This window comes from Candidatus Planktophila versatilis (assembly GCF_002288345.1).
GTDB lineage: Bacteria > Actinomycetota > Actinomycetes > Nanopelagicales > Nanopelagicaceae > Planktophila > Planktophila versatilis_A.
In genome coordinates, this window is the sequence record NZ_CP016781.1 from 1195590 (window position 1) to 1253260 (window position 57671).

The following is a 57671-nucleotide window of genomic DNA, read 5'->3' on the forward strand; positions in this document are numbered from 1 at the left end:
CCGCCATGTGAAAATGGTTGAAAGAACTATCGGAAAGAAACCAGGAACCGGTGGTTCCAGCGGAGTCGAATATCTTGCAAGCACTCTCTTTAATCCGATATTTAAAGATCTCTGGGAAATTCGCTCTCGCTTCTAGCTAGGACCAGGAGTGCTGTAGGCGGACTGTGCAATCTCCTTGCGTCGCCTCATGTAATTCTCGGATGCACCAGTTATTAGATGTTCAAAACGCATCGATCCCTTAATAAGTGGGTCAAGATCTTCAGCAGTATTTTGAGATCCCCAGATTGGTGCCTCGCGGTGTACTAAGTCATCAACGTTATGGGGATTTATCGTGCGATAAATGAGAGCCGCCCTTCTGAGAACTGACCACAATAAAAGTCGCTTCAGGCGATTAATGGGACTTTGACGATACATCTTTGTCATACTTGCCAAGTCGTAAAGAATCTTCGCAATTTCTTGCCCGCCCACTGGATCTGGAAGATGCTCACATTGCTGATGTAGCCGCGCGCGAATTTGCGAATCTTGTAATTTTCTTACTGTTGCAGTGATGTTGCTTAAATCTGACTGGTCGGCACGTAAGGCGAAGCCCATGTCATGACACCATTGTGCACGGGCTTCTTGATCATCAGTTCCTCGAATATTAGAGACAAATACTGTTGGTACTTGCGCCGGTAAAAGTTCATGAACCCCGTTATATCCGGTGGCACAGACGCTTGCATCAAATGCGCGCAACACCTGAGCTAGTGGGAAATGGCGCACTACCCGAATATCTAAGCCATCGGGTGCCAACGAGGCGCCATTCTTATCAACTGGATCTTTGGTGAGTACAACCTGCAAATCTTTCCATCCAATAAGCCCTGAGAGTGCGGCATTCATTTTCTGATTCACATCACTATCACCGGTGCCAAGTTGCACCAGTACAGCTGGGCGATTTATATCAAGACCTAAAACTTTTCGGGCGTCATCGCGTGACAGAGCCTTATCTTTTTCAAAGAGTGAAACTGGAGCGGTAAGGATGGCTTCATTGCGCCCAGCCGTTGGTCCGAAATCATAGCCTCGAGCAAAATCCCCAGGTTCAACAACCTGATCTACTAATTGCGATTGAAAGGGAAGAACAAAGCGCAAGAGATTTTTTTGCCACATGCCTCGTCGTATCCACACAAGTTTTAACTGGGGATCCATCAATTTAGTTGCAATAAACCCTGGATAAGGAACAACGCCATCGAAGGCTATGACGCTGGCGCCAGTTTCCTGAGCTATCGCAACTAAGCGATCGCGAAAATAGGTATCCCATTTACCGCGCGGCATCCATCCGCGAGTCTTTCCTGGAATGTATTCACATCGAATACCAGTAGCCGATGGGATCTCAGCAATTCCTCCGGCAACAGAGACAATCACAGGGGTGGCAAATTCCTGCATTGCTTTTGCTATCGCAGTTGCTCTGGCAAGGTGCCCCATTCCGATTCCGTTGCTTGTCGCAAGGATTATTGTCGGTTTAGCCATTGCGCAATACTTTTCGAAGAATCAACTTCCCAAGCTTTTGGATAAAGATGAAAAGCTGCGCAGGAGAATTAATTTTCTTCCCCTCGCGCTTGAGAAACCGATTGAAGCGCTTGATGCGAGATTTTCTACCAGCATTGAGCTGAAGAAACTTCTCATCTGTCATCCAATTGAGTCCCCATTGTGTAGAGATATTTTCATTCACATCACCGCCTGATGTGAGCGCGCGAGAAAGCGCTGGTGCAAAAATCACAAAAGCTCGATTATCTTCCTTGTCCACAACTCCCACCAGGCCATGACCTTGAGTTATCTGTAAGTCAACCAAATGCTTTAAATCAACCTTAGATGAGCCTTCAATAAATATGTAGTGCGGTGTTGCACTTGGTTGAATTAATTCAATAACGCTATCGATTGTCACGTTTATTTCTGAATCAATTTCGACAAATGTATAACTCTCATCTGCCTTTAACCAGCTATGGATTTCCCGAAGGTCGGCAAACTTATCTGCAGTTGGCGAGTATCGACTTCTCAGAAGCTTCCATGGGCCCATCAAGGTGAAATGAGCAGACGTACCATTGACTGCTAGCAGCTCCTGCCTGCGCAGGAGCAAATCTCTTAAGGTTAAATTGCGGGCATCAACAAAGACTTGGTATGTAGGAACTTTCCAATCAAATTCATAGCGCGCCCGAACTGAATGCATTTCTGGAATAAACTGTGCTAACGCTGGATCATTATGGCGGTGAATCAACTCTCTATTCTTCTCGACTGTACTAAATCCTAAATGCCAAGAGTGCGCCTCTCGCTCCGGAACTGTTCTTAGCCCATTTGTAAAGATACGCCAACCTAATTCAGTATCTTCACCAGTGATGAGTTCGCGGTTATAGCCGCCTAGTTTTTTCCACTGAGAATTCATAATTGAAAATGTTGCACCTACAAAAGTTCGATATCCTTCAAGTGCCGGATTTACTAAATCCTGCGTGCGATTGACTCGCTCTTCCCACAATTCTTTACTCCAGCTCTGAGAATGCAGCTGATGGAATCCACCTTTACGTAGCGATTCCAAGAGCATGGCTGGTGTGTAATCCCAGTGATCGACAAATCGCTTCCAGCCTAAGACCGCAAAATCATCTGCTTCGTGATGCCACTTCATATGGTGGGCAAGGTGGTCAGGTTCGAAAACCATATCTGCATCGATGAACCACAGAACATCTTCTTTAAGTCCTGCTGCAAAATGGTTAGTAGCCGCAGTCTTTCCCCAGTGAGATGGCGAGTTTTTATACTTTAATAGGCGTGTTTTTTTCGGTGAGATTGAAGGAATAGTTATTGGTGTGCTACTTCCATCGTCAATGACATAAACGCTGACCAGGCGTGATGGGTAACTCTGCGAGGTAAGGGAGGCTAAAACAAGATTCAGTTTCTCTTGTCCATCTTTGCATGCAATGACCACGGCCACTGACAGCGAAGGCCTACTCACTAGCGCAAGATTTTGAGGGCGGTTAAACCTAAAATTGGTACTCATAGGAGATTACCTCCAAATACCGGGTGTTTCCATCTTCCGACTACATGTTCATTTGCCCCGTTGAGATACTTGGAATAGTTCGTTGCATAAGTATGGAATGTAAAGGTGCGGCGATAAATGTATCCGGCCCCAAAAGTTCTCCAGATTTTTCCACCGTTATTAGTTACTCCGCTGAGTAAGAACCTGTCGACTGCAGTATTACCATCTCCGAACCAATGTGCAGCTTCAGCTACTGCACGCTTAGCAAGAATTGTTCCTCCGCAAACCCAATCACTCCATAACTCAACTGCTTGGATTCCATGAGGGGAGAACCTGCGTACGGTCAGTTGCAGAGGTTCGAGATATACATAATTCATCGCTTTGCCCACTACATCCGCACCGGTATCAAGGGCTGCATCCAATAAATCTCTTAGGTGCTCAGGTCCGTAATAATCATCATCATCCATCTTTGCGATGAATTCTCCTGACGATGATTGGGCTAATGAAGAGAGAATTGTGCCAAGGCTACTCTCTCGGTCGAATGTGTATATGTTTACTGAGATTTTTCGTTTTTCGAGAACTTGAATCAGTTTCTTGTGTGAGGCATTTAATTTAATTGCATGCAGACCGAGTTGTAATTCAAATAAAGGAAGGCTTTGGCTGACTAACTGTTGCAGTAGATTGGTCAGATCATCTGGACGAACCGTAGAAACTAGAACCGAGACTGAAGGGTATTTCTTAACTTTCGACCTTCGCTGCTTACGCAATAGTTCTAGAGCATCAATTTCTTGAGAAAAGCTGGTGAGTTTATCTAGACTCTTAATTGCGGGCTCTGACACAGGGTAAGACTATCAATGTTCAAAACTTGGACTGATAAGATTCTAAAGTGTCTACCGAAGGTAAAATGCCCTCAATAAAGAAGTTTCTCCTTAATGTCAGGGCGCTACTTCCCTATTTCGTAGTCAATTACCTTCGCAAAGCCATTCAAGTGCAATCAAAAATTGTCTTCGTGCTCTCATTCCCCCGCTCTGGCACCCATGCAATTGGCAGTTTGCTCTCAAATGATCAGGTGGGATTTCATTACTACGGTGAGTTCTTCATCTTCAATGCATGGAATAAGAATATTGAAAAGATTAATCGCCACTATCCATTCTTTTCATTCAGATATTCACAAAATCTAAAACAGCAACGTAAGAAATGGTCCTATAACAAGTTCGAAACAACATCTCTTGATTCTCGAAAAACCCTGAGTGCAATCAAGAAGATTCCTGGAATTCACGTCATCAAGATATTTCCTCAACACCTTCCTGATAAGGAATTGGAATCACTGATCTCCGAGTTCAAGCCGCACATTATTTTCTTGCGTAGAAATCATCTGGACCGTTTTGTATCGCATAAGAAAGCAAATGCCAGCGGCAAATGGCATACAGCTTCTACTTCTGACTTAGTGATTAATCTTGATGCAAATGAGCTCAAGAGATTTACTAATGACTTTACAGACTTTTATACTCGCTACGTGAAATTCGCTAAAGCGCAAGGTTGCCAGATTCTTGATGTTGATTTCGATGATTTACATAACCCGGAAAAGGTACGAGAGATACAGAGTTTTGCGGCATTCCCTGGCTTCTCAGATTGGGATAAGTTGACTCTTGCACCAACAACGGTAAAACAAGATCGCTCGAGCAAGGTTCAAGATGATTTTCTTGCATCACTAGGCAAGAGTCATGCAGACTTCATATTTCCACGGGTGGGCTCATGAGTATAAAGTCACGCATTCTTAAAGAACTCGAGAACGAATCGATTGAGATTTTCCGTGAAACGGCGGTGGGTTTCCGTAAACCGGTCATGATGTATTCAATCGGTAAGGATTCAACGGTACTTCTGCACCTTGCTCGTAAAGCTTTCTATCCGGCAGCTATTCCATTCCCGTTGCTACATATAGATACCACGTGGAAGTTTAAAGAGATGATTGCTTTTAGGGATCGAGTAGTTGCGCAAACCAATTCGAAACTTATTGTGCATACAAATCAAGCTGGTGTGGATGCAAATATCAACCCATTTACCACTGGAATTTCCGAATACACACGTGTGATGAAGACTGTTGCCCTGCGTGAAGCACTTGATTTCCATGGTTTTGATGCTGCTATTGGTGGTTCGCGTAGAGATGAAGAGAAGAGCCGGGCGAAAGAAAGAATCTTTAGCGTTCGAGATCCTGGCCATCGTTGGAATCCGCGTGAACAACGCCCTGAACTGTGGAACACATATAACACTCGGCTGGGCCCTGGGCAGACTATGCGCGTCTTTCCAATCTCCGATTGGACCGAGAATGACATTTGGCATTACATCCTGCAGGAGGGCATTGAAGTAAATCCACTCTACTTCGCCAAAGAACGACCAGTAGTCAAACGTGGTGAACAATTAATTATGGTCGATGATGATCGTTACCCCTTGCATGCTGGTGAAACTCCATTTATGAAGCAGGTTCGCTTTCGTACGCTGGGCTGTTATCCACTCACCGCAGCTGTTGAATCCAACGCTCTCACTATTGAGGGTGTCGTTGAAGAAGTATTGCAAGTAAAGCTCAGTGAACGCGCCACCCGATTAATTGATGGCGATAATGAAGATTCTATGGAGAAGAAGAAGTCCGAGGGGTACTTCTAATGTCCGGTGCAATTGTTCGCCTCTTAACCTGTGGCAGTGTCGATGATGGTAAATCAACTCTCATTGGCCGCCTATTAGTTGAGACAGATAGCATCCCGCACGACACAGTTGGCGCGGCAAGAAAAGTACGTCGCACAGGTTCGACTATCCCTGCTGGAGAAATTGACTTCAGCCTTCTCACCGATGGGCTTGAAGCTGAGCGCGAACAAGGAATTACTATCGATGTCGCTTATCGATCTATGAATCTTTTGGATGGTAAACGATTAATTATTAGCGATGCTCCAGGCCATGAGCAGTACACGCGTAATATGGTGGTTGCAGCCTCACGTGCAGATATAGCACTGGTTTTAGTTGATGGAATCAAGGGCGTGCGCACACAGACGTTGCGCCACTTAACAATCTGTTCTTTGATGGGCGTTTCCCGAGTAATTGTTGCCATCAATAAATTAGATGCTGTCGGTTTTGATAAGAAAGTCTTTGATGACATCTCAGCCGAGATTAAGAAAACTATCGATCGGCTTGAGCTCACAGATGTTCACATCATCCCGCTGAGTGCACTATCGGGAGATAATGTTGTTTATCCCAGCGAAAATATGAACTGGTATCCAGGAAAAACACTGATTGAGGCCATTCAAAGCTGGAGCGAACCAGTTGACCATGAAGCACGAGGGTTGATGCGAATTCAAATGATTGCTCGAGCTGAAAATTTTCGCGGGGTTTCAGGAACTGTCCGTCGTGGAAGTTTCCGTAAAGGTGATGAAGTTACGATTTTTCCGAGCATGCAGAAGGCAAAGATTTCCTCGATAGTTACCTTTAACGAAGAGAGTGAGCACGCCACCACTGATTCAGCGGTCACTTTGGTACTAACACCTGAAGTTGATGCGACCCGCGGTGACATCATCGCCCAGTCAACTGAAGATTTAATTCCTTCTGATCGCTTAGCCGCCCACATTGTCTGGCTCAATGAAGAGCCCCTCATTCATAGTCGTTCTTACCTGCTTGTTAGTGGCGCAACCACGACCCCGGCAATTGTCACAAAAATCCGCCACAAGATTGATGTAAATACGGGTGAACATATCTCTTCAGATGTTCTACAGATGAACGAAATTGGCGATGTTGAAGTAGCCACAGATATCCCAGTAGTCATGCGCCCTTATACAGATTCGAGAGAATTTGGTAATTTCATTCTTGTCGACCGACTTACCTTAAAAACAGTTGGTGCTGGAATGGTCCGTCACTCTCTTCGACGTGCCTCGAACGTTACGCACCAGGATTATGAAATAACAAAAGCCCAACGTGGAGTCCAAAAGTCTCAGAAGGCGCGCGTAATTTGGCTCACCGGTCTTTCAGGTTCAGGTAAATCAACAATTGCCAATGCGCTAGAGCAACGGCTATTTGCTTCAGGTGCCCACGCGTATGTTTTAGATGGTGACAACTTACGCTTAGGCCTAAATATGGATCTCGGATTTACACCAGAAGATCGCGCTGAAAATGTCCGACGAGTATCTGAAGTTGCAAAGCTGATGGTTGATGCTGGCCTTATTGTCATTACCGCTCTGGTGAGTCCATTTGAGGTCGACCGACAGCGCGCAAAGAGTATCTTTGACGATGGTGAGTTCCTGGAAGTTTTTGTTGATACGCCAGTGGAAACATGTCGTTCCCGAGATCCAAAAGGTTTATATAAGAAATCTGCTGCTGGACAGATTCCAAACTTCACTGGTGTGGGACAAGACTATGAAAGACCTCTCGCTCCAGATTTGCACCTTGATGGAACCGCGTCAGTTGCAGACAATGTGGAGAAGATAATTAAGATTCTGTTATGAATTGGCTTCTCTTTGCCCTCGTAGGGTCAGCAGCTCAGTTAATTGATGGCTCTCTGGGAATGGGTTTTGGACTCACAAGTTCGACTCTCTTGGTCACGCTAGGGGCATCTGCAGTGGTTGCCTCTACCGCTGTTCATATCGCTGAAATTGGTACGACTCTCGCATCCGGTGCTTCTCACTGGCATGCCGAGAATATAGATAAGAAAATTCTTCTGAGGTTGGCTATTCCCGGAGGAATTGGCGCGTTCTTAGGGGCCACATTCCTTACATTTATTGATCTTTCTAGTTCAAAGATATTTATTTCTACCCTCTTACTTTTCTTAGGTTTCTTACTTCTCTATCGCAATGTATTTAAGACCGAACCACAAACTAATTTGTTGGAGATAAAAAATCCGCGTTTTCTCACCTACCTTGGTTTCACTGGTGGATTTGTTGATGCATCAGGTGGAGGAGGTTGGGGCCCAATTGTTACGCCAACTCTGATGACAACCACAACAACTGAACCTCGTAAAGTTATCGGAACAGTGAGTGCAGCAGAATTTGTCGTTGCACTTTCTGCTTCTGCTGGATTCTTGGCACAGATTGGGCGCATTGACATTAATTGGTCGACAGTTGGCGGATTGGCACTTGGTGGAGTCATTGCCGCCCCAGTTGCAGCGCGCCTAGTTGGCCGTTTACCCGCAAAGTATCTTGGAATTATCGTGGCGGTAGGAATTATCGTATTGAATGCAATTCAGATTATTCGTGCGTAAAACTCGCTGAAACACGCATTAGTTGCAAGTTTTTACCACTTCATAGATAATGGGTTTTGCGTTCATTCGCAAAACCAAAGGAGAGTACTTCTCAAACGGTTTCTAAATCAGAAACATTTGCCGTACAGCTTTACAATGACTACACAAGCAGCGATCCAATCGCAACATGCAGCAACACACCGATACGTACCGTCCACATCAACTCCAGTTTCGCCAGAAAAAGTAGCTTCTGTACTTAAGGCTGAATGGGGATTATTCACACAAGGCACCAAAGCATCTGAGACTGAGAGCAAGCGGGCATTTAACTCACTGCCTCTTGGCGTCACCTCTAGCTTCCAGCACTGGGATCCTTACCCGATCTCCATCTCTTCGGCCAAGGGCGCATATATGACCGATGTCGACGGTCGCCAATTACTCGACCTCTCTATGGGCTTTGGCGCAATGCTCGCCGGCCACCTGAACCCAATTGTGATTGAAGAGATTGAAGCCTCCCTGAAGCAAGGCATGCTCTTCGTGACTCCCTCCCCGACCTCAACTGATGCCGCAGAGCGAATCTGTAAGCGCTTTGGAATAGACCAAGTTCGATTTACCAATTCAGGCACCGAATCAACGATGTATGCCGTCCGAGTTGCCCGCTCTGCGACCCAGAAGATGGGCATTCTAAAAATTGAGGGTGGCTACCACGGTAGCTATGACCCATTTGTAGTTTCTTCCAAGCCACCGGTTGCAGAAGCTGGAGACGCTGAAGAGCCAACTCCTTATATTGACTCAAATCTGGTGCCCGGAGATATCTATGTCGTTCCATTTAATAACATTGAAGCACTCGAGCGTATGTTTGCAAGCAACGCAAATAAAATCGCCTGCTTCATCGTCGAGCCTGTTCTTGAGAACATTGCAATTGTTCTTCCAGACGCGGGCTATCTCGAGCGAGTCCGTGAGCTCTGCGATCAATACAGCGTCATCCTGATCTTTGATGAAGTTAAAACTGGACTCACAGCGGGTGCACACGGTGCATCTGCTCGACTCGGCGTAAAGCCAGATCTCATCACTCTTGCAAAATCTATCGGTGGCGGACTTCCACTTGCCGCCTTCGGTGGCAAGAAGAAATACATGGACTTTGTCAGCAACGGAAAAATGGCACACTTTGGAACCTTTAACGGTAACCCGCTTGCAATGGCAGGTGTTCGCGCCATAGATCGTATTTGCACCGATGAGGCACTCGCAGCAGCTGAAGAGTTGAACCTGCAAGCACTAACTCGCATCGGTCAGATTATCGATGAATACCAACTTCCAGCACACACTGTCGGTTTTGGTGTGAAGGGCTGCGTTACCTGGTCAACAACACCAGTTCGCAACTATCGTGACTACAAAGCAACTGACTTTGGTATCGCAGAAGCACATTGGTTATTCGCCCTCAACCGCGGAATCATTACTCCGCCAGGACTTGATGAGCAATGGTTAATTTCCTTGGCACATGGCCAGGCTGAAATTGATTTACTAGTTGAAGATTTCCGCGAGTTTGCGAAGGCAATAAGAGCGTAAAGAAGAAAAGCCCCGAGTGTGAAAGGCACTCGAGGCTTAACTTGTGCGCGCGAAGGGATTCGAACCCCTAACCTTCTGATCCGTAGTCAGATGCTCTATCCGTTGAGCTACGCACGCCTATTAAATTGTGTATTGCGAAACCGAATACTACAGGCTTTTCTCGCTACTGAAAAACGCTTAAAACGAGCAGAAATTAATGCTTAACTGCGCCAACTTTGATTCAGTGGGCGTCCCTCTGCATAACCAGAGGCAGATTGAATTCCCACAACCGCGCGATCTGCAAACTCTTCTAGGTTCTTAGCACCCGCGTACGTGCAAGAAGAACGAAGTCCAGAAATGATTTCATCGATGAGGTCTTCAACTCCTGGGCGAATTGGATCAAGGAACATTCGGGAAGATGAGATGCCTTCTTCAAAAAGTGATTTCCGTGCTCTATCGAATGCGTCCTCTTGTGAAGTGCGTGCACTCACTGCGCGCTTTGATGCCATTCCAAATGATTCTTTATATGCGCGCCCTGAACTATCACGCATCAGATCTCCAGGTGATTCATATGTGCCAGCAAACCAAGAACCAATCATTACTTGCGATGCACCTGCCGCGAGCGCCAGTGCAACATCGCGAGGATGGCGTACTCCGCCATCGGCCCAGACGTGTGCACCTAACTTTTTTGCCTCGGTAGCACATTCAAGAACTGCTGAAAACTGTGGTCGGCCAACACCTGTCTGCATCCGTGTTGTGCACATGGCACCTGGTCCAACTCCGACCTTAATAATGTCAGCACCTGCTGCCACTAAATCGCGAACACCATCGGCGGTAACAACATTGCCGGCAACGATTGGCACCCCAAGGTTAAGTTTCTTAATGCTCTGCAAAGCTTCGATCATCTTCTTTTGATGACCATGGGCGGTATCAACGACAAGTACGTCAGCTCCTGCCGCAACTAACTTTGCCGCTTTATCTGCCACATCGCCATTAATACCAACGGCTGCTGCAATACGTAATCTGTTCTTCTTATCAATTGCTGGCGTATACAACGTTGCGCGTAGTGCGCCTACTTTGGTAACTATGCCAACGAGGTCACCTTTTGCCGAAACCACTGGAGCGACAGTGCGCAGGCGCTCATGCAGGAAATCAAACGCCTGACGCGGATCTAAGGTCTCAGGCATGCTAGTTAGTTCTTGCGTCATGACCTGGCTGAGTTGAGTAAAGCGGTCAACGCCTACTAAATCTTCCTCAGTCACGATTCCCACAGGCTTTGTGCCATCGACGATGATGATGGCCCCGTGTGCTCGCTTATGAATAAGTGATGCGGCATCAGCCACGGTCTCTTTAAGAGTCAGCGTGATGGGTGTTTCAAAAAATGTGTGGCGAGCTTTTACCGATGCAATGACTTCTGCAACAACTGGAATTGGAATATCTTGTGGAATGACAACCAGACCGCCACGTCTTGCCACTGTCTCTGCCATGCGGCGACCGGCAATTGCTGTCATATTTGCAACAACAAGCGGAATCGTTGTGCCACTACCATCGTGTGAAGAAAGATCTACCTCTAAACGGCTAGTAAGTTCGGAATGGCTTGGCACCATAAATACATCGTCGTAAGTCAGGTCATAAATCGGCTGGTTGATAAATCGCACGTATTACAGCCTACCGAGTTTTAAGAGCTCCTCGCGATCAACGGCCTTGCGACGCGGTTTACCCAGCGGTTCACCTGCTGCTACTTCAGCCTGATTTATCACCTGCCAATGAGCTTGGGTGACAACTCTGTTATGTGTAATTACATCGGTGATATCACCCGCACTCTTTGGTGTAGCTAAATCATCGACTAGTAATTTCATGACATCTGCGGCATCTGATTTGTTTGTGCCAATAACACCTGATGGTCCACGCTTAGCCCAGCCAACAACATAGACGTTCTCATGTACTCGGCCGTCAGTATTTACTACCTTGCCCTTTTCATAGGGCACACCTTCTAGCGCTGTTGCTTCATAACCAATGGCGGTAATCACTAGGCCGCACTTGATGCTAAAAATCTCGTCACTGCCCGTCTTCTGAAATACAACCTCTTCAACACGGCCAGCGCCTTTAATCTCAATAGGGGTGGCTAGAAATTGGAAGGTAATCGTGCGCTCGTGGTTGGTCGCTTCTTTTTCAGCAATCAATAACATGGCATCAAGATTGCTCTTCACATCTTTTGCAGGTTCAGCTCCTGCACGTGAAATGGCATCGGAAATATCTGACTTATTCATGATGACATTGGTGTGTTCAAGTTTTGGCAGATCGCGAAGTTCAGGTGATGTGAAGGCGGCATGCTCGGGTCCACGGCGAGCACTGATTACTACATTGCGCACGGCACTTGCTTTAAATGAATCAATTGCGTGATCTGCGGTATCAGTTGGATCAAGTTCACTGGGCTCCAGCGCCAAAACCCGGGCAACATCCATAGCAACATTGCCGGCGCCGATGACAACGGCTGTATCGCAGCTCAAATCAATAGTGTGATCTTTGAAATCTGGATGGGAGTTATACCAAGGCACAAAGGTGGCCGCAGACATGGAACCTGGAAGTTCTTCTCCAGCAATGCCAAGCTTCTTGCCGACTGCTGATCCAGTGGCAATCACAACCGCGTCGTACTTCTCTTTGAGCTGTTCAATTGTTAAATCTGAGCCAAGTTCAACATTTGCAAATAGCCTAAAGCCAGGTTCGGCAGCAATTTTTTCAAATACTTTCGAAACAGTCTTTATCTTTGGATGATCTGGGGCCACACCACTACGCACTAAACCCCACGGCGTTGGGAGCCGTTCAACCATATCAATCGAAAACTGAAGTTCATCGCTCTGCAAGTTTTGCAGAGCTTGGGCAGCAAAGTAGCCGGCAGGGCCCGCACCGACGATTGCTACTTTGTATTGAGGCACAGGCTCAATTGTATTGGACTATCGCCTACTTCTTTTTCCAATCCGCTGAAGCAGAATCGAAGGTGGTGTAGGTATATGGGTTCTCATTGAGTTTTGTATCTGGAATCTCTGGATGCATTCCGGCATCCCATGTCTCTTTACCCATAGTTGATTGTAAGTATTCAACAGTTTCAGAAACGGCTTTCTTCGCCGCCGCCAACTTAGAGTCAACCAGCTTGTGATCTTTCTTCACAATCTTTCCATCAATAACAACAGTGTGGACATCTCCGCGTTGGGCTTGCATCACAATGTGACCATATGGGTTCAGGATTGGGAACATCACCGGCGAATCATCGTTCTTAACAAGAACAACATCTCCGCGCTTTCCAACTTCAAGTGAACCAATCTTGCTATCCATCTTAAGTGCGCGGCTTCCACCACGAGTTGCCCAATCAACTGCTTCTTCGCAACGCATATGAAGTGCAGAGACTGTCTCTTTCTTTGCATGTGCTTCTAAGTGTTCGCGAGAACGATCTGCGCCCACTGTCGTGCGCATAGCTGAGAACAAATCACCGCTCCACCAGACGCTGGTATCCATCGAAAGTGAGACTTCAACGCCGTGCTGACGAAGCTTCCATGTTGGTGGGTAGCCCTGGCCCGCGCTCTGCTCTGATTCGGTAGAGACAGAGGCATTTCCGCCAGTTGCAGCAATGCGGTTATATGAATCATCGCTGAGTGTTGCAGCGTGAACATAGACGGTGTTGTCATTCATAAAGCCGTTCTCATACATCAAACGAATTCCGTCATCGTTCGTTGCGCCCCACACGCCAGCGTGTGTAGTCACGCCAACTCCTAATTCGCGAGCAACTTCAAAAGCTGCTTTCTCAGGAAATGCTGGGTCTCCGGGAACGTCGAATGCCATTTGGAATCCGAGCATGTCGCCTTTGCCATCTATGCGACGCTTAATGAAATCCTTAAACTCTGGCTTTGCAGACCACTCCCATGGGCCAGCTTGGATATTTCCATAGGCCAGAACGAAGCGACCAGGGACTGCCTCTAGCGCATCAACTGCGGCATCTGCATGCTCGATTGTCTGAAGTCCGTGTGACCAGTCAACACATGTTGTGACACCAGCATCGATTGCTTCAACTGCAGCTAAGAGATTGCCTGCATAGATATCCTGTGGGCGAAATGATTTTCCATGAGAGAGGTAGTACCAAACAAAATACTGAGAAAGGGTCCAGTCTGCGCCATAGCCACGCATTGCGGTCTGCCACATGTGACGGTGAGTGTCGATCATGCCCGGCATGATGATTCCGCCGGATGCGTCGATCACTTCTGCATCAGCTGGCGCAGCAACGTTTGGTCCAACTTCTTTAATGAGACCATCAATGATGAGCACGTCGCCTTTTTGATGAAGAGTGTGTGCATTGTCCATAGTAAGCACGATGCCGTTCTTGAAAAGCAGTGGACGTTTGTTGGCGCTCATGGGTGACCTCATTTTTGGAAGTGGGTGGGTAAAACGATGGCGTCATTATTGATGGGCGGGTAAATGCCTGTCAAGGGTTACTTCATAACATTTGGTTATCTGTTAAGTAGGGCTTCCCACCTCCTCTTTTTTCGGTTAATCTCATCTTCTTCATACCGGGCGATAGATGGCCTTAGGTTAAATATGAAACGAGGGCGGCGAATGAGTAAGAAGCGGGCAATTGTCCTGGGTGGCACTCAAGGCATTGGAAAAGAAATTGTGAAATTCCTTGCCGCTCGCGGAGAAGAAGTAATCCTGACCGGGCGCACAACTGAGAGCGCAAGCGCGGCAGTGAAAGAGATCGGTAACGGTGTTACCGGAATCGCTCTTGATCTTGCTGAACCAAAAACTATCGCAGCTGCACTTAAAGATATTGGATCAATTGACCATATCGTTATCAGCGCTATCGAACGCGATGCAAACCAACTTAAGAGTTATGACATTGATCGCGCTCTTCGTTTGGTAACCCTTAAACTCGTTGGATATACCGAGGTCGTGCACCAGCTATCTAATCGCCTCACCCCCACAGGCTCAGTTGTTCTATTTGGTGGACTTGCCATGGAGCGTCCATACCCAGGCAGCACAACGGTTTCCACTGTTAACGGTGGCGTTACTGGCCTAGTTCGCTCTATGGCTATCGAACTTGCACCAACCCGAGTCAATGCAATTCACCCAGGAATTATTGGAGATAGTCCTTACTGGGCCGATAAAGATAATTCACACGTTATCCAGCGCACACCACTTGGTCGCCTAGTAACCATGCAAGAAATCGTCGAAGCAACCGCTTTTATGTTAGATAACCACGGAATCAACGGCGTTAACCTCGCCGTCGATGGTGGCTGGCTGATTAAGTAAGGATAAAAAATGTATTTCATAACACGAATTGATGAGGCTAAGGCTGTTGTTCCAGAAGTGTTTGCTGGCCACAGCAAAGGCTTTACCAAGCAAGAGCTCGTGGACCGCGCTGTGGGCTCACCGCACACAGACTTATCAGCTAACTGGATTGCGGCTAACGGCAGCGTTGATGCGGTTGTTCACTCATACGAATTCAGTATGTATGTTCTCAAAGGCGAAGTAACTATTTACATGATGGGTGAAACGATTACTCTCAAAGAGGACCATGTAGTTGTGGTCCCTATTGCTACTTCATATCAACTCCAGGCTGGTGCGCAAGGCGCGCATTGGTTGCAATGCAGCGCACCGGGCGCAGTTGAACGCCCACGTCGTAAAGATACTTATTTCACAGGTGAAGATTTGCGGACTGGTGCTGGTGCAACAGTAGATCTGCGCGATCCCCGCACGCAACGTGCTTTCCGTTTTGATCCGTCATCGATGAACCTCAATAATTTAGCTGTCGGTTCAAAAGTTTCAGATCCAACTGTCTCTGCAAGTATGGCTACCGCACTCCTGGCATATAGCGGAATCGGTGTTCGCATGTTGGTAGATCAACGCGTGCACGCAAAACTTCACACTATGTTTATTGTCGATTACCAACCTACTGCTATTGCGCACCCGCACGATCATCCCTTTGAAGAGACGTATACATTTACACAAGGCGAAACTGTGGGGCTCATCGAAGGTAAGGAGTACACCTTCGTACCCGGCGATGTGCTCTGGTGCGGCGTAGGTTCTGACCACGGTTTTCAAAACAAGACAGGTGAGCTAGTCAGGTGGATTGAAACCCAATCACCCCAGCCACCAATGCAGCATTCCTATCGCTTTACCCGCGATTGGGAATATCTCGACCAAAAAATCCAAAGTGAGCACAAGCACTAAGGGTGAGGCAGGGAATAGCGATAGATCGGAATTAGTTAACAATCTGATAAAGATGTTAAGTAATGCTTGACTCTTCGTGAGGATACGGGGAGTATTTCGCAACAATTCTTTCGGGGGGAATTCCCTCGACTGACGAAGGAGGAAATGTGGTCCAGTTTAAGAGCAAAGCACGTTTTGGTGCTGCAGTGGGAATTTTAGCCCTTGCAGGATCACTCGTCTTCGGTACTTCAGCAACAGCAGCTAAGCAAGTAAATATTGCTTATCTCTCATTTGCTGTAACAAATAGCTATGACTCACCAATGCTTGCTGCAGCAAAAGCTGTTGCTAGCGCAAACGGATATAAGGTCACAGTATTTGATGCGAATAATGATCCTGCGGTTCAGTATTCACAACTTCAAAACGTTATTAGCTCTGGTAAGTACCAGGGAATCATCACACAGCCAATCTACGGCGCTGGTTTAGCTCCGCTAGTTGCTAAAGCAATTGCAGCAAAGATCAAGGTTGTTAACATTGATCAGATTCTTGGCACCAGCTACACAACAGTGCAGCCACAGGTTAAGGGACTATCTGCAAACGTCACATTCTTGCCATCAAAGATTGGTAAGCAGCTTGGTCAACAAGCGATGGCAGCGTGTAAATCAAAGAGCATCACACCTTGCAACGTTGGTTACCTATACAGCATCAAGGCATCAACACTCGATGTAGCCATCAATAAGGGCTTCTCAGGTGCTATCGCTGGCTCAGACACCACTATCGTGGCTGAAGGAGAATCATTCTTTACTCCTTCCGTTGCACTCGGTGCTGTTCAGAACATGCTCCAAGCTCATCCTGAAATTAACGTAATTGTCGGGGCAGACCAGGGAATCCAGGGCGCTGTTCAGGCTCTAGCTGCTGCTAAGAACACCGACGTTCTTCTCGTTGGTTTCGGTGGCTCAGCTACTGCAATCACAGGCGTTAAGAATGGAACATGGTTCGCAGACATTGCCCAAACACCGGCAACTATGGGATCAGTTGGAATGCAGGCTTTGGTTAAGGCAATCAAGACTGGTAAGTCAAGCGGCGGAATCAATCCTGTCGGTGAACTTCCAGATGACGGCGTTATCACCAAGGCAAATGCAAACAAGTTCACTGGAGAGTGGGTCGGTTAATAAACCTTCCGCAATCTGAGTAACTTACCCAGACCTACAAAGACAAGGCGCCCCACCAAAACATGACGAGACTTAAGAATGAGCTAGAGATAGTTCGTGTCTCAAAAAGTTTTGGTGGGGTTGCTGCGTTATCTGACGTAACTCTCACTATTAAACCTGGAGAAGTACATTCATTAGTAGGCGAAAATGGAGCTGGTAAGTCCACGCTAGGAAAGATTATCTCTGGTCTCCACACGGCAGACTCCGGTGAGGTATTTCTTGGCGGCAATAAAGTTCACTTTAAATCACCTCGTGAAGCGCTGGCTCACGGAATCGTCACAATCGCACAAGAGCTAGCAATTGTTCCAGGGCTTACCGTTGCTGAGAATGTTCTGCTCGGCGAAGAACCAAGACGCTTTGGATTTATTCGACGCAAAAAACTACGTAAAGACTTTGCAGAACTTGCCAAGCGAGTTGGCTTCGAGTTCTCTCCAAATACCTTAGCCGGCAGCCTTAGCGTTGCCGAGCAGCAAAAGATTGAAATTCTCCGTGCGCTCAGCCGTAATGCATCGATTATCATCATGGATGAACCCACAGCTGCTCTCTCTCGACAAGAAGCAGAAGCTCTTCACACGGTGATCCGTAATCTCTCAGCCGCAGGAACCACTGTAATTCTAGTTTCTCACTTTCTTTCAGAAGTTCTAGCGCTCTCAGACACTATTACAGTTCTTCGCGACGGAATCCTTATTAAGACAGCGCCGGCTTCTGAATGTAGCCAGGAGTCCCTTATTGAGTTAATGCTTGGGCGATCACTCGGTGCGATTTATCCCGAAAAAGTCTTCCCACACCATTCGGCTCCCACGGTTCTTTTTGTCAATAATCTATGTGCAGCAGGTGTCAGCAATGCCTGGTTGTCCGTTCGTGCAGGTGAAATTCTAGGTATTGCAGGACTCGTTGGATCTGGGCGCAGTGAATTAGCGCGAGCAATCTTTCGAGATTCAAAGATTAATTCAGGAACAATTGAAATCAATGGGGTTCGCATCACTGGCAAAGCACCTTTGGCTGCGCTTCAACGTGGTATCTCGATGCTCCCTGAATCACGCAAAGATTTGGGGTTGCTCATTGAACGAAGTATTCAAGAAAATATCACTCTGTCGAGTCTCGGTCAGTGGAGTCGCTTTGGCATAATCAACCCTCGACGTGAGAAATATGTAGTTAACAAAATTTTAGAAAAAGTTGTTGTGAAATCATCAGGAATCAAACAAAAAATCTCACACCTTTCTGGAGGTAACCAACAGAAAGTATTGCTCGCTAGAACTATCATGAGCAACCCTCGAGTTCTGATTGTTGATGAGCCCACCAGGGGTGTTGATGTCGGTTCTAAGAGGGCGATTTATGAGTTGCTCGTTGCTCTGGCACAGGATGGTCTAGGCATCATTGCAATCTCCTCAGACTTGGAAGAAGTTCTAGGAATCTCTCACAGAGTATTGGTCATTCGAGGTGGCCGAATCGTCAGTGAACTTAGTGGTCGATCAATGTCCGAACATGCAGTTCTAGAAGCTGCATTTACCGAGAAAAGCTAGAAGAGGAATCTAATGCCACAAACTACCGAAAACTGGACTCGCTTTCTGCCTAGCTCAATGCGTTCATGGCGAAATGCAGGAATCATTCTGCCCTTCGTCATTCTCTTCATTTCTCTCTCTATCGCTAGTGACCCCTTCCTTCGCACCGTTAACTTACTCAATATTTTGGATCAACAATCTGGAATCTTGATTATCGCTGCTGCTGGAACTTTAATCCTTGTATCAGGTTCAATTGATCTCTCAGTGGGCGCGACTTATGCTCTGGTTGGCTGTGTATCTGCCCAATACGCACTGACTCACTCGGTTTTTTCATCTGTTGTGTTAGGGCTACTCCTTGGCTTAGGTGTGGGGATTGTTAATGGTGTGGTTGTCGCGATTCTCAAAATCAACTCATTAATTGCGACACTTGCGATGTCATTTGTTATTGGTGGACTCGGTTCAAAAATAACAGAAGGAAATCTCATTGTCTTGGCGGAGAAGCCTGAGTACGGCAAGATCGCGCAAAGCTCCTTGTTGGGTGTTAATTCTTCTATCTGGATAATGGTCTTTGTTGTCATAATTTTAGGATTTTTACTCACTCGCACAACTACCGGTCGTTACATCATCGCCGCTGGTGGAAATTCACAGGCAGCACGTCTTGCCGGAATTCGAGTGAGCTTAGTAAAAATCATTGCATTTGGTCTTAGCGGAATGGCAGCGGGGCTTGCAGGAATGATTGATGCATCGCGCGTCTTAAGTGCATCTGCGGCGCTCGGTTCAACTCTTGCATTTACTGTGCTCGCTGGAATTGTTGTGGGTGGAACATCTATTGCAGGTGGCGAAGGATCTGTCTGGAGAACAGTTATTGGGGTTCTCTTTATCGCTCTCATTGGAAATGGTTTCGATCTCATTGGAATTGACCCACTCTATAAGCAGATTACATTAGGTGGAATCTTGCTGATTGCAGTGGGGCTTGATGCATGGGCTCGTAATAACCGAAGGTAGTTTGTAGTTCTGGCGGAGACGAGGAGATTTGAACTCCTGAAGGCTTTTACACCTTACCTCGTTAGCAGTGAGGCGCACTCGACCGGGCTATGCGACGTCTCCGAGTTGCAGGGCAAGTTTAGCGCCTTCGCCCAGGCATACCTAACCCCTGTATAAATGGCGAGAGAGCGGCCCGCTGTGTAACGAACCGCTCTCTGCCTTATTCAGTTGTAAATCTTCATTTACTTATTAAGCAAATGTGACCTTTGTCCAGTCAACTGCAAGGTGGTAATACTGACCGCCTTCAATTGCCTTGTTATCAAGTGCCATCACTTCAGTTGTACCAAGGCCAGCAACCAAATCTGGGCGGGCCACTGAAACCTTTGAGTGCACCTGTGCGTTCAAGAAGAAGTGTGACTTTGTATCGCCACTTGCCTTCAAGAACTTATTGACGTTGATTATTCCTGAAGATTCCTCATCCTGGGTCATGAATTTTGCTGCACCTGTGATGAAGTACTGCTCGTCAAACTTTGCAATTTCTGCAAGCTTGCCATCTGACATGCGGTAAGCGACCACGCGCGCGATGTGCGCGTTGTTGCCTGGATCTTCCTGGATCAGAATGTATTCACCATCGACTGTGATGTTATCTGGCTTTGTTAGGTATGGAGCTTCTGTTCCATCAAGTAACATCTCCATTGTCGCGCCCTTAAATGGATCTTTTGCATCAGCAAAAGTCATCTTCCAGAGTGCGCCACCGTCACGTGAGTATGTTGCACCCGGACGTGGTGTTGTTGCTTTTGGATCCTTATTTGATTCTGTTGTGACGAAGTAGTAGACGTTTGGATTCTTTGGATCGAATTCGCCATCTTCAACGCGTGAGAATGTGGTGCCATTTCCTTGTGACATTGTGCTGAACTTGCCGTACTTAGGGTTTGTATTAATCTCGTTAAAGCCAACCTTGATCTTTGTACCCTTTGGGGCTGTGCGAACAGCGTTATCTGTACGGTAGTTCTCAAGTGCGATTGTGTAGAGCTTGCCATTGGTGAGGCCAGCCTTCTCAGCAAAGTTCGCTCCTGTTGTCTGCTTTGTACCGACATACATGAAGAGCTGGCTATCTGTTGCACTGCCATCTTCGTTGCCCATGACGATAGTTGTCTTACCTGTGCCTGGCTTTGTTAGGAAGTTCTCCCATGGAGCAAGGCCAAACTTTGGAAGCTGCATTCCGTTGCCATTAGCATCGAATGCGAACGCGCGATCCACATCGCCGCCTCCTCCTTCTTCACCTGTGAGGTAGATAGCATCTTTGTAGCCATAAGTAACAGACTTCTTGGTCTTGGCATCCTTCTCAGTGTAAGCAAATCCACCTGCAGGAACTAGATCACCTGAACATAGGCGGTTGATACCGTTGGTGCCGACGATGCTGCCGTAACTGTCAGCTGTTATTGACCCTACTGGAAGTGACTGTTCCCATGTTGAGCCCCACTTTTCTGTGGTGTAGTTGTAGTAAGACATGCTCTTCATCCAGTTTTCCATCTTTGTAATCTTCTTAGTTGCTGGATCAAATGTCATTTTTGAAATTGATGAACCCCAGGTGCCGGTGTCTTTCTTATTTGCAATATCTGCACCAGTTGAGATTTCATGGTTTGAAAGCAGGGTGAGTGTTCCATCTGCATTCTTGATTGCGCCCATTCCATCTGGAACTCCACGAAGAACTTCGTTTGAAATTGTGTCACCTGTTGTTGCAATAACTGCAAGTGTTGCTCCATCTGAAGCAGAGATTAGATAAACCGGTGCATCTGCTGCATGTGCACTCTGAAGTACGAGTGATGATGCAACTACACCCATTGATACAACTGTGAAGAGTTTCTTCTTCATTCATTACTCCTTAGGTAATACCCCACGTTGAGGTTTGCGCGAAGTCTTTAGGTGAGAGTTATATTTCCAGTAACAACCAGGCAAATTGTTATCACTTTTTATATGAATGCATGGTGTTGCTTTTTATCTCCATTAATGCTGCGTTATCCTGGTGTTTACTTTCATCACCTAATTCCAGGGAATAATCGTTACATGTCACACTTCTCACGCAGACAGATTCTTCAGATTCTCACCGGAGTTGCACTTCTTGCCAACCCATTTATTGCTGAGGCTGCTCAAGTTCCGACTCTGAAGTGCACGCGGGTGGGGCAAACAATTATTTGGCGGGATAAGAAATACACATGTGTGCGATCTGGTAAGAAGCTAGTGTGGAATAAAGGTGTCCCAGTCACGCCAGCCAAGCCAACTCCTTCGGCTACAACTCAACCTTCCACGCAGCCAACTCCCACCACTTCAACGGCACCGCGCCCTGCCTACACGCCTCCACCAGATGAGTTTGCGGTAGCGAAGAGTGCGAATCTAAAACTTAACCAGCCAATCTCGGTGAGTAACCCCTCACTTAATTACCCAGCGCGGGGTTACATCCTCATTCGCCGCGAAGATGGCGTCATTGCATTTAGCAATCGGTGCACCCACTTGGGGCGTGATGTCGAGATCTCTGGTTCTCAATTAGTCTGCTTTGCACATGGTTCATATTTTGAAGCGACGACCGGTAAGCCAACTGGGGGTCCGGCGACAAGAAACCTCATCCTGCTACCCACGATAGAAAGGGATGGCACCATCTTCGTCGTTGATGCGCCTTGATACATCCATCTTGAACTTACTGCGGTAAGTCCTAGGATTGCACAATGAGCAGCGAGAATACCCAAGCACCGCAAGAGCAAACCGCACGGGTCCATGATCAAGGACCTTCGCACCTCTTCGCTGAGTTTATGACAAGTGGCTGGGCCGAAAGTGAACTCACTGAGTTAGAGCCGCTGGAAGTTGTTACCTATGCATTCTCACGGCGCCAAGTTCTCTCTGCGGCATTTCCTGGGATTCGTCTTGTGCTTCCTGCAGGTGAACTGAAGGTGCGCGCTGGCGATACCGATTACAACTATCGCCCCGATAGCGCTTTTGCTTATTACAGCGGCGTGCAAGGAGCTGATGCGACAGCTGATGCAGTACTGATACTTGAACCGAGTGGAGATTCACACATTACCTATCTCTATATGAATCCACGTTCTACTAGAGATACCGAAGCTTTCTATCGCGATGCCCGATATGGCGAACTCTGGGTAGGTCGTAGATTCACATTGTCAGAGGCTAAGGCGCGCTACCAAATTGAAACCAGGAATTTGAGTGAGCTCAAAGAGTTATTAGCTGACGGCAAGAAATCACTCTCACCTGTTGATAAGGATTTTGCAGCGTTCATCTCAGAACAGCGCTTATGTAAAGATGAATATGAGGTGAGTGAACTGCAGCGCGCAGTTCACGCAACAACACTTGGGTTTAATGATGTCATCAGCTCCATTCCGGCTGCTGTTCAAACTGCACGCGGTGAACGAGTACTCGATGCAGCCTTTTATGGCCGCGCCCGCATATTAGGTAACGATCTTGGTTACAACACCATTGTGGGCGCAGGTTCACACGCGTGTGTACTGCACTGGACCCGTAACGATGGCGATCTGCATCCAGGTGAACTTGTCTTAATCGATGCTGGTGTTGAGATGGAATCTTTCTACACCGCCGACATCACTCGCACTTTTCCAATAAATGGCAGGTTTTCTCCGGCACAACGTGCGCTCTACCTGCTTGTCTATGAAGCCCAACTGGCTGGTTTTGCCGCCGTTAAACCTGGAGCGCTATTTTCTGATGTAAATAAGGCCTGCCAAGAAGTATTGGCGCGCGGTTTATCCGATATGGGAGTTCTCACTATCTCGGTCGAAGAATCTATGAAGCCCGAGGTGGGCTTACATCGTCGCTGGACTTTGCATGGATCAAGTCATCACTTAGGTATTGATGTGCATGATTGCGCCCAAGCACGCAAAGAGATGTACTCCGATGCACCGTTGCGTGAGGGTATGGTCTTAACTGTAGAACCTGGTCTATACATCCAACCTGATGATGAACTCTTCGCACCTGAATATCGCGGCGTTGGTATTCGCATTGAAGATGATGTTCTTGTAACAAGTGATGGCTATAAGAATCTTTCTGCAAATATCCCGCGCCACCCAGATGATGTTGAGATGTGGATGAAGCGAGTCTTAGGACGATAAATAGAAAGCAAAAAGTGGACGACTCCCTCGAAAAACATCGCCCACTCTTTGTGTCCCGTTACCGGCAATACACGCCATAACGGAGGAAAAATAGAGGGTCTTGGGGTCTAGAAAGTTAATGAAAAGTGAACTTCTGCCAGCCTAGACTTGAATTAATTAGCCTCTTTGGCTAACTGACCAAGTTGTAGCCCAGATAAGCGGCCAGTAAGCCAAAAGTAATTGAAGCTAAGAGGTTAATTGCAACAACCTTGTAGTGCTTGAGTTCATAGCCAAGATAGAGATCAACGATAAATGTGGACCACGTTGTGAAGGAGCCGGCGAAGCCAACGGCGAGAAAATCGTGCCAGTGCTCAGTTGTTGCAAAAGTGAGCCCGATAAGAAATGAGCCGAGAATGTTTACTATGAAAGTTCCGGCAGGTTTATCTGTAAATTTCTTGAAATATTGGTCAACTAAGAATCGTGCAGGGGACCCGATAGCTGCTCCGACAATGACCATGAACACATTCATATTCGAGCCTTCACAACTTTTCGCGCGATTTTAAGTGAAAGGTAAGCGACTATCAATGAGGCAACTACGTTGATGAGCAAATATGAGAATCCAGCTTCATCAGGTGCAACAGCTTCATATGTCACAGCCGAAAAGGTTGAAAGCCCACCACAAAAACCTGGAAGTAAGAAATAACGAAGCTCTGTAATTCCGCGACGCTCCATCAATACTAAGAAGAAGATTGCTAAAGCTACTGCAAGTAGATTTGCGGCAAGTGTTCCGTTACCACCGTGTGGAATTATTAAAGAAAGTACCCAGCGGGTAAGAGAACCGAGAACTCCGCCTAGCGAGACTAGCCAGACCGCCTTCAGTGTTAGCTGCGCTTTTCTCGCTTGAGAAGACCGGCAAACATGCGAGCTGGATCGTACTTAATATCAACAACGCGCTCCTTCATCGGAATGATTGCGTTGTCAGTGATCTTGATGTGCTCTGGGCAGACCTCAGTACAGCACTTTGTAATGTTACACATTCCAAGACCATGCTCTTCTTGAGCGCTGCGCTTACGATTTTTTAACATATCAAGTGGGTGCATATCTAGTTCTGCGATACGGATAAAAAATCGTGGCCCAGCAAAAGCTGGCTTGTTCTCTTCGTGGTCGCGAATTACGTGACAAGTGTCCTGACATAAGAAGCACTCAATGCACTTACGGAATTCTTGGCTTCGCTCAACATCGACCTGCTGCATGCGTGCTTCACCTGGTGCTAAATCCTTAGGTGGTTCATACGCCGGAATTTCCATTGCTTTCTTGTAATTAAAAGATACGTCGGTAACGAGATCTTTAATGACCGGAAATGCACGAAGTGGTGTGACAGTAATAGTTTCATTCTCATCAAATGAAGCAACCTGAGTCATGCAGGCAAGGCGTGGTTTGCCGTTAATCTCCATCGAACAAGATCCACACTTTCCTGCCTTGCAGTTCCAGCGGACAGCGAGGTCACCCATCTGTGTTGCTTGAACACGGTGAATAACATCGAGAACTACTTCGCCCTCGTTGACATCAACTTGTACATCTTTGAGACCACCATCTTTTGCGTCTCCCCGCCAGATGCGAAGATTAAGTGTGCGTGCCATTAGTTGGAACCGCCTTTCGCAATTTCTTCCGGTGTCATGTACTTCTCAAGTTCGTGCACATCAAAGAGATCAAAGAGCTCTTTAGGCAACACTGGCAAAGCTTGTTCTTTAATGTTGACTTGATTGCCGTCAAAGCTGGCGATGTTATTGATCTGGCGCCATTTGTTATTCATGCCAGGGAAATCATCTCGAGTGTGTCCACCACGCGATTCTTCCCGCAAAAGCGCCGACTTTGCTGTTGATTCAGCAACAAGGAGCATGTTGTCTAGATCAAAAGCTAGGTGGAATCCTGGGTTGAATAAACGCCCCCCGGAAACGGCAACGTTCTTACTGCGAGCGCGAATGTCGGCAATCTTGATGATTGCTTCTTCAATCTCGGTCCGCGTGCGAATAATTCCGACCAGGTTATGTGTGACTTCCTGCAGTTCAGCGTGAAGTGAGTATGAGTTCTCTCCACCCGCGCGGCTAAATGGTGCTTCGATGCGATCGGCGGCAGCTTTGATTGATGCCTCAGAGACCGGATTTGCACCCGCACTCTTCACATAATTAACAGCACCCGCACCTGCCCGGCGACCAAAGACAAGAAGGTCTGTGAGTGAGTTTCCACCAAGACGGTTTGAGCCATGCATTCCACCAGCAACTTCTCCGGCAGCGAAGAGTCCTGGAACTCCTATTGCTGCTGCAGTATCTGGTTCAACTTCCACTCCGCCCATCACATAGTGACAAGTTGGGCCAACTTCCATCGCCTCTTTTGTAATATCAACGCCAGCAAGTTCATAGAACTGATGCCACATCGAAGGAAGACGCTTCTTAATCACTTCAGCAGGGATGCGCTTTGAAACATCGAGGTAGACACCGCCATGTTCAGTACCGCGTCCTGATTTCACTTCGGTGTTAATCGCGCGAGCAACTTCATCGCGTGGCAGGAGCTCTGGCGGACGTCGGTTGTTATCTTGATCTAGATACCAGCGGTCTGCTTCTTCTTCATTATCGGCGTACTTATCTTTGAATACATCTGGGATGTACTTAAACATAAAGCGCTCACCGAGTGAGTTAGTCAAAATTCCACCCTCACCACGAACTGATTCAGTAACAAGGATTCCGCGTACTGAAGGTGGCCAGACCATTCCGGTTGGGTGGAACTGTAAGAACTCCATATCAACCAGGTTCGCGCCAGCTTTGAGCGCCAGTGCGTGTCCGTCTCCGGTGCCTTCCCAGGAGTTTGATGTGATCTTGAAAGTTTTTCCAACGCCACCGGTAGCAATAACTACTGCAGGTGCTTCAAAGAGAACTTCTTCTCCGCTCTCGCGCCAGTAACCATAAGCACCAGAGATTTTGCCGTTCTCTTTAAGAATTTCAGTGATGGTGCATTCAGCGAAAACTTTAATCTTCGCTTCCATGTCGCCAAATTCACGACCATCTTTCTGTTGCAACTGAACAATCTTCTGTTGCATTGTGCGAATAATTTCCAGGCCGGTGCGATCTCCTACGTGTGCAAGGCGTGGATACTCATGTCCACCAAAGTTACGTTGTGAAATCTTTCCTGCTTTTGTGCGATCAAAGAGCGCGCCCCACATTTCCAGTTCCCAGATGCGATCTGGAGCTTCTTTGGCATGTAGTTCTGCCATCCGGAAATGATTAAGGAATTTACCGCCACGCATAGTGTCGCGAAAGTGGACCATCCAATTATCTTTATCATTCACATTCCCCATAGATGCAGCAGCGCCGCCTTCGGCCATCACTGTGTGAGCTTTGCCAAAGAGTGATTTACAGATGATTGCAACGCTCAAGCCTGCTTCGCGAGCCTCTACTGCAGCACGTAAACCAGCGCCGCCGGCACCAATAATAAGGACGTCGTACTTCTCTCTTTGCAGAGTTGATTCGTTGGCAGTCATATCTGTCGGCATCCTTTAGAAGAAGTAGAAGTTTGTCCAGGCGCCAGTTGCAACTTGGCGAACGTAGATATCGGCAAATGCAACGCCAGCAAGTGAGTACCAGGCAAATTGTTGATGCTTGTGATTAAGCGCTGAAACCCAAGTCCATGCCTTGTATCGAACTGGGTGTTTTGAGAAATGTTTCAAACGTCCACCAATAGTGTGGCGACAAGTGTGGCATGAAAGTGAATAGAACCAGAGAAGTGTTGAACTCACGAGCAGTACGAGGGAACCAACACTCATATGTCCCCACTCTCCTTCGACGTTCTTAAATGAAATAATTGCGTCGTAGGTAAGAATTACGTTAAGTCCTAAACCTGCATAGAAGAACCAACGGTGTGAGTTCTGCAAAATAAGTGGTGCGCGTGTTTCACCTGTGTACTTGGTGTGTGGTTCTGCAACTGCGCACGCTGGTGGGGAAAGCCAGAAAGCGCGGTAGTAAGCCTTGCGGTAGTAATAACAAGTCATACGGAAGCCAAGTGGGAAGATCAAAATAATTAGCGCTGGTGAAAGTGCGAAGTTAAAAATTTGAGCACTGACAGGAGTAAAGCCAAGAATTGTTGCTTCCGGCACGCAGGCTTCTGATAAACACGGTGAATAGAAAGGTGAGATCAAATGATCTTTGTAATAGTTCGCACCCTCAAAAGCTCTAAAGGTTGCATAGATAATGAATGAGAAAAGAACTCCGAAGGTAGTTGCGGGTTCTAACCACCACTTATCTGTGCGTAGCGTGCGCTCTTTAATCTTCGCACGCGATGGAGAAAAAACTCCGGACATGTCTGCTCCCCTAGTTTTCCCGAGTGACGGGATTTTCTAATGAGAGAAGTGTGCGCTTACTGGCGCAAAGTCGCTAGGCGGTATGCCGCATATGGCTTATGAAGTCAGCCACAGCTGGGGCGCGAAATGCAAAACCCGCCCCAGATTATGAGGCGGGTTCGGCGTTAAGCGCGGAGGACGTGGGATTTGAACCCACGAGGCTTTCACCTGCCGGTTTTCAAGACCGGTGCACTCGGCCGCTATGCGAGTCCTCCGTGGGAGAGATTACCCGAAAGTGGCCATCTTGAATAATTCAGCGAAAAATTAGTGAGTAATTAGGCAGGAAGTTCGAGCAGCTGCTCAATGATGATTGCAACACCATCTTCTTCACATGGACCAGCAACTGCCTTTGCATACTTCACGCCATCGGGATGTCCGTCAGACATCGCAAATGATCGACCACACCATTCAAGCATTGAAAAGTCATTTGGGTTATCTCCAAATGAAACACAATCTGCTGCATCAATTCCAAGTCGCCCAGCCATCTTTGCAAGTGTCATTCCCTTTGAAACACCGAGGGCTGAAACTTCTAGAAGTGAGTCATGTGGATTTGAATGCGTAACAGTTGCTAGACCTTCTAATTCAACTGATGCGATAGCTAACATTTCATCCGATGTTAGCTCCTGCTGAGAGCAGCGAGCGAGCAGCTTCAGTGATGGAGAAGTAATCACTTCTTCAATGCGATCTACTCCGATGTTATCTAAACCAACATCCCAGCGCGGAATATAAATCTTTTCTCGGTGAAAGTAATTATGTGATTCCACTGCAAATGAAATCTGGGGAATCGCTGTACGCAATCGCTTGACGGACTCCAAGATATCTTCAGCATCCATAAGCCATTGTTCTAGGACTTTATTGTTCTGCAGGTCATACAACATTGCGCCATTGCCGCATATTGCTTTACCAATTCCAAATGCCTCTTTGATCTCTGGCATCCAACGCGGTGGGCGACCTGTAACAAAGAAGATTTCAATTCCCATGGAATGCGCTTTACGAAAAGCGTCGATGGTGCGTTGGGTGACATCGCCATAGTGGGCAACGATGGTGCCGTCGAGATCTGATGCAATGAGCTTTGGACGGCGGGCAGATGCTTGAAGAAGACTCACACAACCTCAAATTTCTTCATGCCAAGAAATGGTTGCAGCGCTGCCGGAACATTAACTGTGCCATCTGCATTTTGATGATTCTCTAAAATTGCAACAATCATGCGAGGAATAGCAACTAGGGTGCCGTTAAGGGTGGCAATTGCGTTGACCCCTTCCGAATCTTTATAACGAATATTCAAGCGTCGCCCTTGAAACTCCGTGCAGTTCGATGTACTGGTTACTTCACGATAGGCATCTTGCGTAGGAATCCATGCTTCAATATCAAATTTGCGTGTGGCAGATGAACCGAGATCACCTGATGCAACATCGATTACGCGGAATGGGATCTCCATTGCGCTCAGGAAATCTTTCTCCCATTGCAACAACCTCAGATGCTCGGCTTGTGCATCTTCAGGCTTGCAGAAGGTAAACATTTCTACTTTATCGAATTGATGCACCCGGATAATTCCGCGGGTATCTTTTCCATATGTTCCAGCTTCACGGCGGAAACATGTTGAATATCCGGCATAGCGAAGTGGCAATTTATCAACCGGCAGAGTTTCATCCATATGTATCGCTGCAAGTGGGACTTCAGATGTTCCTACTAAATAGACATCATCTTTTTCAATGCGATATACATTCTCTGCTGCTTGGCCAAGGAATCCTGTTCCCTCCATTGCCGCAGGGTTTACCAACACTGGTGGAATAACAGGTGTGAAACCATTCTTCACCGCGCTCTGGATTGCGTAATTAACGAGTGCAAATTCCAGGAGCGCGCCAACACCGGTCAGGTAATAAGAACGTGAGCCAGCAACTTTCGCACCGCGCTCGGTATCGATGGCACCAAGTAACTTACCGAGCTCTACGTGATCCTTTGGCGCAAAACCGTCTTTGCCAAAATCACGCGGGGTTCCAACATGTTCAATGATGAGGAAGTCTTCTTCGCCACCTATAGGTGCTTGAGTGTCTAATAGGTTGGAGAGTTGCAAAATTAACGCTTTGGTCTGCTCTTCTACCTGGGCGCGCTTTGTATCAGCGGCCTTTACTTTATCTGCCAAGGCCTTCGCGTTCTCAAGCAGTGATGCTTTCTCATCACCTTTAGCTGCGCCAACGCTCTTGGAAAGGGTGTTCTGTTCTTGGCGTAGCGTTTCAAACTCTATTACCGCAGCGCGTTTCTTCTCATCAATTGCAAGGATTTGATCTACGAGTTCAACACTTTCACCGCGCCCCTTTTGTGATGCGCGGACAACATCGGGGTGCTCACGTAAGAATTTGATATCAATCATGCGCGCACCTCCCGTGGATAAGATCCTAAGAATCTAATGTCGTCGCAGATTTCGCGGAGCTCTTCCACGGATTTACCGACTGGCGCATCTTTAATATGACCTTCGACATCAATGATGAAATGGTAGTGACCAAGTTCGCGACCCGTTGGACGTGACTGGATGAATGTCAGGTTTACATCGTGTTGGGCAAAGACTTGCAGAATTTCAAGGAGCGCTCCCGCATGGTCGATACCGATAAAGACGGCAATTGAGGTGCGATCGTGTCCGGTCGGCTCTGGCATCCATCCCGGCTTCTGGGCGGCGATAAATCGGGTGACGGCGCCACTGTTATCTCCAATATTTTCAGCAATGACTTCTAGGTTGAAATGTTGGGCAGCCGCACTTGATGCAATAGCTGCATCTATTTCACCCTTGCTCACTGCCTCAGCTGCGGCAGAAGTTGATGCAGTAGAAACTATTTCTGCATGCGGATAGTTCTTTGCAATATAGGCCCGGCATTGTGATTCGGCATGTGGATGTGTGCCAATCCGCTTAATTTCTTTCGTACCTGGCTTAACCATTAAGGCAAAGGTCACAGCAAGCGTTACTTCTCTAGCAATTGTCAGTGGTTCTCCAGTTGCAAGTTCATCAAGGGTGCGCGCAACAACGCCTTCTACCGAATTCTCAATCGGAACAAGTGCGTAATCCGCTTTTCCAGAACGCACTGCATCGAGTGCTGCGGTGACATTGGCAAAAGGAATGGAGATATCAGCTTCACTGGTAATTGTCTTTAGTGCAGCTTCCGTAAAAGTTCCAACCGGCCCCAAATAGGCATATGTATGGCTGTCTTGGGTGCTCACTGGTTAAGGATACCCGAGTACCTCACGTGCATGTGCCGGCTTATTGGTGATGAGAATGTCTACGCCTAACTTGTGGCATAACCGAATGTCCTCATCCTTATCAACAGTCCACACATTGAGCGAACGCCCTAGCGACTGGATCTTTTTCGCAATCACTGGCTCGGCACGTAACTCGTTCATTCCTGGTCCAATGGCAGCACTTGATGAAAACCGCGCTTGAAACCATGGCGTATTTTTATGCATAAGAAATGTTGTATTAATTGTTGAATCTAATCTGCGCATTTTCTCCACCGCTAGCCAACTAAATGACATGACCGAGACTGCAATTTTTGCAAGCGCTTTCTTTTCATGGAGTGCGGCAACTAGTAACTCTTCAACGCGGTTGCCGGAAAAGACGGGATGCTTAGTTTCTAAAAGCACACCTTTCTTATTGGCGATTGCATAATCTAAGAAAGTATCAAGGGTGAGAACCTGCGGGTATGCCCGAGATACCTCTTTATATGTCATCTCAGCAATGAGGCCTCGGTTGCCAGCCCGTTCGAGCATCGAAGCGTTATGCCACAAGATGGGTACTTCATCTTTGGTGATGCGCAGATCGCACTCGAAGCCGTCGGCGCCTTGTTCAACTGCGCCTTCGTAGGCGGCCATGGTGAGTTCTGGAAAATCGGCACTCGCACCGCGATGCGCGTAGATGAGCATGAGACCGAGAGTAGCAAAGAGATTAGTCTTACCCCCATGGGCCAGCTCTACTTCGCAACTGCCGCGCGTTCTGCGGTGGGTCTTGTCCGCAAGGGCAATGAAGATAGCGCTCTTACTTCACTGCACGTTATTGCCGTTGCCGATGGAATGGGCGGGCATGCAGCAGGAGAAGTTGCATCAAAGATTGCAATCAATTCACTCGCCGAACTCACCTCAGTTATTACTCACCCAGATATTGATTCTGATTCTGCTGACGATCTCTTTGGCCAATCACTTCACACTATTGATACTCAGCTAAAGAGTGCGGCAGATGAAAACCCAGAGCTTTCGGGCATGGGAACTACATTGACATCACTTTTTCTCTCACAGGAAAAGATTGCCTTGCTCCATATTGGCGACTCCCGGGCATATCGGTTGCGGGCAAACTCATTTGAGCAACTCTCCCTCGATCACACAGTGATTCAAGAGCTACTTAGCCAAGGTGCAATTTCGGAGGCAGATATCGCAACGCACCCGCAGCGCTCGGTGCTCACTCAAGTACTCATGGGCGATGGCATCACACACGCACCTCTACTGATTCTCGAAGGAAAAGTTAAAGATCGCTATCTAGTATGCAGTGACGGGTTGAGCTCTGTCTTAACCGAGAAAGAGATTAAGTCTTTGATTAAAGGTAAGAATCGCAAAGAAGCTGTTGATGCTTTAGTTGATGCCACCTATATCAATGGCGCTCCCGATAACGTCACGGTAATCATCGCTGATCTGGTGGAGATAAGTGAAGATAGTTCAATTCTCACCTTAGGTGCCGCACAATGATGAATTCGTTATTGGGTGCTCGCTACCTACTTGGGGAAATGATTGGCACCGGTGGTATGGCCGATGTGTATATTGCGCAAGATCAACGCTTGTCACGAGAAGTTGCTATCAAAATCTTGCGTAGTGATTTAGCAAAAGATCCACTCTTCGTGGCTCGATTTAGAAAAGAAGCAAAAGCCGCCGCTGGCCTTAATCACCCAGCAATTGTTGCTGTCTATGACTCTGGTGAAGAACCTGCGCCGTATATCGTGATGGAACTTGTTTCTGGGCACACTCTGCGCGATCTGATTCATGACGGGGAAAGACTTCCACTGCAGCGCGCATTAGAAATTGCGGAAGGCGTTCTTGCGGGCCTTGAGTATTCACATGCGCGAGCGATTGTTCACCGCGATATCAAGCCGGCGAATGTAATGATCACCGACAAGGGCGATGTGAAGGTGATGGACTTTGGAATCGCGCGTGCGATGGATGATCTTGGTGCCACCCTTACCAGCACCTGGAATGTTGTGGGAACTGCGCAATATCTCTCACCTGAACAAGCTGTGGGTGAGCCCGCAGATTCACGAAGTGATATTTACTCAGCTGGATGCTTACTCTTTGAACTACTTTCGGGGCAACCACCTTTTACTGGAGAAACTCCGGTATCAATTGCCTACCAACATGCATCAAGTACCGCTCCACTTATTCGCACCATCCAACCAGATCTTCCAGAAGGAATTGAAACTATTCTTGCAGTTGCACTAGCCAAGAAACCAGCAGATCGTTACCAAAGTGCACAAGAAATGCTTGATGATATTGCTCGAGTACGCGCAGGTGAGAAAGTATTAGCCAAGGTTGTTAGTCCACCTGTGTTTACGCGCAAGTCCGCACTTATCTACGGTGGTGCCTTCTTTGCCGCGATTGCGCTAGCTATTGGTGGTTATTTATATAGTGGCAGCTCAAATAAGAATTTGGCGCAAATCCCTAATGTTGTGGGCTTGAGTGAGGCACAAGCACGCGCGCTCTTGAGCCAATACACAATCACGATTAGACGAGCGAACGACGGCGTTATTCCACGTGATCGAGTCGCAAGCCAGATACCACTAGCAACAATGAGCGCCCAACCTGGATCATCGATCGTACTTACGATTTCAAAGGGTCCGGGAGAGGCAATTGTTCCTGATGATCTAATTGGCATGTCACTAATCGATGCACGCGCAGCCCTTACCGCTGTTGGTCTACTTGTTTCACAGACAATTGCCGCTCCATCAGATGAACCACAGGGAACAGTGCTCGAAGTGACACCTGCAGTGGGCTCAGTTACCGATGCTGGCAGTGGAGTAATTCTCACAATTGCAAGTGGTGAAATCACTGTTCCAGACTTGGTTGGTGTGGAAGCAATTCAAGCTAAGACTTCGCTGATTCAAGCGGGTTTTCTTATCAACGAATTCTTTGATTTCGATCCGGAGCAACCTCTCGGAGTTGTTATTCGCCAAGCGCCTGATGCGGAGTCAACCCAAACAATTGGTAAATCAGTAACAATTACAATTAATAGAGAGCCTTAATTAGCTCTGCCGACTACTGGCGATAATCCAACTGCTCGCTTAGGTGCAGCTAGATCACCACATGTCACCAACCAATTAGCCAACATCTGATGTCCGTGTTCGGTTAAGACTGATTCTGGGTGGAACTGAACGCCTTCGATTGGCAAATTTCTATGCTTAAGTGACATGACCACACCAGATTCGGTGGATCCGGTAATTTCTAAGGCATCAGGAACTGTATCTCGTTCTACTGCAAGTGAGTGATAGCGAGTTGCAGTAAATGGTGAAGGCAGATTAGTCAGTACTCCCGTTGCGTTATGAATAACTTCTGACGTCTTTCCATGTAAAAGCTCTGGTGCGCGAGAGACAGTGGCACCAAATGCTTCACCGATTGCTTGATGGCCAAGACAGACGCCAAATAACGGTATTGAATTCTCTGCGCAGTATTTGATCATCGCGATGCTGACGCCAGCCTTATCGGGAGTGCCCGGTCCTGGGGAGATTAAAACCCCGTCATAGCGCGCAGCTTCATCGGCTGTGACTTCATCGTTTCGAACAACGGTGCATTCTGCCCCCAATTGTGCGAGGTATTGAACGAGGTTAAAGACGAACGAGTCGTAGTTATCGATGACGAGGATTCGAGCCATGGTCCTAATTGTGCTGTAACCTTGCCCTCATGCCAAAGTCGAAGTTGCGTAAGAAGGTCGCCGAGCAGCACGCTCACGAAGAACAGCATCACATTGAAGAAGAGTCACCGCTGCTCGAGAGCCCATCGTGGCTTGCCCCTGTGATGATTGCCAACTTCCTAATCGGCCTCTTCTGGATTGTCATCTTCTATGTCAGTGAAACTCGCTACCCAATCCCTGGCATTGGCGCTTGGAACATGATCGTTGGCTTCAGCTTTATTGCAGTGGGATTCTCGCTCGCAACTAAGTGGCGCTAATTACTGACGGTTTAAGAAGCGAACATGCTCAGGTGTTAACTCATCAAGATGATCTCCTCAATCAATTAACGGCAGATATCTGCGGAATTACCGTAAAGACCGGACCAGTAGAGGCGACTCTCTTTGGAAATATCGCTGTCCAGGCCATCTCTGCGGGAGTTGTTGCCAATCTGACCGAAGCCCGCGCACTTATTGAAAAATCCTTTACTTCAAAGGTATTTCAGCCCGCTTAGCGATTACTCTTGCGCTTATGAAGTATGCGCTAGCAACGATCTCTTATCTCATTACTGCCTTCGCACTCATCTTTCTTACTGTGCGAGTGCGCCAATTGATTGCTATTTATAAGAAGCAGCAACCAGATCCCACTCGCAGCAACAATAAATCTGCGCGGTTTAAGAACATGCTCACAGAAGTTCTTGGACATACCAAGATGCTCAACTTCACAGCCACGGGAATCGCTCACTGGTTTGTGATGATTGGTTTTGGTGCACTATTCGGAACTCTCGTCACCGCATACGGTCAAGTAATTAACCCTGATTTTGCGCTACCTATTATCGGACATTTTGTTGGATATGAACTCTTTGCTGAACTCATCGCCGCCCTCACCGGCATTGGCATAGTTACTTTGATTGGCATTCGGCAAGTGACTCGTTTACGTAAACGCAATCGTTTTAGTGGGTCGAATATGGGTAAGGCCTATTACATCGAGGCGACAATTCTTAGCATTGTTTTCTGTGTCATTGCACTTCGCGGTTTAGAGGGCGCACTCGCTAATGAGGAATCATGGAACTGGCATTATGCAATTTCATGGCCGGCAGTTCTTGCCTTTAACTCCATGTCGGTTGCATCCTTAGAGCGTGCAATAGTTATCGTTGCAACGCTCAAGATTGTTATTTCAATGGCCTGGTTCATTGTGATTGCATCTGATTTCACTATGGGTATCGCCTGGCACAGATTCCTTGCCTTCTTTAATATTTACTACAAACGTAATATCGATCAACCAGCACTCGGTGCGCTGCCAGAGATGCTCTCAAAAGGTAAGCCGGTTAACTTCGAAGACCCGGCAGAAGATGATGTCTTTGGCCTTGGCACCCGCGGAGATATCTCCTGGAAGGGCTTGCTGGATATGACCAGCTGCACCGAATGCGGCCGCTGCCAATCGCAATGTCCGGCATGGCATACCGATAAACCACTTTCACCTAAGTTATTGATTATGGCTATGCGCGATCACGCGATGTCAAAGGTTGTCGAGACCGAAAACATAGTGGGTGAGAACGCTCCTATCTCACTTGATGTCTTATGGTCTTGCACATCGTGTGGTGCTTGTGTTGAAGAGTGTCCGGTTGATATCGAACACGTTGATCACATCGTTAATATGCGTCGCTTCCAAGTATTAGTTGAATCCGAGTTTCCGACAGAGCTTGGTGGAACGTTTAGAAACCTGGAGAAGGCCGGCAACCCATGGGGTGCAAATAAGGCTGACCGCGAGAGCTGGATTGCAGAGTGTGATTTCCCAGTACGCGTTGTTAGCGGTGAACTTCCAGAAGAAGTTGAATATCTCTTCTGGGTTGGCTGCGCTGGTGCATACGAAGATCGAGCAAAGAAGACAACAAAGGCTGTCGCTGAGTTACTACATATGGCCGGGGTTAACTTTGCCGTTCTAGGAAAACGCGAGACCTGCACTGGAGATCCTGCGCGCCGTTCAGGCAATGAATTCTTATATCAAATTCTTTCGCAGGAAAATATTGCTACCTTTAATGAGACATTCGGAGATAGATCAAAAGGTAAGAAGAAGGTTGTTGTTACCTGCCCGCATTGCTTTACCACCATTGGACGAGATTATGCACAGAGTGGTTTCGAGCTCGAAATGTTGCACCACACACAATTACTTAATACTTTGATTAAAGAAGGACGCCTGAAGCCAAGTCCGCATAAATCAGATAAGAAGCTGACCTATCACGACCCCTGTTACCTCGGTCGACACAACCAAATTTACGCACCACCTCGTGAACTGCTGGAGGCGAGTGGTTGCGATGTGGAAGAGATGCCACGTAATAAGGAACGATCATTCTGCTGCGGTGGTGGCGGTGGTCGCATGTGGATGGAAGAAAAACTTGGAACTCGCATCAACTTAAACCGCGTTGATGAAGCAATCGATACTGGTGCGCAAGAAGTCGCTGTTGCCTGTCCATTCTGCCGAATCATGGTCGGTGATGGAATGGTTGCGCGTCAATCAGATGTTGAAGTACTCGATGTTGCCCAGATATTACTTAGAAGCGTGAAGGCTTCAGAGTAAGCAATAACTTAGTCACTACAGCACCTGCGATAAGACCACCAAGGTGAGCGTGCCAATCAACGCCACCAATAGTGAATCCGAGGGCAAAGTTCAGGGCAATGACAACGATGATGCTTTTAATGTCACCGCCCATTCGCTTGCCAATAACTACAAATGCGCCGAATAAACCAAAGACCGCACCTGATACTCCCACTGAATATCCGTTGTAGCCGAGACTATATGCCGAAAAGAGTGAGCCGCCAATAAGTGAGATGAAGAAGATAATGAGAAATTTATTGCGGCCCATAAAGCGCTCTATCGGTGTTCCGAGTGAGTGCAGCGCAAGCATGTTAAATGCTAGGTGAATTGGGATTGTATTTGAGTTATCGTGCACGAGAGCCACAGTGACAAGTCGATACCACTCGTTTGTTGATTTAAGTAATTCAATTCCATAAAGTCCAAATGTGCCAATGATTCCGGAATCAAGGAGTTCGTATAGGTAAAACGCGCAGATAATGGTGATTAGCGTTATGACTGTTGAACGCGATTTCATACGCTTAGAAAAGTACTACGCGATAGTGACGCTATTGATGACAACTGGCGTCACAGGCTTATCTTGAGCACCTGTTGGTGTTGCGCCAATCTTGTCTACGACAGCTTGTGAAGCGACATCTTTTACTTCACCGAAAATTGTGTGCTTGCGGTTTAGCCATGTTGTTGGTGCGACGGTGATAAAGAACTGTGAACCATTTGTTCCTGGTCCAGAGTTAGCCATGGCAAGGATGTATGGGCGATCGAATTGAAGCTCTCCATGGAATTCATCAGCGAACTGGTAACCAGGTCCGCCAAATCCTTGACCAAGTGGGTCTCCACCTTGGAGCATGAAGCCAGCGATGACGCGGTGGAAAATAGTTCCGTCATATAAATTCTCATTTGATTTTTTACCTGTGCGAGGATCTGTCCACTCTTTGGCACCCGTTGCAAGACCAACAAAATTTTCAACAGTCTTTGGCGCATGGTTAGGAAATAGCTCAATGACGATGTCGCCGAGTGAGGTATGAAGGGTTGCAGTGTTTGACATGTGGAGACCAGGGGAATCGAACCCCTAACCTCTGCCTTGCAAAGGCAGCGCTCTACCAATTGAGCTAGGTCCCCGTATTAGAACGGGTGGGCCCAGGTGGACTTGAACCACCGACCTCTTCCTTATCAGGGAAGCGCTCTAACCAGGCTGAGCTATGGGCCCGCTAGACGTACTTTCGTGCGTTTCGCAGAAGCGCAAGGTTACTTGAATATCATCAAGTAGCCAAAACGGCCCCCATTACTACAGGCGTGAACCCTACTACTTTTGCTCCGAAATCTCATCTTCGCTGTTGCGGGTCACAGATAACAGGGTCACACCAACATCTAAGTTGACCAGACGAACTCCCATTGAATCGCGGCCTGTTTGGCGCACTTCAGCTGCGGGGGTTCGCATGACGGTTCCAGCAGATGTAATCGCAAGGATTTCATCTTTATCTTCTAATACAAGTGCGGATACAAGTGTTCCACGAGAATCTTCATCGATCTTTGCCGCCTTTATGCCAATGCCACCACGGCCCTGTAATCGATACTCATCGATTGGAGTTTTCTTTCCATAGCCACCATCAGTTGCGGTAAAGACAAATGCACCTTGCGTAGATTGAGAATCAACGCGCGCCATTGTTAAGAGTTCATCACCCGCGCGAAATTTCATTCCGATTACACCAGATGTGGAACGTCCCATCGGGCGAAGTGAATCGTCATCAGTAGTAAAGCGCAGTGACATCGCCTTCTTAGAAACAAGCAAGAGTTCATCGGCATTGCGGACAAGAGAAGCTGAAACAACTTCATCTCCAGGCTTTAATGAGATTGCAATGAGGCCACCTGTGCGCGGTGAATCGTATTCAGTCAGTGGGGTCTTCTTAACTAGTCCACCTTTTGTGGCAAGTACTAGGTAAGGAGCTGCGTTGTAATCTTTAAATGAAAGGACTTGTGCAATTTGTTCCTCTGGCTTAAATGCCATCAGATTTGCCACATGTTGTCCGCGGGCATCGCGGCCAGCATCAGGAAGCTCGTGCACCTTCGCCCGATATACGCGGCCCTGGTTGGTGAAGAACAAGAGCCAATCATGGGTAGAGGCGACAAAGAAATGATCAACCACATCATCTTGCTTCAGCGCCGCACCTTTAACGCCGCGACCACCTCTGCGCTGTGATTTATAGAGATCAGCGGTAGTGCGCTTGGAATACCCACCGCGGGTAATAGTTACTACAACATTATTATCAGGGATGAGATCCTCAGCCGAGAAATCACCTTCACTTGCCACAATTTGAGTACGGCGCTCATCGCCATATTTAGTAATCACTTCAGTGAGCTCGCTCTTGATGATTTCGCGCTGCTTACTTTCCGATGCCAAGATTGCGTTGAGTTCGATGATGTCAGCCATCAGGCCTTCGTATTCATCATTAATCTTCTGCCGCTCAAGTGCTGCAATCCGGCGCAACTGCATATCAAGAATTGCATTTGCTTGGATCTCATCGACATCAAGTAACTTCATCAAACCTGTGCGCGCTTCTTCGGGAGTCTTTGAGGCACGAATGAGTGCAATCACGGCATCGAGGGCATCGAGGGCTTTGAGGTATCCCTTAAGTATGTGTGCGCGTTTCTCTTTTTCAATCAAACGGAATTTAGTACGGCGAACAATGACTTCAACTTGATGCTCGATGTAATATTTAATGAATTCATCTAAGCGCAAGGTACGTGGGACACCGTCGACAAGTGCCAACATATTGGCACCGAAAGTATCTTGTAGTTGAGTCTGCTTATATAAGTTATTCAGAATCACCTTTGGAATTGCCGAGCTCTGCAAGACAATAACCAGGCGCTGGCCTAAACGTTCGTTTCCTTCATCGCGCACATCTGCGATTCCTTTAATCTTTCCATCTTTAACAAGTTCCGCAATTTTAAGTGCCAGGTTATCTGGGTTTACTTGATAGGGAAGTTCAGTAACAACTAAGCAGGTGCGCTTATTAATCTCTTCTACATTTACTACTGCCCGCATAGTCACTGAGCCACGGCCAGTGCGATAGGCATCTTCAATGCCGCCACGGCCAACAATCAGTGCCTTGGTTGGAAAATCTGGGCCTTTCACAACAGTAAGCAAATGGTTAAGTAGATCTGGGGCCGGCATATCTGGATGTTCAAGTGCGTAAATAACTGCCTCACCGATTTCGCGAAGATTATGCGGAGGAATATTTGTCGCCATGCCCACTGCAATACCGGCAGAACCGTTCACAAGTAAGTTGGGAAAACGTGCAGGTAATACATCTGGCTCTTGTGATCGTCCGTCGTAGTTGGGTGAGAAGTTGACGGTATCTTCATCGATATCACGCATCATCTCCATGGCAAGAGGTGCCAAGCGAGCTTCGGTATAACGCATCGCAGCTGCTGGATCGTTACCGGGTGAACCGAAGTTTCCGTTGCCATCTACCAATGGATAACGAAGTGACCATGACTGAGCTAAACGAACAACGGTGTCATAGATAGCGGTGTCACCATGAGGATGGTAATTACCCATGACATCACCGACGATGCGAGAAGATTTGTAATAGCCCTTATCAGGGCGATAACCAGCATCGAACATGGCATAGAGAACGCGGCGGTGAACTGGCTTTAGGCCATCTCGCACATCAGGAAGTGCGCGGCCAACAATGACAGACATGGCGTAGTCGAGATAGCTGCGCGCCATTTCAACTTGTAGGTCTACTTTTTCGATGCGATCGAAAGTTACCTCTTCCGGTGTCATGTCATCAGTTGTCATTAGATATCCAAGAATCTAACGTCTTTAGCATTGCGCTGAATAAATGCCCGTCGTTGTTCTACATCTTCACCCATAAGCACAGAGAAGAGATCATCGGCTGCTGCTGCGTCATCCAGTGTTACCTGAATCAAGACGCGATGCTCTGGGTCCATAGTTGTATCCCACAACTCTTTTGCCGGCATTTCACCTAAACCTTTAAAGCGCTGGATTCCATCTTCTTTCGGAAGACGCTTTCCGGCATCTAGACCAATCTTGATCATGCCATCGCGCTCTCTGTCGCTAAAGGCATACTCAACCGGGTCTTTGCCGCCCCACTTGAGTTTATAAAGTGGGGGTTGGGCAAGATAGACAAAACCGTTTTCAATAAGCGGACGCATAAATCTAAATAACAAAGTAAGAAGTAGTGTTCGAATGTGTTGACCATCAACGTCGGCATCGGCCATCAGAATAATCTTGTGATAGCGCAACTTTTCGATATCAAAGTCATCGTGAACTCCGGTACCGAGTGCGGTAATCAGGGATTGCACTTCATTATTTTGTAGCACGCGATCAATACGAGCCTTTTCAACGTTAAGGATCTTGCCGCGAATTGGCAGGACTGCTTGATTTCGTGAATCGCGGCCACCCTTTGTTGAACCACCAGCAGAGTCACCTTCGACAATGTAGAGCTCGCACTTGGAAGGATCAGTCCACTGGCAATCAGCTAGCTTGCCGGGCATTCCACGACCTTCGAGCAAACCCTTACGGTTACGAGCTAAATCACGTGCTTTACGTGCTGCCACGCGAGCAGAGGCGGCATCAATTGATTTACGAATAATGTCTTTGCCCTCTTGTGGATTTTGTTCAAACCATTGCGTTAAGTGTTCATTGACTACTTTTTGGGTAAATGATTTTGCGGCAGTGTTACCGAGTTTGGTCTTTGTCTGTCCTTCAAACTGTGGTTCACCTAATTTGATGGAGACAATTGCAGTAAGGCCTTCGCGGACATCATCGCCAGTAAGACGATCTTCTTTCTTGCGAATAAGTCCCTGTTCTTCGGCGAACTTATTAACCACTGAAGTCAGTGCTGTGCGGAAACCTTCTTCGTGGGTTCCACCTTCATGGGTGTGAATAGTGTTGGCAAAGGTATAGACAGACTCGGAAAAGCCGTTATTCCACTGCATTGAAATTTCAAGTGAAAGTTGCGCCTTCTTATCCTCTGACTCAATGGCGATCACGGTCTTATGTAGCTCACCGCGGGTGGAGTTCAGGTGCTTTACAAAGTCAGTAATTCCGCCCTGGTATTGGTAGCGCACCGCAATTTGTTCACCCTTGTCATCGACATGGCCAGGGCGCAAATCTGTCAGAGATAAAATCAGGCCGCGGTTAAGAAATGCCATCTCACGAAAACGGGTAGAGAGAACTTCGAATGAGAAATCTGTTGTTTCAAAGATATCTTCCGATGGCCAGAATTGAATTGTTGTTCCGGTCTCAGTTGTTGCTTCACCTTTAGCAACGGGTGCTTGCGGAACACCGAGTCGGTAATCTTGGCGCCAGGTAAATCCATCGCGCTTTACTTCAGCAGATAGCTTTGTAGAAAGTGCGTTAACCACGGATGAGCCAACACCGTGCAGACCGCCAGAGACGGAGTAGCCACCATCGCCAAACTTTCCTCCCGCGTGCAAAACGGTGAGAACAACTTCAAGTGCTGGCTTCTTTTCAATCGGGTGGATATCAACCGGGATTCCACGACCGTTATCGACCACTTGTAGTGACCCATCAGGCATCAAGCTGACTTTAATTTCAGTGCAATAACCTGCGAGCGCTTCATCAACTGCGTTATCGACGATTTCATAGACAAGGTGGTGCAGCCCGCGTTCACCGGTGGAGCCGATATACATTCCGGGGCGCTTTCGAACAGCCTCAAGGCCCTCTAGGACTGTGATCGAGGAGGCGTCGTATCCGCCCGGTTCCTTCTTCACGTCACGCTTTTCGCTCAAAGTGGGAACTCCTTGAATTTGCCTTAAATGGGCTATAGAGCGGTGATTCCGCTTTAGCAGGGTGAAATCCTATCGTTAAATCGCAAGTCAAATACCGGCGAGAAGCCTTAGGAGTGGGATTTACCGCCCGTTCGGCGCAGGGGTGAGGGTTCCTACTGAATCAACTCACTCTTTGCTAGATATCCACAGAGTTTATCCCCATTGTGGGTGGAGTTACACCCATGTAATTCAGCGCAAAGTTAGAAATATTAAATCTGTGGGCCTAGCGATTCCATCGCACGTAGCGTTGCAATGCGCTCTTCGATGGGTGGATGAGTACTAAATAACTTTGAGACAGCTTTTGCATCCAACGGGGATTCGATCCAAATATGTGCCACCGCATTTGATTTCTGGCGCACCACAGTGGAATCAGCAGCTAATACTTCAAGTGCTTTACGGAGCCCGGCAGGATTGCGCGTAAAGGAGACGGCGGTGGCATCTGCTAGCGCCTCACGCTTACGTGAAATTGCAGATTTCAAGAGCAGCGCTGCAATCGGAGCAAGAATTAAGACAACAAGTGAAAGAACAAGTGCCACTGGGTTTTGATTTTGGTTTCCATCTCTGCGACCGCCGCCAAAGAACATTATGCGCATCAGAAAATCACTCAAGATTGCTATCGCTCCGGCAGTGGTTGCAGCAACTGCTGACACTAAGGTGTCACGGTTTGCCACGTGTGACATCTCATGTGCAATGACTCCTTGAAGTTCATCGCGATCCATGACTTCTAGAATTCGTGTAGTAAATGCAATTAGTGCGTGGTCAGGATTACGTCCGGTTGCAAATGCATTGGGCGCAGAATCTTCCACGATTGCCACCTTAGGCATAGGTAAACCACTTGCAATGACCACTTCTTCAATCACATTAAAGAGTTCGGGGGCATCTTCTCGGGTAACAACTTTGGCACCTGTCATGGTGAGAACTAATTTATCTGAGCCGTAGTAAGAGCCCCACACGCCAATGAGTGATATTCCTACGGCAAAGGGAACAATTGTTGAGGCTGTGCCGGCTCCAAAATATGTCAGTACTGCATAAGCGACCAGCCAGGTGAGAACTCCCATTGCTGCCAGTAGGAAATAGGTCTTTCCTTTGTTGGCAGAAGCGAGTGCGCGAAAGTTATTCTCAGCCATAGAACTTGCTAGAACTTAACGCCAGGAACGTTGCGATCTGTTGGATTCTCAACCTCATAGAAGTCACGTGCATCTACCTTGGCAAAGCCGGCAAAGAAGCTGGTGGGGATGGTTTTAACGGCTGTGTTGAGTGAGCGCACAGTGTCGTTATAGAACTGGCGGGCAAATGAAACTTTATTCTCAGTGGTAGAAAGTTCTTCTTGAAGTGATAAGAAGTTTGCCGATGCTTTTAGATCTGGATACGCCTCAGCAACTGCAAGTAAACCTTTGAGTGCATTTGTCAGGGCGCCATCTGCTGCCGCAACGTCAGCAATAGTTGTTGCACTGGTCGCCTTCGCCCGCGCTGTGACAACAGCATCAAATGTTGATTGTTCGTGGGCTGCATATCCTTTAACAGTCTCCACTAAATTGGGAATCAGATCTGCACGTCGCTTGAGTTGAACCTCAATCTGGGCAAATGCTTCATCGACTGTGATGTTTAGGCGAATGAGGCGGTTGTATTGAGCAATAAAGAATAAAACTAAAAGTATGACTGCGCCGATGACTATATATTCCATAATGTATTCAACCTTCTGGTGGGTAGTTGTATTCCCCAGATAATCGGTATCCGAGGAGCTATTTGATCTTGCTCTGGTGAAAATTCATAAAGGAGCGGCTCGGGGTTGGCCCGCGCTGTCCTTGGTAACGAGATGCATAAATAGCTGAACCGTATGGATGTTCAGCAGGGGATGAAAGTCTAATCAGACAGAGCTGACCGATTTTCATGCCTGGGAATAACTTCACTGGCAAGTTAGCAACATTGGAAAGCTCCAGGGTGATGTGTCCAGAAAATCCAGGATCAATAAATCCGGCAGTGGAATGTGTCAGCAGTCCTAGGCGGCCCAGTGAAGATTTACCCTCTAGCCGCCCGGCGATGTCATCGGGAAGCGTGATGATTTCATAGGTGCTTGCCAATACGAATTCACCTGGGTGCAAGATAAAAGCTTCACCATCTTCGGCGATAACTTCGCGAGTGAGCTCAGGTTGCTCCAGTGATGGATCGATTACTGAATATTTATGGTTTTCAAATACCCGAAAGAATTTATCTAGACGGACATCAACCGAGGATGGCTGAATCATCGCCTCATCAAAAGGCTCGACGGATACGCGGCCGGCCATTATTTCTAAGCGAATATCGCGATCACTAAGAAGCACGGCGCGAGCCTACCTTTGCGGGCTTAGAAAAAGGAGTCCGGCGCGCTTGCCTAAGTTACTGGCGGGTAGCATTATTGCGCCATGAGCCATTACATAGCCAATCTGCGCGATATTGAATTCTGCCTCTTTGACCTACTTGGTCGCGAAAAAGTACTGGGTACTTCTATCTACTCTGAACTTGATCGCGATACCGCAATGGGAATGTTAGAAGAGATGAAGCGTTTATGTGAGAACGATCTCGCTGCTTCCTTTGTTGAAGGCGATCGCGTTGGCGCAATCCTGAATAAAGAGACTGGCAATGTAAATCTGCCTGCGAGCTTTATTAAATCTTATAAGTCATACATTGATGGCGAGTGGTGGCGACTTGATGCACCAGTAGAACTCGGTGGTATGAAAGTTCCAGCATCCATTCGTTGGGCGATTGCCGAAATGGTTCTTGGCTCAAATCCCGCTGTTCACCTCTATGCATCCGGTTATGCCTTTGCCCATGTTGCATTTTTATTGGGCACAGATGTTCAAAAAACAATGGCGAAACATATGGTTGATCGTCACTGGGGCGCGACCATGCAATTGACTGAACCAGATGCTGGTTCAGATGTTGGGGCAGGGCGGACAAAAGCTGTGGAACAAGCAGATGGGACTTGGCATATCACCGGAAATAAGCGATACATCACTTCCGGAGATGCCGACTTCTATGAGAATGTGATGCACTTTGTGCTCGCTCGTCGTGAAGGTGGCGGACCAGGAACAAAAGGTTTATCACTCTTTCTCATTCCTAAATTCATGTTCGATCTTGAGACAGGCGAACTAGGAAAACGCAATGGCGTATATGTCACAGCCCTGGAAAGTAAAATGGGCCTTAATGTTTCTGCTACCTGCGAAGTAAATCTTGGCGAGAAAGAGCCTGCCGTTGGCTATCTACTCGGTGATGTCCACCAAGGAATCTTCCAGATGTTTAAAATTATCGAATTCGCTCGCATGATGGTGGGAACTAAGGCGATTGCAACGTTATCTGCCGGCTATCTGCAAGCACTCTCCTATGCCAAAGTCCGCGTGCAAGGTGGCGATATGAAGGTGATGAACGATAAAGCAAGCCCGCGTGTGACAATCATTAAGCATCCAGACGTTCGCCGCTCCTTGATGGTGCAGAAGGCTTACTCCGAAGGAATGCGCGCACTCGTGCTCTATACCGCCTCTATCCAAGATGAAATCGAATTGGCTCGAGCAGCCGGGGAAGAAGAGAAGTTAGAGAAGATGGAACGTCTGAACGATCTCCTGCTTCCAGTTGTTAAAGGCTTCGGTTCTGAAAAATCATGGACACTTCTTGGTACTGAATCACTACAAACATTTGGTGGAGCCGGATTTACCCAAGATTGGCCACTAGAACAGTATGTGCGCGATGCCAAGATTGATACTTTGTATGAAGGCACAACAGCAATTCAAGGTTTGGACTTCTTCTTCCGCAAAGTTGTAAAAGATGGTGGGCGTGCACTTGGTCTACTCGGAAAAGAGATTCAAGCATTTGCTGAAAGTGGAGGAGCACATGCCGCTGAGAAGCAAGCTCTCCTTAAAGCACTGGCTGATCTCAATGGAATTATCGGCGTACTTGTTGGCCATGCGATGGCATCACAAGAAAAATCAGATGAAATTTACAAGGTGGGCTTAAGCACCTCACGCGCTTTGATGGCAGTGGGCGATGTCATCATTACTTGGCTTCTTCTTCGCCAGGCAGATATTGCAGCAGAGAAGTTAGCTGCCGGTGCTGGCAAAGATACTGATTTCTACACCGGTAAAATTGCATCGGCAAAGTTCTTTGTTGCAACAGTTCTTCCGCATATCACTGCAGATCGCAAGATTGTGGAAGCAACTGACTCCACCATTATGGAGATCCCGGAGTCTGCTTTCTGACCAAACTGAGATAAACTCAACGGGTGCTCTCAAAATACCGCGGTGAATTATTTCTCGTCTTGGGGGCTTTCTTCTTCGCATTAAGCGGAATCGTGGTTACGGTTGTACTAAAACATTTGCCAGCATTTCGCTTAGCTGAGTTCCGTTCTGTGACGGCTGTGCTCATTCTCGGAACACTGGTCGCACTCACCCGCCCTGAGATCATCAGGATGGTGCGCGCTGAAATACCTAAATTAGGCTTATACGGTGTCATCGGTTTTGCGATGGTTAATTTTGGATACCTACTTGGCATCCAACGTGGAATACCGCTAGCTCTTGTTTTAATTATCGAGTTCACCGCTTCAATCTGGATCGCCTTATGGATTAAGTTTGTCCGTAAGTCTTTCGTTGCGCGCCAAATGTGGATAGCTATCGCCTTCTCAATTCTCGGTTTGGTCTTGGTTGCCAAGGCGTGGGATGGCTTCGCTTTCGACTTGATTGGTATCGGTGGCGCTGTGATGAGCGCCTTCGCGCTAGCTGCGTACTTCTTAATGAGTGAGAAAATTGGAAAGAAACGCGAACCGATTGCCCTACTTATCTTTGGTATGGGATTTGCATCAATCTTTTGGCTTGTAGTTCTTCCACCTTGGACCTTTCCTTTTGAAGTATTTACAATGAAGATGGACCTGGGTGGCATTGCTGCTGGCACATTAGTTCCTGGTTGGGTGATGATGGCAGCAGCTGCAATCATTGGAACCGTAGTTCCTTATCTCTGCGTGCTTACCGGAATGCGATTACTGACGGCATCAACAAGTAGCGTCATTGGAATGCTTGAGCCGGTACTAGCAGGTGCCTTTGCCTGGGTCTGGTTTGCTCAGAGCTGGGATGTAATTCAACTCTTCGGAGCACTCGTCGTGCTCTTTGGAATCTACTTAGCAGACCGTGCGAAAACGGTAGCCACAGAATAAATCAAAAGGAACTACTCGTTCCAGCCACCATCACCTGGCGCAGTTGGTTGAATATCATTTGTTGATCCTGTTGATTGTGTGAAGTCGCGACCAGAACCAACATTCGGTGCCATATCAAAGAAGCGTGCAAAGTGAAGTTGGGCAGAGACGGTAATGGTGCGAGTTGGTCCGTTACGGTGCTTAGCAACGATGAAGTCTGCTTCACCTGATCGGTTCTGTGAGTCATACATATCATCGCGGTGGAGCAAGATAACAACGTCCGCATCTTGTTCGATAGAACCAGATTCACGAAGGTCTGAGAGCATCGGGCGCTTATCTGTACGTTGTTCCGGGCCACGGTTGAGCTGTGAGATTGCAATAACTGGAACATCTAGTTCTTTTGCCATCAACTTTAATTGACGCGAGAATTCCGAGACTTCTTGCTGGCGGTTCTCCACCTTTTTACCTGATGTCATCAGCTGCAGGTAATCAATCACAACGAGTTTGAGATTGTGACGTTGCTTTAAGCGGCGTGCTTTAGCGCGAATCTCCATCATAGAAAGGTTGGCTGAATCATCAATAAATAACGGTGCATCTGAGATCTCACCCATACGACGAGCAAGCTTTGACCATTCGTCATCGCTGAGTTGACCGGAACGAATGCTATTAAGGCCAACGCGCGCTTCGGCAGAGAGCATGCGCATTGTGATTTCAGATTTCGACATTTCAAGCGAGAAAATCACCGCTGTTTGGTTATCGTGAATTGCGGCGTGGCGGGCAATATCAAGACCGAGCGTTGATTTACCGACAGCAGGACGGGCGGCAAGAATGATCATATTTCCAGGATGGAAACCGTGTGTGAGTTGATCTAGATCGCGGAAACCAGATTTAACACCTTCAGCGCCTACACCTTTTGAAATAGCTTCAATTTCATCGAGTGCTTGCGGCAATAAAGTATTGAGCTGCACATAATCTTCAGAAGAGCGTCGCTCTGTTACCGCATAGACCTCTGCTTGCGCAGCATCTACTGCGTCATCTACTTCGCCATTTTGATCATAGCCAAGTTGCACAATCTTTGTTCCTGCTTCCACAAGTCTGCGCATGATTGCATGTTCTAAAACAATTTTTGCGTAGTAGCCGGCGTTAGCAGCTGTTGGTACAGAAGAGATAAGTGTGTGTAAATAAGGCGCACCACCTGCACGCGCAATATCGCCACGCTTTGTGAGTTCTGCCGCAACGGTAATTGCGTCCGCTGGTTCACCACGTCCGTAGAGATCTAGAATTGCATCATAGATAAGTTCGTGTGCTGGTCTATAGAAATCACGTTCACGTAAAACTTCAACAACATCTGCAATTGCATCTTTTGATAACAGCATTCCACCGAGAACAGATTGTTCTGCTTGAAGATCTTGTGGTGGTGTGCGCTCGAACTCAGCCCCAACAGTGTTGTACTGCCCGTTACGTTGGGAGTTATTGGGTAGTTCTGCGATGCTCACGAGGCGTACCTTCCTCTAGAGCACTGACAAATGCGAAGCACCCTGGGGGTAAGAGTGTGGATAAAGCCCACTTCTATGTGTAAAAGGGTGTGGAGAAGGTGTGTGTAACTCACGCCTAACGGTGGATAGCCTCCCAATTGAGCGTGGAAAGGTGGGGAGAAAAGTAAATTAGGAGTTCTCACCTGGTGAGATATCACCTGATATTCACTTTTCTGCGGAACACTTCACACATGATTGTTGACTACGCCCTCTACCAAAATGGCGTTCGGTACACCCAACCCTCCAATCTCGCTGAACTTATTCAAAAGGCGAGAAGCGATGGGGGCTTCGTCTGGCTAGGTCTGGCAGAGCCTACCGAGAATGAATTTAACAAGATCGTTGGCGACTTTAAATTCCATCCGCTAGCAATCGAAGATGCAATCACCGCTCATCAACGTCCAAAATTTGAAGAGTACCCAGGTGTGCAAGCGTTGGTACTAAAGACCGTCTTCTATGAAGAGAAGGGCAGCCAAATTTCTACCGGTGAAATCTTCTGCTTCATTGGAGAACATTTCATAGTTGTCGTACGCCACGGCAACGGTGCACCACTAGTTAATACACGTCATCACTTAGAGAGCAACCCAGAGCAATTAGCAAAAGGTCCCTACGCAGTTGCGCACGCAATTCTTGATCACGTTATTGATTGTTACATCGACATCTCAATCGAACTTGAAAACGATGTGTTACAAGTAGAACATAAGGTTTTTGGAGATACCAGAGAAAGTGCTTCGCAGGAGATTTATCTGTTGAAACGCGAAGTCATTGAATTTCGTCATGCAATTGATCCACTGCTCTCGCCGCTTCAACATATCGCTAGTATTGGCGCTCGTAATATTCCGGCCGAACTCACGCCATTTTTCCGAGATACCCTCGACCATTTATCACGCGCATCTGATGCAGCATCTGGCCTAGATGCGCTACTCACATCGGCGCTGCAGGCAGAGCTTGCACAAGTACAACTTCAGCAGAATAGCGATATGCGCAAGATAACTTCTTATGTGGCCCTGGCATCTGTACCAACAATGATTGCTGGAATCTACGGAATGAACTTCGACACCATGCCTGAATTACGCTGGGAATTTGGATATCCGGCCGTCATCGGTTCACTCCTCGTGATCACCGTTGTTCTGTATAGGAAATTCAAGAAATCTGGCTGGCTCTAAATTAATTGGTGAAATAAGAAAGCCCGCCGCAGATTGCGGCGGGCTTTCTTAGTAAAAGAATTTAAGCAGAAACTACAGTCAAGTTAACAGTTGCAATGATGTTATGTGCAAGTGAGACCTTTACTGAGTGTGTGCCTGTCTTCTTGATGTGACCTGTTGTCTTGAGGCTATGGCGATCGATATCAACTGATGTCGCTGATTTGATTGCAGCAGCAATGTCTTTATCTGTGACAGAACCAAAGAGGCGACCAGCTGTACCGGTCTTGACCTTTACGGTCACTGTTGCCTTCTCAAGTGTTGCTTTGATCTCTTTAGCGTGATCGAGATCGCGGACTTCGCGGGCAGCACGTGCACGGCGAATTCCTTCGATCTGCTTCTCGCCACCAAGTGACCAGACGATTGCAACGCCACGTGGCAACAAGAAGTTGCGTGCGTAGCCATCTTTAACAGTGACAACATCGCCAGCGTTTCCGACCTTATTTACTTCACGAGTAAGGATGAGTTTCATAGTTCTTAGCTCCCTTATCGCGCTGAAGATGTGTAAGGCAGTAGCGCTACTTCACGGCTGTTCTTGACAGCTGTTGCTACTGAACGTTGGTGTTGTGTGCAAGCACCTGTTACTCGGCGAGCGCGGATCTTGCCACGATCAGAGATGTACTTACGTAGGGTCGCAATATCTTTGTAATCGATATATTTGACCTTGTCACGACAGAAGCTGCAAGGCTTCTTCTTGAACTTCTTATTAAGGGCTGCTGCTTTAGCGCCCTTATTCTTCGGCTCGCGTAGAGCCTTGTTATTTCTTGCTCCCATTGTGGTGCTCCTTTTCGGGCCCTTCCAAGTAGTTTCGCAACTTGCTTAGAAGGAATGGATTGTCGGTTATTTAACTTTTTCTATTTAAAAGGGTGGTTCGTCGGTTGTAGATGTTCCCCATCCACCACCGGCTGGTGAAGTCGTTGCCGCAGCCCATGGATCGTCGTTGAAGGATTCGGCTGCAGCAGGTGCTGCACTTGCTCCAGTTCCACCTGCACGCGAAGCTCGTGTGACCTTCGCTGTTGCATTGCGGAGTGATGGACCTACTTCATCAACTTCTACCTCAAAGACTGTGCGCTTTTCGCCTTCTTTTGTTTCATACGAACGTTGCTTGAGTCTGCCAGAGAGAATGACGCGCATTCCCTTTGTCAGTGACTCTGCAACATTTTCTGCAGCTTGACGCCAGATTTGGCATTGAAGGAAGAGGCTCTCGCCATCTTTCCATTCATTTGTAGCCTTATCTAGATAACGAGGTGTTGAGGCAACACGAAATTTAGCTACCGCTGCACCACTAGGTGTGAAACGTAGCTCTGGATCGTCAACTAGGTTGCCGATCATGGTAATTGTTGTATCTCCTGCTGCCATCTTTTCCTCTTATCTACTCGTGGAGTCCGTGCTGATAAATTACCCGGAATAGGTGACAACTACCGCGCGAAACGCGGCAGCTGTTGATTACTCGGGGCGTATTACCTTTGTGCGTAAGACAGATTCGTTCAGGTTCAGCTGACGATCTAACTCTTTGATTGCCGCAGGCTCGCAGTGCATATCTACAACTGCGTAAATGCCTTCTGGCTTCTTATTGATTTCAAATGACATACGGCGCTTGCCCCAAACATCGAGCTTGTCGACGCGGCCTCCGCTGTCTTTGATGATCTTGAGATATGTCTCAAGTGATGGTGTGACTGTACGTTCTTCGAGTTCTGGATCGAGAATGACCATTAATTCATAGTGACGCATGCGTTAACCCGACCTCCTTTGGACTAAGACGGCCACGGCATTTCCGTGACAGGAGGGTTAATACTCCTGAAGAACACGCTCCGAAGGATTGTGTAATTCAGGACGCTAAGGGTAACTCTCGCCTGTTGATAAGAGAAATTCGCTCGGAAATACGCGGGATTTTTGATGGCGGGCGGCTAGGCGGGCCAGCAGGAGAATCGAGGCTCCAATCCGGACCAGGGTAATGACTGAATATGCCACAACCGGTAGACCGAATTTTGCACCGGTAACAGAGGCAAGGTGTTGCCAGATTGCGAAGTGATAAAGAAGTTCACAGCCTTGCCAGAAGAAGAACACGGCCAAATCTTTCTTATCGATAAGTGCAATCACGGCAAGGGGCGTTAACCAGAGAACATACTGCGGTGAATAGACCTTGCTCACCGCCATCACGATGATGAAGATAAAGATCGCTGTGTGGGCAAGGGTGGGTGGTTTAGTGAGTTGGAGTAAATAGATGATGAGTGCGGTAATTCCGATGAGTAAACAGAGAACAGATAAATAATTTTGGTGGGTGAGGTTAAGACCTAAGTTAGAGAGCGCATACCAAATCGAACCCCAGTCAGATCCGCGGTTGAGGTTAAGTGAATAAAAGCGCCACCACCCTTGTGGTGTTGTGAGAAATACCGGTGCGTTGATTGCAATGAATGTGACAACGGTGATGAGGAAATATTGCGCAAACTTTGCAATCTTTTCTCGGCGAAAGAAGATAAGCGCGATGGGGATGAGTAAGAAGATGGGGAGAAACTTTGTTGAGATCGAAATTCCAAGAAGTATCGCACTTGGTATCTCGGCCTTCTTATCGAAGAAATATATCGCAGCTAACATCGTTGCTATCGCCCAGAGATCCCAGTTGATATAGAGCGAGGCCACTGCAGCCGGTGCTAGCGGAAGTAAATATGCAAATTCGGGTTTGATCTTAAATGTGATGAAAGAAATAAAGAGAAAGAGCAGCGCTAAGAGAAGTATGTTGATGTGGAAGTAATTAGTTACTCCTTGCGGAATAAGCTTTGCCGTAACCCACATGATTGCGCCCTGAACAACGGGGTACTCAACAGCGTTCTCGGCACTGGAATAAGCCCATCTGCCTTGATCTAATTCACGTTCGCCATACAGGGCTGGAATATCTGAATAGCATGCATGAACATACTGTCCTGGTGATTGCCAGCCTTCGCTGCTGCAGTAATTGAACTTGGCAAAACTTACTAGCGAAGAAAGAACTGCAAGAAGTAGAACGACGCGAATTCCAACGCGCATTAGGTATTACTTCTTTCTTGTTTGAACGCCGCCACTTGTCATCACGACAGGTTCAAGGCCGCCAATATTTGCAGGTGCTGGAAAACTCATGATGGGCTCATCTTTCAAAGCGCCCTTCATAAAATAGGTCCAGATTCTTGCCGGGAATGTTCCACCTGTCACAGATGTGAGGCCGCCAATTCCATTGAGTGATTCAGATGCGCTATCGCGAAAGAGGGCAACGGATGCCGCTAGTTGTGGTGTGTATGCGCTAAACCACGCTGACGCATTTGATTGCGATGTTCCAGTTTTTCCAGCAGCCGGGCGACCCAAACCAAGGGCTGCCGATCCGGTTCCGCCATTGACCACACTCTTAAGTGCGTAAGTGAGATCTGCCATCACTTCTTTAGAAAATACTTCTTGTGTTTGGGCTTTGCCTTGATAGAGCAAGCCTTTATTTGAGCCAGTGACAGATGCCACCATATAAGGCTTTGAATACACACCTTGGGCGGCAAATGTGGCATAGGAGTTTGCTACATCGATCACGTGCGGGCTTGCAACACCTAAGGCAACAGATGGGGTTGCAATCATCGCAACATTTTCTGGAATTCCAGCACGTCTAGCTGCATCAACAACTTTATCCATGCCAGCTTTCATTCCTAGCGGAACAAATACGGTGTTGATGGAGTGTTGTGTTGCGGTGAGCAGATCTACCTGACCCCACCCTTCATTTCCATAATTAGAAACTTCATATGGTCTTCCTAGATCATCAAAAGTCTGTGGTGAATCACCATTCCACATAGATGTCATCGGAATTCCAGCTTCTAGGCTGGCAATGAGGGCAAAGGGCTTAAAGGTAGAGCCGGCTAAGGCAATGGACTGGGTGGCATCGTTTAATTGTCGAACTACATAATCTTTTCCACCATACATCGCTATGACTTCGCCGGTGCCGGGGCGAATGGCAACAAGTGCGGTGTGCAGGTTTTCCGGAGCGTCAGCAGGTGTGAATTTATTTACCGCATCAACTGCAGCTTGTTGTGCGCGTTGATCGAGCGTTGTCTTAATTACATAACCGCCAACAAGTAGCTGGTCTTGGGTAAATCCGAGTTTGCTGAGCTCTTTCTGTACCGCATCAATGATGTAACCCTTGGGACCGCTTAATTGTCCAGATGTTGTACGTGGTGCCACTCGCGGGAACTTGGCATCCTTTGCCTCGGCTTCAGTAATCCACTTCTTGTCGAGCATTCCTTGAATGACATAAGCAAATCTATTTTCAAGTCGGACTGCGTTTTCTTTAGAGAGCGAAGGATCGTAATAACCAGGAGATCGCAAGATACTTGCGATGACCGCAGATTGTGAAATGCTGAGTTGATGAGCGTTGCGATTGAAGTATTGCTGAGCCGCAGTCTGCACGCCGTATGAACCGCGACCAAAATAAATGGTGTTGAGATAGTTCTCTAAAATCTGATCTTTCGAGAGCGCATTTTCTAACTTAAGTGAGATAACAAGTTCTTTTATTTTTCTTTGGATTGTGCGACTTGGTGATAAAAATGCGGTCTTTGCATATTGCTGCGTGATTGTTGAGCCACCTTCTCCGGTGAGATCTCCTGATCTGAGGTTATTTAGAAGCGCTCGTGCGATGCCAGTTGGACTAAAGGCGCGATTGGCATAAAAGTTACGATCTTCTGCCGCCATCACTGCATAACGCAGACGAAGTGGAATTTTTGCAAGCGGCAAAATTTGTCTGTTCTGAGTTCCAACGCGACCAATTTCAGAACCATTTGAATATTGGATGACGGTGGATTGACTATTTACATAGGCGTTGGGGTCGGGAATCGAAACGGTAAACCAGGCAAATGCGAAGAGGGTTGCACCCGCAATAAAACCAAAGCCTGCCAGGAAGATTCCGGCTCGGATCAATTTGGTTTTAATCATTTGGCTAGATTACTGGGTAAATATGTCTACTTCAGTGAAGCGAAGTCTTCATCCTCGAGTGTGCGCTGGCGACGTGGAGCTTTACGCTCGCGGCCATCGCCTAGTAAGTATGTAGAGCACAAGTGATTCCAGGAACATTCACGACAGACCTCAACGACATACACAGAGAACTCTCCGAATTCTTTCTCCATCTCTGCAAGTTCAGCTCCATTTTTTATACGGCCAGAGAATTGCCCAAGTTGATCCCCGAATGTGTAACGCAGTTCTACCAGTCCATCTTTCTTACACACTGGGCATTTGCGCTCAGTTTTCTCACCGTGATATTTAGCTGCTCGCATCAGATATGGGTCAGCATCACACGCGTCGACTACACCACGAAAGAGAGCGAGCAGGGTGGCACGCTTATCAAGTGAATAGTCGATGAACCCTCGTCGAGTCTGCATAATAGGAGAAGAATAAACCCCTTTACCTAACTACGCTTCTCCTATGACTTTGTGGCAATTGCTCAGAGATCGGAAACTCTTTCGCTTGCTGCGAATCCGTTGGTCTGGGCAGATCACTGATGGTATTTTTCAAAGCGCGCTTGCCTCTTTTATTCTCTTTTCTCCTGAACGTCAGGCAAGTGCGGTGAATGCGGCGGTGGCATTTGCTGTTGTGCTGCTGCCCTATTCAATTGTGGGTCCATTTGTTGGAACTCTGCTCGATAGATTCTCTCGCCAACGAGCGATATTTTTCGCTAACCTCACTAGGTCGCTCACGCTTGTAGTTATCGCACTCTTAATCTTTAATGGAAGAACTGGGCTAGAAATTACTGTCTTCGTCTTGATTGCATTCGGTGTTAATAGATTAATTCTTGCCGGGCTATCTGCCGGAATACCACTGATGACAACACCAAAAGAACTTATTTCCGCTAACGCTCTCGCTGTCACCGGTGGTTCAGTCTGGGTTGTTATTGGCGGGGGTATTGGCTTAGGTATTCGCCAGCTTCTTGATCTTTCCGGGAGCGCCGATAACGCAGACGCTGTACTAATACTTGCAGCTTCTCTCGGGTATCTGATTGCTGCACTGCTCACATCTTTGTTGGGAAAGACTGAAATCGGGCCACGCCCACATGAAATTGTTAAAGGAAGCTTTACCCAAGGTCTTATTGAAATGCGCGAAGGTTTTCAATTCCTACAAGAGCACGCCGATGCTGCTCGCGGAATTGCAGCAACGGCAATTCACCGCGGAGGTCTGACCGCCCTTACGCTGACCGCGCTATTACTAGAGAGAAATACCTTTAATGATCCGGCCGACAGTGAGGCTGGTCTTACCGGATTAAGTGTCACCTTATCTATTGCAGCTACCGGCTTTGTTATTGGGGCACTTGCCGCTCC

At 47.4% G+C, this 57671-nt stretch carries 54 protein-coding genes and 5 tRNA genes (2 of these 59 cut by a window edge); 22 read left to right on the forward strand and 37 right to left on the reverse strand.

Features of this window, described 5'->3' with window-relative positions; all coding sequences use genetic code 11:
- Positions 1-136, forward strand: the end of a protein-coding gene (locus A1sIIB142_RS06180; protein ID WP_095694053.1) for a tryptophan 2,3-dioxygenase. Its footprint begins 659 nt before the window's first position; the window shows 136 of its 795 coding nt (coding positions 660-795); the start codon falls outside the window, past its left edge; it ends in the stop codon at positions 134-136.
- Here the strand turns inward: A1sIIB142_RS06180 and A1sIIB142_RS06185 are convergent.
- The 3 genes from A1sIIB142_RS06185 to A1sIIB142_RS06195 all read right to left on the reverse strand — a co-directional run bounded on the left by A1sIIB142_RS06185 (position 133) and on the right by A1sIIB142_RS06195 (position 3837).
- Positions 133-1503: a glycosyltransferase gene (locus A1sIIB142_RS06185; RefSeq protein WP_095694054.1), complete on the reverse strand. Its 1371-nt coding sequence runs from the start codon at positions 1501-1503 to the stop codon at positions 133-135. The two genes, A1sIIB142_RS06180 and A1sIIB142_RS06185, sit on opposite strands and share 4 nt — an antisense overlap.
- Positions 1496-2953 carry a glycosyltransferase family 2 protein gene (locus A1sIIB142_RS06190; RefSeq protein ID WP_190283257.1) on the reverse strand — a complete coding sequence of 486 codons (1458 nt, stop codon included), beginning with the start codon at positions 2951-2953 and terminating at the stop codon, positions 1496-1498. Before A1sIIB142_RS06190 ends, A1sIIB142_RS06185 begins: the two co-directional genes overlap by 8 nt.
- 62 nt (positions 2954-3015) lie before the next feature.
- Positions 3016-3837 (reverse strand): glycosyltransferase family 2 protein, encoded by an 822-nt coding sequence (locus tag A1sIIB142_RS06195; protein WP_095694056.1) that lies wholly within the window; start codon positions 3835-3837, stop codon positions 3016-3018.
- Between the two features lie 47 nt (positions 3838-3884).
- On the opposite strand from A1sIIB142_RS06195, the gene A1sIIB142_RS06200 reads away from it, so the two are divergent.
- From A1sIIB142_RS06200 to A1sIIB142_RS06220, 5 genes are all read left to right on the forward strand, one after another.
- Positions 3885-4757 carry a sulfotransferase gene (locus A1sIIB142_RS06200; RefSeq protein ID WP_095694057.1) on the forward strand — a complete coding sequence of 291 codons (873 nt, stop codon included), beginning with the start codon at positions 3885-3887 and terminating at the stop codon, positions 4755-4757.
- Positions 4754-5659: a sulfate adenylyltransferase subunit CysD gene (gene cysD, locus A1sIIB142_RS06205; RefSeq protein WP_095694058.1), complete on the forward strand. Its 906-nt coding sequence runs from the start codon at positions 4754-4756 to the stop codon at positions 5657-5659. The genes A1sIIB142_RS06200 and cysD overlap by 4 nt, the downstream gene beginning before the upstream one ends.
- Positions 5659-7482, forward strand: a complete 1824-nt coding sequence (gene cysC / locus A1sIIB142_RS06210) for an adenylyl-sulfate kinase (protein ID WP_095694059.1) — start codon at positions 5659-5661, stop codon at positions 7480-7482. The genes cysD and cysC overlap by 1 nt, the downstream gene beginning before the upstream one ends.
- Complete coding sequence (locus A1sIIB142_RS06215) at positions 7479-8234, forward strand: sulfite exporter TauE/SafE family protein (protein WP_095675367.1); 756 nt, start codon at positions 7479-7481, stop codon at positions 8232-8234. The genes cysC and A1sIIB142_RS06215 overlap by 4 nt, the downstream gene beginning before the upstream one ends.
- Positions 8235-8369: 135 nt before the next feature.
- The gene (locus A1sIIB142_RS06220) at positions 8370-9776 is read left to right on the forward strand and encodes an aspartate aminotransferase family protein (protein WP_095694060.1); all 1407 of its coding nucleotides are present in this window, start codon (positions 8370-8372) and stop codon (positions 9774-9776) included.
- Between the two features lie 44 nt (positions 9777-9820).
- On the opposite strand, the gene A1sIIB142_RS06225 is transcribed toward A1sIIB142_RS06220, so the two are convergent.
- The 4 genes from A1sIIB142_RS06225 to A1sIIB142_RS06240 form a co-directional block, all read right to left on the reverse strand.
- Positions 9821-9893, reverse strand: a tRNA-Arg gene (locus A1sIIB142_RS06225).
- 83 nt (positions 9894-9976) lie between these two features.
- Complete coding sequence (locus A1sIIB142_RS06230; RefSeq protein ID WP_095694061.1) at positions 9977-11413, reverse strand: GuaB1 family IMP dehydrogenase-related protein; 1437 nt, start codon at positions 11411-11413, stop codon at positions 9977-9979.
- A 3-nt stretch (positions 11414-11416) separates the two neighbouring features.
- Positions 11417-12691, reverse strand: a complete 1275-nt coding sequence (locus A1sIIB142_RS06235; RefSeq protein ID WP_095694062.1) for an FAD-dependent oxidoreductase — start codon at positions 12689-12691, stop codon at positions 11417-11419.
- Between the two features lie 25 nt (positions 12692-12716).
- Positions 12717-14159 carry an amidohydrolase family protein gene (locus tag A1sIIB142_RS06240; protein ID WP_095694063.1) on the reverse strand — a complete coding sequence of 481 codons (1443 nt, stop codon included), beginning with the start codon at positions 14157-14159 and terminating at the stop codon, positions 12717-12719.
- 201 nt (positions 14160-14360) lie between these two features.
- Between A1sIIB142_RS06240 and A1sIIB142_RS06245 the strand changes: the two genes are divergently transcribed.
- The 5 genes from A1sIIB142_RS06245 to A1sIIB142_RS06265 all read left to right on the forward strand — a co-directional run bounded on the left by A1sIIB142_RS06245 (position 14361) and on the right by A1sIIB142_RS06265 (position 19668).
- Positions 14361-15053 carry an SDR family NAD(P)-dependent oxidoreductase gene (locus A1sIIB142_RS06245; protein WP_095694064.1) on the forward strand — a complete coding sequence of 231 codons (693 nt, stop codon included), beginning with the start codon at positions 14361-14363 and terminating at the stop codon, positions 15051-15053.
- 9 nt (positions 15054-15062) lie between these two features.
- A complete protein-coding gene (locus A1sIIB142_RS06250) occupies positions 15063-15974 on the forward strand; it encodes a cupin domain-containing protein (protein ID WP_095694065.1) in 912 nt (303 codons plus the stop codon).
- Positions 15975-16120: 146 nt separating this feature from the next.
- Positions 16121-17122: a sugar ABC transporter substrate-binding protein gene (locus tag A1sIIB142_RS06255; RefSeq protein ID WP_095694066.1), complete on the forward strand. Its 1002-nt coding sequence runs from the start codon at positions 16121-16123 to the stop codon at positions 17120-17122.
- 62 nt (positions 17123-17184) lie between these two features.
- Complete coding sequence (locus A1sIIB142_RS06260; protein ID WP_095694067.1) at positions 17185-18684, forward strand: sugar ABC transporter ATP-binding protein; 1500 nt, start codon at positions 17185-17187, stop codon at positions 18682-18684.
- Positions 18685-18696: 12 nt separating this feature from the next.
- Entirely contained in the window at positions 18697-19668 is a 972-nt protein-coding gene (locus A1sIIB142_RS06265; RefSeq protein WP_095694068.1) for an ABC transporter permease, read from the forward strand.
- Positions 19669-19678: 10 nt separating this feature from the next.
- On the opposite strand, the gene A1sIIB142_RS06270 is transcribed toward A1sIIB142_RS06265, so the two are convergent.
- Positions 19679-19770, reverse strand: a tRNA-Ser gene (locus A1sIIB142_RS06270).
- A gap of 126 nt (positions 19771-19896) precedes the next feature.
- Positions 19897-21522, reverse strand: coding sequence for a hypothetical protein (locus A1sIIB142_RS06275; RefSeq protein WP_095694069.1), 1626 nt, complete (start codon positions 21520-21522; stop codon positions 19897-19899).
- Between the two features lie 192 nt (positions 21523-21714).
- Between A1sIIB142_RS06275 and A1sIIB142_RS06280 the strand changes: the two genes are divergently transcribed.
- Positions 21715-22326, forward strand: a complete 612-nt coding sequence (locus A1sIIB142_RS06280) for a Rieske (2Fe-2S) protein (RefSeq protein WP_095694070.1) — start codon at positions 21715-21717, stop codon at positions 22324-22326.
- 44 nt (positions 22327-22370) lie between these two features.
- Positions 22371-23780, forward strand: a complete 1410-nt coding sequence (locus A1sIIB142_RS06285; RefSeq protein WP_095694071.1) for an aminopeptidase P family protein — start codon at positions 22371-22373, stop codon at positions 23778-23780.
- 169 nt (positions 23781-23949) lie between these two features.
- Here A1sIIB142_RS06285 and A1sIIB142_RS06290 read toward each other — a convergent pair whose 3' ends face one another.
- From A1sIIB142_RS06290 to A1sIIB142_RS06335, 10 genes are all read right to left on the reverse strand, one after another.
- Positions 23950-24288: a fluoride efflux transporter FluC gene (locus A1sIIB142_RS06290; protein WP_095675400.1), complete on the reverse strand. Its 339-nt coding sequence runs from the start codon at positions 24286-24288 to the stop codon at positions 23950-23952.
- On the reverse strand, positions 24285-24638 hold the full coding sequence (locus tag A1sIIB142_RS06295; RefSeq protein ID WP_095694072.1) for a fluoride efflux transporter FluC: 354 nt from the start codon (positions 24636-24638) through the stop codon (positions 24285-24287). Before A1sIIB142_RS06295 ends, A1sIIB142_RS06290 begins: the two co-directional genes overlap by 4 nt.
- A gap of 2 nt (positions 24639-24640) precedes the next feature.
- Positions 24641-25399: a succinate dehydrogenase/fumarate reductase iron-sulfur subunit gene (locus tag A1sIIB142_RS06300; protein WP_095694073.1), complete on the reverse strand. Its 759-nt coding sequence runs from the start codon at positions 25397-25399 to the stop codon at positions 24641-24643.
- Complete coding sequence (locus A1sIIB142_RS06305) at positions 25399-27294, reverse strand: fumarate reductase/succinate dehydrogenase flavoprotein subunit (protein ID WP_095694074.1); 1896 nt, start codon at positions 27292-27294, stop codon at positions 25399-25401. The genes A1sIIB142_RS06300 and A1sIIB142_RS06305 overlap by 1 nt, the downstream gene beginning before the upstream one ends.
- 15 nt (positions 27295-27309) lie before the next feature.
- A complete protein-coding gene (locus tag A1sIIB142_RS06310) occupies positions 27310-28110 on the reverse strand; it encodes a hypothetical protein (protein WP_095694075.1) in 801 nt (266 codons plus the stop codon).
- 171 nt (positions 28111-28281) lie between these two features.
- Positions 28282-28364, reverse strand: a tRNA-Ser gene (locus tag A1sIIB142_RS06315).
- A 60-nt stretch (positions 28365-28424) separates the two neighbouring features.
- A complete protein-coding gene (locus A1sIIB142_RS06320; RefSeq protein ID WP_095694076.1) occupies positions 28425-29255 on the reverse strand; it encodes an HAD family hydrolase in 831 nt (276 codons plus the stop codon).
- Entirely contained in the window at positions 29252-30520 is a 1269-nt protein-coding gene (serS, locus tag A1sIIB142_RS06325) for a serine--tRNA ligase (protein ID WP_095694077.1), read from the reverse strand. The genes A1sIIB142_RS06320 and serS overlap by 4 nt, the downstream gene beginning before the upstream one ends.
- Complete coding sequence (gene pheA / locus A1sIIB142_RS06330; RefSeq protein ID WP_095694078.1) at positions 30517-31359, reverse strand: prephenate dehydratase; 843 nt, start codon at positions 31357-31359, stop codon at positions 30517-30519. Before pheA ends, serS begins: the two co-directional genes overlap by 4 nt.
- Positions 31360-31362: 3 nt before the next feature.
- Positions 31363-32058: a glycerophosphodiester phosphodiesterase gene (locus A1sIIB142_RS06335; RefSeq protein WP_095694079.1), complete on the reverse strand. Its 696-nt coding sequence runs from the start codon at positions 32056-32058 to the stop codon at positions 31363-31365.
- A gap of 36 nt (positions 32059-32094) precedes the next feature.
- On the opposite strand from A1sIIB142_RS06335, the gene A1sIIB142_RS06340 reads away from it, so the two are divergent.
- Entirely contained in the window at positions 32095-32871 is a 777-nt protein-coding gene (locus A1sIIB142_RS06340) for a PP2C family protein-serine/threonine phosphatase (protein WP_095694171.1), read from the forward strand.
- Positions 32868-34415 (forward strand): protein kinase domain-containing protein, encoded by a 1548-nt coding sequence (locus A1sIIB142_RS06345; protein ID WP_095694080.1) that lies wholly within the window; start codon positions 32868-32870, stop codon positions 34413-34415. Before A1sIIB142_RS06340 ends, A1sIIB142_RS06345 begins: the two co-directional genes overlap by 4 nt.
- Here the strand turns inward: A1sIIB142_RS06345 and A1sIIB142_RS06350 are convergent.
- Positions 34412-35041: an aminodeoxychorismate/anthranilate synthase component II gene (locus tag A1sIIB142_RS06350; RefSeq protein WP_095694081.1), complete on the reverse strand. Its 630-nt coding sequence runs from the start codon at positions 35039-35041 to the stop codon at positions 34412-34414. The two genes, A1sIIB142_RS06345 and A1sIIB142_RS06350, sit on opposite strands and share 4 nt — an antisense overlap.
- Positions 35042-35070: 29 nt before the next feature.
- Between A1sIIB142_RS06350 and A1sIIB142_RS06355 the strand changes: the two genes are divergently transcribed.
- The 3 genes from A1sIIB142_RS06355 to A1sIIB142_RS06365 are packed head-to-tail and all read left to right on the forward strand — an operon-like array spanning position 35071 to position 37633.
- On the forward strand, positions 35071-35337 hold the full coding sequence (locus A1sIIB142_RS06355) for a cell division protein CrgA (RefSeq protein WP_095694172.1): 267 nt from the start codon (positions 35071-35073) through the stop codon (positions 35335-35337).
- Positions 35338-35369: 32 nt separating this feature from the next.
- A complete protein-coding gene (locus tag A1sIIB142_RS06360) occupies positions 35370-35570 on the forward strand; it encodes an FGGY-family carbohydrate kinase (protein WP_095694082.1) in 201 nt (66 codons plus the stop codon).
- Between the two features lie 17 nt (positions 35571-35587).
- Positions 35588-37633, forward strand: a complete 2046-nt coding sequence (locus A1sIIB142_RS06365) for a (Fe-S)-binding protein (protein ID WP_095694083.1) — start codon at positions 35588-35590, stop codon at positions 37631-37633.
- On the opposite strand, the gene A1sIIB142_RS06370 is transcribed toward A1sIIB142_RS06365, so the two are convergent.
- The 9 genes from A1sIIB142_RS06370 to dcd form a co-directional block, all read right to left on the reverse strand.
- Positions 37608-38165 (reverse strand): rhomboid family intramembrane serine protease, encoded by a 558-nt coding sequence (locus A1sIIB142_RS06370; protein WP_095694084.1) that lies wholly within the window; start codon positions 38163-38165, stop codon positions 37608-37610. The two genes, A1sIIB142_RS06365 and A1sIIB142_RS06370, sit on opposite strands and share 26 nt — an antisense overlap.
- A gap of 15 nt (positions 38166-38180) precedes the next feature.
- Positions 38181-38693: a peptidylprolyl isomerase gene (locus tag A1sIIB142_RS06375; RefSeq protein WP_095675414.1), complete on the reverse strand. Its 513-nt coding sequence runs from the start codon at positions 38691-38693 to the stop codon at positions 38181-38183.
- Between the two features lies 1 nt (position 38694).
- Positions 38695-38767, reverse strand: a tRNA-Ala gene (locus A1sIIB142_RS06380).
- Between the two features lie 13 nt (positions 38768-38780).
- Positions 38781-38855: transfer RNA gene (locus A1sIIB142_RS06385), tRNA-Ile, on the reverse strand.
- A 96-nt stretch (positions 38856-38951) separates the two neighbouring features.
- The gene (gyrA, locus tag A1sIIB142_RS06390) at positions 38952-41450 is read right to left on the reverse strand and encodes a DNA gyrase subunit A (RefSeq protein WP_095694085.1); all 2499 of its coding nucleotides are present in this window, start codon (positions 41448-41450) and stop codon (positions 38952-38954) included.
- Entirely contained in the window at positions 41450-43429 is a 1980-nt protein-coding gene (gyrB, locus tag A1sIIB142_RS06395; protein ID WP_095675416.1) for a DNA topoisomerase (ATP-hydrolyzing) subunit B, read from the reverse strand. The genes gyrA and gyrB overlap by 1 nt, the downstream gene beginning before the upstream one ends.
- A gap of 248 nt (positions 43430-43677) precedes the next feature.
- Positions 43678-44595, reverse strand: coding sequence for a M48 family metallopeptidase (locus A1sIIB142_RS06400; RefSeq protein ID WP_095675417.1), 918 nt, complete (start codon positions 44593-44595; stop codon positions 43678-43680).
- Positions 44596-44603: 8 nt separating this feature from the next.
- On the reverse strand, positions 44604-45152 hold the full coding sequence (locus A1sIIB142_RS06405) for a LemA family protein (protein ID WP_095675418.1): 549 nt from the start codon (positions 45150-45152) through the stop codon (positions 44604-44606).
- A gap of 58 nt (positions 45153-45210) precedes the next feature.
- Positions 45211-45789 carry a dCTP deaminase gene (gene dcd / locus A1sIIB142_RS06410; RefSeq protein ID WP_095694086.1) on the reverse strand — a complete coding sequence of 193 codons (579 nt, stop codon included), beginning with the start codon at positions 45787-45789 and terminating at the stop codon, positions 45211-45213.
- Positions 45790-45870: 81 nt separating this feature from the next.
- On the opposite strand from dcd, the gene A1sIIB142_RS06415 reads away from it, so the two are divergent.
- Positions 45871-47697, forward strand: coding sequence for an acyl-CoA dehydrogenase (locus A1sIIB142_RS06415; RefSeq protein WP_095694087.1), 1827 nt, complete (start codon positions 45871-45873; stop codon positions 47695-47697).
- 23 nt (positions 47698-47720) lie between these two features.
- Complete coding sequence (locus tag A1sIIB142_RS06420; protein WP_095694088.1) at positions 47721-48644, forward strand: EamA family transporter; 924 nt, start codon at positions 47721-47723, stop codon at positions 48642-48644.
- An 11-nt stretch (positions 48645-48655) separates the two neighbouring features.
- Here the strand turns inward: A1sIIB142_RS06420 and dnaB are convergent, their stop codons facing one another.
- Positions 48656-50119, reverse strand: coding sequence for a replicative DNA helicase (dnaB, locus tag A1sIIB142_RS06425; protein WP_095694089.1), 1464 nt, complete (start codon positions 50117-50119; stop codon positions 48656-48658).
- A 230-nt stretch (positions 50120-50349) separates the two neighbouring features.
- On the opposite strand from dnaB, the gene A1sIIB142_RS06430 reads away from it, so the two are divergent.
- Positions 50350-51321, forward strand: coding sequence for a magnesium and cobalt transport protein CorA (locus tag A1sIIB142_RS06430; protein WP_095694090.1), 972 nt, complete (start codon positions 50350-50352; stop codon positions 51319-51321).
- A 61-nt stretch (positions 51322-51382) separates the two neighbouring features.
- Here A1sIIB142_RS06430 and rplI read toward each other — a convergent pair whose 3' ends face one another.
- The 7 genes from rplI to A1sIIB142_RS06465 all read right to left on the reverse strand — a co-directional run bounded on the left by rplI (position 51383) and on the right by A1sIIB142_RS06465 (position 56738).
- Positions 51383-51829 carry a 50S ribosomal protein L9 gene (gene rplI / locus A1sIIB142_RS06435; protein ID WP_095694091.1) on the reverse strand — a complete coding sequence of 149 codons (447 nt, stop codon included), beginning with the start codon at positions 51827-51829 and terminating at the stop codon, positions 51383-51385.
- Positions 51830-51843: 14 nt separating this feature from the next.
- Positions 51844-52131 (reverse strand): 30S ribosomal protein S18, encoded by a 288-nt coding sequence (gene rpsR, locus A1sIIB142_RS06440; RefSeq protein ID WP_095694092.1) that lies wholly within the window; start codon positions 52129-52131, stop codon positions 51844-51846.
- A gap of 84 nt (positions 52132-52215) precedes the next feature.
- Complete coding sequence (locus tag A1sIIB142_RS06445) at positions 52216-52716, reverse strand: single-stranded DNA-binding protein (RefSeq protein ID WP_095675425.1); 501 nt, start codon at positions 52714-52716, stop codon at positions 52216-52218.
- An 87-nt stretch (positions 52717-52803) separates the two neighbouring features.
- The gene (rpsF, locus tag A1sIIB142_RS06450; protein WP_017955646.1) at positions 52804-53088 is read right to left on the reverse strand and encodes a 30S ribosomal protein S6; all 285 of its coding nucleotides are present in this window, start codon (positions 53086-53088) and stop codon (positions 52804-52806) included.
- Positions 53089-53193: 105 nt separating this feature from the next.
- Positions 53194-54381 (reverse strand): mannosyltransferase, encoded by a 1188-nt coding sequence (locus A1sIIB142_RS06455; protein ID WP_095694093.1) that lies wholly within the window; start codon positions 54379-54381, stop codon positions 53194-53196.
- 6 nt (positions 54382-54387) lie between these two features.
- Positions 54388-56295: a transglycosylase domain-containing protein gene (locus A1sIIB142_RS06460; RefSeq protein WP_095694094.1), complete on the reverse strand. Its 1908-nt coding sequence runs from the start codon at positions 56293-56295 to the stop codon at positions 54388-54390.
- 26 nt (positions 56296-56321) lie between these two features.
- On the reverse strand, positions 56322-56738 hold the full coding sequence (locus A1sIIB142_RS06465) for a DUF5318 family protein (RefSeq protein WP_190279070.1): 417 nt from the start codon (positions 56736-56738) through the stop codon (positions 56322-56324).
- Positions 56739-56781: 43 nt separating this feature from the next.
- On the opposite strand from A1sIIB142_RS06465, the gene A1sIIB142_RS06470 reads away from it, so the two are divergent.
- Positions 56782-57671, forward strand: partial view of an MFS transporter gene (locus tag A1sIIB142_RS06470; RefSeq protein WP_190283258.1) — the 5' portion only. Its footprint extends 388 nt past the window's final position; 890 of the gene's 1278 nt are visible here — the first part of the coding sequence; the start codon lies at positions 56782-56784; its stop codon lies beyond the right edge, outside the window.

Coding starts and splice junctions, on each gene's coding strand:
- A1sIIB142_RS06310 (WP_095694075.1), bottom strand. CDS start 28,110: ATGTCCGGAGTTTTTTCTCCATCGCGTGCGAAGATTAAAGAGCGCACG.
- A1sIIB142_RS06250 (WP_095694065.1), top strand. CDS start 15,063: ATGTATTTCATAACACGAATTGATGAGGCTAAGGCTGTTGTTCCAGAA.
- A1sIIB142_RS06240 (WP_095694063.1), bottom strand. CDS start 14,159: ATGAGCGCCAACAAACGTCCACTGCTTTTCAAGAACGGCATCGTGCTT.
- A1sIIB142_RS06275 (WP_095694069.1), bottom strand. CDS start 21,522: ATGAAGAAGAAACTCTTCACAGTTGTATCAATGGGTGTAGTTGCATCA.
- cysC (WP_095694059.1), top strand. CDS start 5,659: ATGTCCGGTGCAATTGTTCGCCTCTTAACCTGTGGCAGTGTCGATGAT.
- cysD (WP_095694058.1), top strand. CDS start 4,754: ATGAGTATAAAGTCACGCATTCTTAAAGAACTCGAGAACGAATCGATT.
- A1sIIB142_RS06335 (WP_095694079.1), bottom strand. CDS start 32,058: ATGCTCATCTACGCGCATCGCGGTGCGAGTGCCGATTTTCCAGAACTC.
- serS (WP_095694077.1), bottom strand. CDS start 30,520: ATGATTGATATCAAATTCTTACGTGAGCACCCCGATGTTGTCCGCGCA.
- A1sIIB142_RS06375 (WP_095675414.1), bottom strand. CDS start 38,693: ATGTCAAACACTGCAACCCTTCATACCTCACTCGGCGACATCGTCATT.
- A1sIIB142_RS06405 (WP_095675418.1), bottom strand. CDS start 45,152: ATGGAATATATAGTCATCGGCGCAGTCATACTTTTAGTTTTATTCTTT.
- A1sIIB142_RS06365 (WP_095694083.1), top strand. CDS start 35,588: ATGAAGTATGCGCTAGCAACGATCTCTTATCTCATTACTGCCTTCGCA.
- A1sIIB142_RS06185 (WP_095694054.1), bottom strand. CDS start 1,503: ATGGCTAAACCGACAATAATCCTTGCGACAAGCAACGGAATCGGAATG.
- A1sIIB142_RS06445 (WP_095675425.1), bottom strand. CDS start 52,716: ATGGCAGCAGGAGATACAACAATTACCATGATCGGCAACCTAGTTGAC.
- A1sIIB142_RS06465 (WP_190279070.1), bottom strand. CDS start 56,738: ATGCAGACTCGACGAGGGTTCATCGACTATTCACTTGATAAGCGTGCC.
- A1sIIB142_RS06430 (WP_095694090.1), top strand. CDS start 50,350: ATGATTGTTGACTACGCCCTCTACCAAAATGGCGTTCGGTACACCCAA.
- A1sIIB142_RS06355 (WP_095694172.1), top strand. CDS start 35,071: ATGCCAAAGTCGAAGTTGCGTAAGAAGGTCGCCGAGCAGCACGCTCAC.
- rplI (WP_095694091.1), bottom strand. CDS start 51,829: ATGAAACTCATCCTTACTCGTGAAGTAAATAAGGTCGGAAACGCTGGC.
- A1sIIB142_RS06340 (WP_095694171.1), top strand. CDS start 32,095: ATGGGCCAGCTCTACTTCGCAACTGCCGCGCGTTCTGCGGTGGGTCTT.
- rpsF (WP_017955646.1), bottom strand. CDS start 53,088: ATGCGTCACTATGAATTAATGGTCATTCTCGATCCAGAACTCGAAGAA.
- A1sIIB142_RS06415 (WP_095694087.1), top strand. CDS start 45,871: ATGAGCCATTACATAGCCAATCTGCGCGATATTGAATTCTGCCTCTTT.
- A1sIIB142_RS06370 (WP_095694084.1), bottom strand. CDS start 38,165: ATGAAATCGCGTTCAACAGTCATAACGCTAATCACCATTATCTGCGCG.
- A1sIIB142_RS06455 (WP_095694093.1), bottom strand. CDS start 54,381: ATGCGCGTTGGAATTCGCGTCGTTCTACTTCTTGCAGTTCTTTCTTCG.
- rpsR (WP_095694092.1), bottom strand. CDS start 52,131: ATGGGAGCAAGAAATAACAAGGCTCTACGCGAGCCGAAGAATAAGGGC.
- A1sIIB142_RS06265 (WP_095694068.1), top strand. CDS start 18,697: ATGCCACAAACTACCGAAAACTGGACTCGCTTTCTGCCTAGCTCAATG.
- A1sIIB142_RS06305 (WP_095694074.1), bottom strand. CDS start 27,294: ATGACTGCCAACGAATCAACTCTGCAAAGAGAGAAGTACGACGTCCTT.
- A1sIIB142_RS06400 (WP_095675417.1), bottom strand. CDS start 44,595: ATGGCTGAGAATAACTTTCGCGCACTCGCTTCTGCCAACAAAGGAAAG.
- gyrA (WP_095694085.1), bottom strand. CDS start 41,450: ATGACAACTGATGACATGACACCGGAAGAGGTAACTTTCGATCGCATC.
- A1sIIB142_RS06345 (WP_095694080.1), top strand. CDS start 32,868: ATGATGAATTCGTTATTGGGTGCTCGCTACCTACTTGGGGAAATGATT.
- A1sIIB142_RS06290 (WP_095675400.1), bottom strand. CDS start 24,288: ATGAATGTGTTCATGGTCATTGTCGGAGCAGCTATCGGGTCCCCTGCA.
- A1sIIB142_RS06460 (WP_095694094.1), bottom strand. CDS start 56,295: ATGATTAAAACCAAATTGATCCGAGCCGGAATCTTCCTGGCAGGCTTT.
- A1sIIB142_RS06215 (WP_095675367.1), top strand. CDS start 7,479: ATGAATTGGCTTCTCTTTGCCCTCGTAGGGTCAGCAGCTCAGTTAATT.
- A1sIIB142_RS06285 (WP_095694071.1), top strand. CDS start 22,371: ATGAGCAGCGAGAATACCCAAGCACCGCAAGAGCAAACCGCACGGGTC.
- A1sIIB142_RS06245 (WP_095694064.1), top strand. CDS start 14,361: ATGAGTAAGAAGCGGGCAATTGTCCTGGGTGGCACTCAAGGCATTGGA.
- A1sIIB142_RS06220 (WP_095694060.1), top strand. CDS start 8,370: ATGACTACACAAGCAGCGATCCAATCGCAACATGCAGCAACACACCGA.
- A1sIIB142_RS06300 (WP_095694073.1), bottom strand. CDS start 25,399: ATGGCACGCACACTTAATCTTCGCATCTGGCGGGGAGACGCAAAAGAT.
- A1sIIB142_RS06260 (WP_095694067.1), top strand. CDS start 17,185: ATGACGAGACTTAAGAATGAGCTAGAGATAGTTCGTGTCTCAAAAAGT.
- A1sIIB142_RS06280 (WP_095694070.1), top strand. CDS start 21,715: ATGTCACACTTCTCACGCAGACAGATTCTTCAGATTCTCACCGGAGTT.
- A1sIIB142_RS06350 (WP_095694081.1), bottom strand. CDS start 35,041: ATGGCTCGAATCCTCGTCATCGATAACTACGACTCGTTCGTCTTTAAC.